Annotated in this window: 57 protein-coding genes and 2 tRNA genes (1 of these 59 only partly in view); 38 read left to right on the top strand and 21 right to left on the bottom strand. The window is 62.0% G+C overall.

From position 1 onward, the window contains the following. Positions 1-1,243, bottom strand: the 5' portion of a protein-coding gene (gene typA / locus Q0478_RS12540; RefSeq protein WP_298679785.1) for a translational GTPase TypA. It extends 575 nt beyond the left edge of the window; 1,243 of the gene's 1,818 nt are visible here — the first part of the coding sequence; it begins with the start codon at positions 1,241-1,243; its stop codon lies off the left edge, out of view. Positions 1,244-1,326: 83 nt separating this feature from the next. On the opposite strand from typA, the gene Q0478_RS12535 reads away from it, so the two are divergent. The 6 genes from Q0478_RS12535 to Q0478_RS12510 all read left to right on the top strand — a co-directional run bounded on the left by Q0478_RS12535 (position 1,327) and on the right by Q0478_RS12510 (position 6,251). Beyond that, entirely contained in the window at positions 1,327-2,502 is a 1,176-nt protein-coding gene (locus Q0478_RS12535; RefSeq protein ID WP_298679784.1) for an arginine--tRNA ligase, read from the top strand. 70 nt (positions 2,503-2,572) lie between these two features. Next, positions 2,573-3,580 (top strand): SPOR domain-containing protein, encoded by a 1,008-nt coding sequence (locus Q0478_RS12530; protein ID WP_298679782.1) that lies wholly within the window; start codon positions 2,573-2,575, stop codon positions 3,578-3,580. After that, entirely contained in the window at positions 3,577-4,587 is a 1,011-nt protein-coding gene (nagZ, locus tag Q0478_RS12525) for a beta-N-acetylhexosaminidase (RefSeq protein ID WP_298679780.1), read from the top strand. Before Q0478_RS12530 ends, nagZ begins: the two co-directional genes overlap by 4 nt. Further along, positions 4,577-5,377, top strand: a complete 801-nt coding sequence (locus Q0478_RS12520) for a ScpA family protein (protein ID WP_298679778.1) — start codon at positions 4,577-4,579, stop codon at positions 5,375-5,377. The genes nagZ and Q0478_RS12520 overlap by 11 nt, the downstream gene beginning before the upstream one ends. Position 5,378: 1 nt before the next feature. Next, positions 5,379-6,050, top strand: coding sequence for an SMC-Scp complex subunit ScpB (gene scpB / locus Q0478_RS12515; RefSeq protein ID WP_298679776.1), 672 nt, complete (start codon positions 5,379-5,381; stop codon positions 6,048-6,050). Between the two features lie 57 nt (positions 6,051-6,107). Continuing rightward, positions 6,108-6,251 (top strand): hypothetical protein, encoded by a 144-nt coding sequence (locus tag Q0478_RS12510; RefSeq protein WP_298679774.1) that lies wholly within the window; start codon positions 6,108-6,110, stop codon positions 6,249-6,251. Here the strand turns inward: Q0478_RS12510 and Q0478_RS12505 are convergent. The 8 genes from Q0478_RS12505 to Q0478_RS12470 form a co-directional block, all read right to left on the bottom strand. Then, the gene (locus Q0478_RS12505; protein ID WP_298679772.1) at positions 6,248-7,324 is read right to left on the bottom strand and encodes a 2'-deoxycytidine 5'-triphosphate deaminase; all 1,077 of its coding nucleotides are present in this window, start codon (positions 7,322-7,324) and stop codon (positions 6,248-6,250) included. The genes Q0478_RS12510 and Q0478_RS12505 overlap by 4 nt on opposite strands. A gap of 230 nt (positions 7,325-7,554) precedes the next feature. Beyond that, positions 7,555-7,631 (bottom strand) — tRNA-Pro (locus Q0478_RS12500). Between the two features lie 128 nt (positions 7,632-7,759). Next, the gene (locus Q0478_RS12495; protein WP_298679770.1) at positions 7,760-8,449 is read right to left on the bottom strand and encodes a MerR family transcriptional regulator; all 690 of its coding nucleotides are present in this window, start codon (positions 8,447-8,449) and stop codon (positions 7,760-7,762) included. A gap of 13 nt (positions 8,450-8,462) precedes the next feature. Beyond that, complete coding sequence (gene ihfA / locus Q0478_RS12490) at positions 8,463-8,765, bottom strand: integration host factor subunit alpha (RefSeq protein ID WP_298679768.1); 303 nt, start codon at positions 8,763-8,765, stop codon at positions 8,463-8,465. Between the two features lie 184 nt (positions 8,766-8,949). After that, positions 8,950-9,924, bottom strand: coding sequence for a beta-ketoacyl-ACP synthase III (locus Q0478_RS12485; protein WP_298679766.1), 975 nt, complete (start codon positions 9,922-9,924; stop codon positions 8,950-8,952). Then, positions 9,921-11,057: a phosphate acyltransferase PlsX gene (gene plsX, locus Q0478_RS12480; protein WP_298679764.1), complete on the bottom strand. Its 1,137-nt coding sequence runs from the start codon at positions 11,055-11,057 to the stop codon at positions 9,921-9,923. The genes Q0478_RS12485 and plsX overlap by 4 nt, the downstream gene beginning before the upstream one ends. A 14-nt stretch (positions 11,058-11,071) precedes the next feature. Continuing rightward, entirely contained in the window at positions 11,072-11,278 is a 207-nt protein-coding gene (gene rpmF / locus Q0478_RS12475) for a 50S ribosomal protein L32 (RefSeq protein WP_089888470.1), read from the bottom strand. A gap of 184 nt (positions 11,279-11,462) precedes the next feature. Continuing rightward, a complete protein-coding gene (locus Q0478_RS12470) occupies positions 11,463-12,026 on the bottom strand; it encodes a DUF177 domain-containing protein (protein WP_298679759.1) in 564 nt (187 codons plus the stop codon). Between the two features lie 77 nt (positions 12,027-12,103). Between Q0478_RS12470 and bamE the strand changes: the two genes are divergently transcribed. The 3 genes from bamE to Q0478_RS12455 all read left to right on the top strand — a co-directional run bounded on the left by bamE (position 12,104) and on the right by Q0478_RS12455 (position 15,246). Beyond that, the gene (gene bamE / locus Q0478_RS12465; RefSeq protein ID WP_298679757.1) at positions 12,104-12,565 is read left to right on the top strand and encodes an outer membrane protein assembly factor BamE; all 462 of its coding nucleotides are present in this window, start codon (positions 12,104-12,106) and stop codon (positions 12,563-12,565) included. Positions 12,566-12,648: 83 nt separating this feature from the next. Further along, positions 12,649-13,377, top strand: coding sequence for a GNAT family N-acyltransferase (locus Q0478_RS12460; protein WP_298679755.1), 729 nt, complete (start codon positions 12,649-12,651; stop codon positions 13,375-13,377). Positions 13,378-13,419: 42 nt separating this feature from the next. Next, positions 13,420-15,246 carry an ABC-F family ATP-binding cassette domain-containing protein gene (locus Q0478_RS12455; RefSeq protein ID WP_298679753.1) on the top strand — a complete coding sequence of 609 codons (1,827 nt, stop codon included), beginning with the start codon at positions 13,420-13,422 and terminating at the stop codon, positions 15,244-15,246. Positions 15,247-15,459: 213 nt separating this feature from the next. On the opposite strand, the gene Q0478_RS12450 is transcribed toward Q0478_RS12455, so the two are convergent. Both Q0478_RS12450 and Q0478_RS12445 read right to left on the bottom strand, forming a co-directional pair. Next, complete coding sequence (locus tag Q0478_RS12450) at positions 15,460-16,215, bottom strand: SDR family NAD(P)-dependent oxidoreductase (protein ID WP_298679751.1); 756 nt, start codon at positions 16,213-16,215, stop codon at positions 15,460-15,462. Between the two features lie 69 nt (positions 16,216-16,284). Continuing rightward, complete coding sequence (locus Q0478_RS12445; RefSeq protein WP_298679749.1) at positions 16,285-17,370, bottom strand: AbrB family transcriptional regulator; 1,086 nt, start codon at positions 17,368-17,370, stop codon at positions 16,285-16,287. Positions 17,371-17,503: 133 nt separating this feature from the next. Here Q0478_RS12445 and Q0478_RS12440 point away from each other — a divergent pair, with 133 nt between their 5' ends. The 8 genes from Q0478_RS12440 to Q0478_RS12405 all read left to right on the top strand — a co-directional run bounded on the left by Q0478_RS12440 (position 17,504) and on the right by Q0478_RS12405 (position 24,201). Beyond that, the gene (locus Q0478_RS12440) at positions 17,504-18,352 is read left to right on the top strand and encodes a DUF2059 domain-containing protein (RefSeq protein WP_298679747.1); all 849 of its coding nucleotides are present in this window, start codon (positions 17,504-17,506) and stop codon (positions 18,350-18,352) included. 235 nt (positions 18,353-18,587) lie between these two features. Then, on the top strand, positions 18,588-19,196 hold the full coding sequence (locus tag Q0478_RS12435) for a 50S ribosomal protein L21 (RefSeq protein WP_298679745.1): 609 nt from the start codon (positions 18,588-18,590) through the stop codon (positions 19,194-19,196). Between the two features lie 21 nt (positions 19,197-19,217). Then, on the top strand, positions 19,218-19,487 hold the full coding sequence (rpmA, locus tag Q0478_RS12430) for a 50S ribosomal protein L27 (RefSeq protein WP_263761113.1): 270 nt from the start codon (positions 19,218-19,220) through the stop codon (positions 19,485-19,487). Positions 19,488-19,563: 76 nt separating this feature from the next. Continuing rightward, a complete protein-coding gene (locus Q0478_RS12425; RefSeq protein ID WP_298679740.1) occupies positions 19,564-20,154 on the top strand; it encodes a LysE family translocator in 591 nt (196 codons plus the stop codon). A gap of 11 nt (positions 20,155-20,165) precedes the next feature. Continuing rightward, positions 20,166-20,705, top strand: coding sequence for a GNAT family N-acetyltransferase (locus tag Q0478_RS12420; protein WP_298679738.1), 540 nt, complete (start codon positions 20,166-20,168; stop codon positions 20,703-20,705). Between the two features lie 28 nt (positions 20,706-20,733). Then, complete coding sequence (obgE, locus tag Q0478_RS12415) at positions 20,734-21,771, top strand: GTPase ObgE (protein ID WP_298679736.1); 1,038 nt, start codon at positions 20,734-20,736, stop codon at positions 21,769-21,771. After that, on the top strand, positions 21,759-22,871 hold the full coding sequence (gene proB / locus Q0478_RS12410) for a glutamate 5-kinase (RefSeq protein ID WP_298679734.1): 1,113 nt from the start codon (positions 21,759-21,761) through the stop codon (positions 22,869-22,871). Before obgE ends, proB begins: the two co-directional genes overlap by 13 nt. 73 nt (positions 22,872-22,944) lie before the next feature. Further along, the gene (locus tag Q0478_RS12405; RefSeq protein WP_298679732.1) at positions 22,945-24,201 is read left to right on the top strand and encodes a glutamate-5-semialdehyde dehydrogenase; all 1,257 of its coding nucleotides are present in this window, start codon (positions 22,945-22,947) and stop codon (positions 24,199-24,201) included. Positions 24,202-24,204: 3 nt separating this feature from the next. On the opposite strand, the gene Q0478_RS12400 is transcribed toward Q0478_RS12405, so the two are convergent. Continuing rightward, positions 24,205-24,804, bottom strand: coding sequence for a histidine phosphotransferase family protein (locus Q0478_RS12400; protein ID WP_298679731.1), 600 nt, complete (start codon positions 24,802-24,804; stop codon positions 24,205-24,207). A gap of 27 nt (positions 24,805-24,831) precedes the next feature. Here Q0478_RS12400 and Q0478_RS12395 point away from each other — a divergent pair, with 27 nt between their 5' ends. The 3 genes from Q0478_RS12395 to Q0478_RS12385 all read left to right on the top strand — a co-directional run bounded on the left by Q0478_RS12395 (position 24,832) and on the right by Q0478_RS12385 (position 26,787). Next, on the top strand, positions 24,832-25,017 hold the full coding sequence (locus tag Q0478_RS12395) for a DUF3553 domain-containing protein (protein WP_298679729.1): 186 nt from the start codon (positions 24,832-24,834) through the stop codon (positions 25,015-25,017). 166 nt (positions 25,018-25,183) lie between these two features. Beyond that, on the top strand, positions 25,184-25,951 hold the full coding sequence (locus tag Q0478_RS12390; RefSeq protein ID WP_298679727.1) for a GNAT family N-acyltransferase: 768 nt from the start codon (positions 25,184-25,186) through the stop codon (positions 25,949-25,951). Next, positions 25,948-26,787 (top strand): 1-acyl-sn-glycerol-3-phosphate acyltransferase, encoded by an 840-nt coding sequence (locus tag Q0478_RS12385; RefSeq protein ID WP_298679725.1) that lies wholly within the window; start codon positions 25,948-25,950, stop codon positions 26,785-26,787. The genes Q0478_RS12390 and Q0478_RS12385 overlap by 4 nt, the downstream gene beginning before the upstream one ends. A 58-nt stretch (positions 26,788-26,845) precedes the next feature. Here the strand turns inward: Q0478_RS12385 and Q0478_RS12380 are convergent, their stop codons facing one another. Further along, positions 26,846-27,466, bottom strand: a complete 621-nt coding sequence (locus Q0478_RS12380) for a thiamine phosphate synthase (RefSeq protein WP_298679723.1) — start codon at positions 27,464-27,466, stop codon at positions 26,846-26,848. A gap of 140 nt (positions 27,467-27,606) precedes the next feature. On the opposite strand from Q0478_RS12380, the gene Q0478_RS12375 reads away from it, so the two are divergent. The 3 genes from Q0478_RS12375 to Q0478_RS12365 all read left to right on the top strand — a co-directional run bounded on the left by Q0478_RS12375 (position 27,607) and on the right by Q0478_RS12365 (position 31,020). After that, a complete protein-coding gene (locus Q0478_RS12375) occupies positions 27,607-28,350 on the top strand; it encodes an RNA methyltransferase (protein ID WP_298679721.1) in 744 nt (247 codons plus the stop codon). A gap of 63 nt (positions 28,351-28,413) precedes the next feature. Continuing rightward, positions 28,414-29,556, top strand: coding sequence for a heme A synthase (gene ctaA / locus Q0478_RS12370; protein ID WP_298679719.1), 1,143 nt, complete (start codon positions 28,414-28,416; stop codon positions 29,554-29,556). 3 nt (positions 29,557-29,559) lie between these two features. Beyond that, positions 29,560-31,020 (top strand): carboxypeptidase M32, encoded by a 1,461-nt coding sequence (locus Q0478_RS12365; RefSeq protein WP_298679717.1) that lies wholly within the window; start codon positions 29,560-29,562, stop codon positions 31,018-31,020. Between the two features lie 123 nt (positions 31,021-31,143). On the opposite strand, the gene Q0478_RS12360 is transcribed toward Q0478_RS12365, so the two are convergent. The 4 genes from Q0478_RS12360 to hemB all read right to left on the bottom strand — a co-directional run bounded on the left by Q0478_RS12360 (position 31,144) and on the right by hemB (position 36,881). Further along, entirely contained in the window at positions 31,144-31,527 is a 384-nt protein-coding gene (locus Q0478_RS12360; protein ID WP_298679715.1) for a DoxX family protein, read from the bottom strand. Between the two features lie 159 nt (positions 31,528-31,686). Then, entirely contained in the window at positions 31,687-34,437 is a 2,751-nt protein-coding gene (gyrA, locus tag Q0478_RS12355) for a DNA gyrase subunit A (protein WP_298679713.1), read from the bottom strand. Positions 34,438-35,117: 680 nt separating this feature from the next. Further along, positions 35,118-35,678, bottom strand: a complete 561-nt coding sequence (locus tag Q0478_RS12350; RefSeq protein ID WP_298679711.1) for a YSC84-related protein — start codon at positions 35,676-35,678, stop codon at positions 35,118-35,120. 207 nt (positions 35,679-35,885) lie between these two features. Then, the gene (gene hemB, locus Q0478_RS12345) at positions 35,886-36,881 is read right to left on the bottom strand and encodes a porphobilinogen synthase (protein ID WP_298679709.1); all 996 of its coding nucleotides are present in this window, start codon (positions 36,879-36,881) and stop codon (positions 35,886-35,888) included. Positions 36,882-36,997: 116 nt separating this feature from the next. Between hemB and Q0478_RS12340 the strand changes: the two genes are divergently transcribed. From Q0478_RS12340 to Q0478_RS12330, 3 genes are read left to right on the top strand one after another with little or no spacing between them, the layout of a single operon-like run. Further along, positions 36,998-37,519: a component of SufBCD complex gene (locus Q0478_RS12340; protein ID WP_298679707.1), complete on the top strand. Its 522-nt coding sequence runs from the start codon at positions 36,998-37,000 to the stop codon at positions 37,517-37,519. A gap of 16 nt (positions 37,520-37,535) precedes the next feature. Next, on the top strand, positions 37,536-40,988 hold the full coding sequence (gene mfd, locus Q0478_RS12335; RefSeq protein ID WP_298679705.1) for a transcription-repair coupling factor: 3,453 nt from the start codon (positions 37,536-37,538) through the stop codon (positions 40,986-40,988). After that, a complete protein-coding gene (locus Q0478_RS12330; protein ID WP_298679703.1) occupies positions 40,981-41,568 on the top strand; it encodes a GNAT family N-acetyltransferase in 588 nt (195 codons plus the stop codon). The genes mfd and Q0478_RS12330 overlap by 8 nt, the downstream gene beginning before the upstream one ends. Before the next feature lie 144 nt (positions 41,569-41,712). Here Q0478_RS12330 and Q0478_RS12325 read toward each other — a convergent pair whose 3' ends face one another. The 3 genes from Q0478_RS12325 to Q0478_RS12315 are packed head-to-tail and all read right to left on the bottom strand — an operon-like array spanning position 41,713 to position 43,186. Next, positions 41,713-42,300 (bottom strand): HD family hydrolase, encoded by a 588-nt coding sequence (locus Q0478_RS12325; RefSeq protein ID WP_298679701.1) that lies wholly within the window; start codon positions 42,298-42,300, stop codon positions 41,713-41,715. Beyond that, complete coding sequence (locus tag Q0478_RS12320) at positions 42,297-42,533, bottom strand: hypothetical protein (protein WP_298679699.1); 237 nt, start codon at positions 42,531-42,533, stop codon at positions 42,297-42,299. The genes Q0478_RS12325 and Q0478_RS12320 overlap by 4 nt, the downstream gene beginning before the upstream one ends. Then, entirely contained in the window at positions 42,533-43,186 is a 654-nt protein-coding gene (locus tag Q0478_RS12315; RefSeq protein WP_298679697.1) for an alpha/beta hydrolase, read from the bottom strand. The genes Q0478_RS12320 and Q0478_RS12315 overlap by 1 nt, the downstream gene beginning before the upstream one ends. A 171-nt stretch (positions 43,187-43,357) precedes the next feature. On the opposite strand from Q0478_RS12315, the gene Q0478_RS12310 reads away from it, so the two are divergent. The 11 genes from Q0478_RS12310 to Q0478_RS12260 all read left to right on the top strand — a co-directional run bounded on the left by Q0478_RS12310 (position 43,358) and on the right by Q0478_RS12260 (position 52,870). After that, positions 43,358-43,819 (top strand): Rrf2 family transcriptional regulator, encoded by a 462-nt coding sequence (locus Q0478_RS12310; RefSeq protein WP_298679695.1) that lies wholly within the window; start codon positions 43,358-43,360, stop codon positions 43,817-43,819. A 208-nt stretch (positions 43,820-44,027) separates the two neighbouring features. Then, positions 44,028-45,071 (top strand): aminotransferase class V-fold PLP-dependent enzyme, encoded by a 1,044-nt coding sequence (locus tag Q0478_RS12305; RefSeq protein WP_298679693.1) that lies wholly within the window; start codon positions 44,028-44,030, stop codon positions 45,069-45,071. Between the two features lie 38 nt (positions 45,072-45,109). After that, positions 45,110-46,624, top strand: a complete 1,515-nt coding sequence (gene sufB, locus Q0478_RS12300) for a Fe-S cluster assembly protein SufB (protein ID WP_298679691.1) — start codon at positions 45,110-45,112, stop codon at positions 46,622-46,624. A gap of 129 nt (positions 46,625-46,753) precedes the next feature. Further along, positions 46,754-47,347: a hypothetical protein gene (locus Q0478_RS12295; protein WP_298679689.1), complete on the top strand. Its 594-nt coding sequence runs from the start codon at positions 46,754-46,756 to the stop codon at positions 47,345-47,347. A gap of 127 nt (positions 47,348-47,474) precedes the next feature. Beyond that, positions 47,475-47,693, top strand: a complete 219-nt coding sequence (locus tag Q0478_RS12290) for a hypothetical protein (protein ID WP_298679686.1) — start codon at positions 47,475-47,477, stop codon at positions 47,691-47,693. A gap of 2 nt (positions 47,694-47,695) precedes the next feature. Then, the gene (locus tag Q0478_RS12285; RefSeq protein ID WP_298679684.1) at positions 47,696-48,493 is read left to right on the top strand and encodes a polysaccharide pyruvyl transferase family protein; all 798 of its coding nucleotides are present in this window, start codon (positions 47,696-47,698) and stop codon (positions 48,491-48,493) included. Between the two features lie 14 nt (positions 48,494-48,507). Further along, positions 48,508-49,263, top strand: coding sequence for a Fe-S cluster assembly ATPase SufC (sufC, locus tag Q0478_RS12280; protein ID WP_298679682.1), 756 nt, complete (start codon positions 48,508-48,510; stop codon positions 49,261-49,263). Continuing rightward, the gene (locus Q0478_RS12275; protein WP_298679680.1) at positions 49,263-50,546 is read left to right on the top strand and encodes a SufD family Fe-S cluster assembly protein; all 1,284 of its coding nucleotides are present in this window, start codon (positions 49,263-49,265) and stop codon (positions 50,544-50,546) included. Before sufC ends, Q0478_RS12275 begins: the two co-directional genes overlap by 1 nt. 3 nt (positions 50,547-50,549) lie before the next feature. Next, positions 50,550-51,047, top strand: a complete 498-nt coding sequence (locus Q0478_RS12270) for a YIP1 family protein (RefSeq protein WP_298679678.1) — start codon at positions 50,550-50,552, stop codon at positions 51,045-51,047. Further along, positions 51,037-51,657, top strand: a complete 621-nt coding sequence (locus Q0478_RS12265) for a YIP1 family protein (protein ID WP_298679676.1) — start codon at positions 51,037-51,039, stop codon at positions 51,655-51,657. Before Q0478_RS12270 ends, Q0478_RS12265 begins: the two co-directional genes overlap by 11 nt. Beyond that, on the top strand, positions 51,650-52,870 hold the full coding sequence (locus Q0478_RS12260) for a cysteine desulfurase (RefSeq protein ID WP_298679674.1): 1,221 nt from the start codon (positions 51,650-51,652) through the stop codon (positions 52,868-52,870). Before Q0478_RS12265 ends, Q0478_RS12260 begins: the two co-directional genes overlap by 8 nt. Positions 52,871-52,902: 32 nt before the next feature. Here the strand turns inward: Q0478_RS12260 and Q0478_RS12255 are convergent, their stop codons facing one another. After that, on the bottom strand, positions 52,903-54,399 hold the full coding sequence (locus Q0478_RS12255; RefSeq protein WP_298679672.1) for a fused MFS/spermidine synthase: 1,497 nt from the start codon (positions 54,397-54,399) through the stop codon (positions 52,903-52,905). 85 nt (positions 54,400-54,484) lie between these two features. Here Q0478_RS12255 and Q0478_RS12250 point away from each other — a divergent pair. Then, positions 54,485-54,561 (top strand) — tRNA-Arg (locus Q0478_RS12250).

The following is a 54,561-nucleotide window of genomic DNA, read 5'->3' as shown; positions in this document are numbered from 1 at the left end:
CGCCAGAGTATTCATCATCCACGTCAATGGTGGCTTCCTCGATTGGCTCCAATGTTTGGCCATTTTCCTCGCGTAGGAGCACTTTGGGGCGGGAGATGCCCAGCTCAAAGCCTTCGCGGCGCATGTTTTCGATCAGAACGCCCATTTGAAGCTCGCCCCGGCCCGCCACCTCGAAAGCCTCGCCACCGGGGGTGTCGGTGACTTTGATGGCAACGTTGCTCTCGGCCTCTTTCATCAGGCGGTCACGAATAACACGGCTCTGGACCTTTTTGCCTTCGCGCCCTGCAAGCGGGCTGTCGTTGATGCCGAAGGTCACAGTGATGGTGGGCGGATCAATCGGCTGTGCGGGCAGCGCTGTGTCAACCGCGAGAGCGCAGATGGTGTCGGCCACGGTGGCCTTGGACATGCCGGCGATGGAGACGATGTCACCCGCTTGGGCCTCTTCGATGTCTTGCTGGGCGAGGCCACGGAAGGCCTGAATTTTGGTGACCCGGAATTGCTCGATCTTTTGGCCGATGCGGCTGAGCGCCTGCACGGTTGCGCCCACCTTGAGCGTGCCGCTTTCCACGCGACCTGTCAGAACGCGGCCCACAAAGGCATCGGCGCCCAAAGTGGTGGCCAACATGCTGAAGTCTTCGCCCTGGCGCGCCACCTGCTTGGGGGCGGGAACGTGATTGACGATGAGATCAAACAGGGCCGTGAGGTCTTTTCGTGGGCCGTCCAGCTCGTGATCGGCCCAGCCGGAGCGGCCGGAGGCATACATATGCGGGAAATCAAGCTGGTCGTCATCCGCATCCAGAGAGGCGAAGAGATCAAAGCATTCATCCAGCGCGCGGTCGGGCTCGGCATCGGTTTTGTCGACCTTGTTGAGCACAACGATGGGGCGCAGACCCAGCGCCAGTGCTTTTGAGGTCACGAATTTGGTTTGGGGCATGGGGCCTTCTGCGGCATCCACCAGCAGGACGACACCATCCACCATGCTCAGGATACGCTCGACTTCACCGCCGAAATCGGCGTGGCCGGGGGTGTCCACGATGTTGATGCGCTTGCCTTTCCATTCCACAGAGGTGGGTTTGGCAAAAATGGTGATGCCGCGCTCGCGCTCGATGTCGTTGCTGTCCATCGCGCGCTCGGCCACGTCCTGATTGGCGCGGAAGGCACCGGACTGTTTCAGAAGCTCGTCCACGAGCGTTGTTTTGCCGTGGTCAACGTGGGCGATGATGGCGATATTGCGCAGGTCCATGATATGTCCTTGGGTTGTTCGTTGAGGGCCGATATACCGCGCGCATACGAAATACCAGTCAGAATAAGGGGCAGGGTGCATTTATGTCGCGCTTGGGGCTATATGAGCAGATTGACGCCGCCGTTTGTGCGGCTTTGGGCGATATTGCGGGGCAGCACGCGGCTGGCCTTGATGTCAGCGCGGCGGTGCCGGCCAAAGATGCGCTGCACGGAGATGTTTGCGTGACGGCGGCGCTGCGGGCGGCCCGTGAGCTGGGCCTGCCCCCCCGCGCGCTGGCAGAGCACTTGGCGCAAGCCTTGCTTTCGTGCGAGATGGTAGAGGGCGCGCAGGTGGCGGGGAGCGGGTTTGTCAACCTCACCCTCAGCCAAACGGCTCTGCACGCAGGGCTGCGGCCCGACGCGCTTGCCCCGCATAAGCCAAAAGCCGCGCGGCCCTTATTGTGCCTCTGTCAAAACCCGCAGGAAAACCGCCAGCTCTGGAGTGCGCAAGCGGTTGCGCGCTTGGCTGCGCAAAGCGGTGCAACAGCGCAGTTTGTGGCGCAGCCGGCGGATGTGGCGCCAGAGGCCATGGAAGCGCCTTTGGCCCGGCTTGTGGGCCCAGGCAAGGCCTTTGGGGCGGCCAGCCCGGCGGAGTGGGCGCAACTTTGCCAAGATGGCGCGCGCCTTCAAGCCGCGCTCGGCGGGGCGCAAGAGGTGATCTTTTTTGCCAGCCGGGGGGCCAAGTTTCGGCCGGGGCTGTTTGAGGCCCTATTGGGGCAAGATGCGCCTGACTTGCGTTGCAAGGCGCTCGGCGCGATGGCCATGGGGCCGCCGCTCTTGCCGCCGCAAGAGCAGCTTGCGCGCCTGTATGTTCTGGCTCACCGCCCAGAGGCTGCACTGGATGTGACCCAGAAACCTTATTTGCGCCCCGATCAGGGCAACCCGGCTTTTGTGATGCAATATGCGGCGTCAAAACTGGCGGGGCTGGCAGCTGCATCGCAGCACGCCGGGGCAGAGGGGCCGTGGCCCTCTGAGCAACGCAGGCTGGCCTTGCATCTGGCGTATTTTCCACAGGTGCTGGACTTGGCGAACAGGCGCGCGGAGCCCCACCGGCTTGGACAATTTCTGGCCCAAGTGGCGCAGATGCTTCTGGCCGCGCGGCAGGCGGCTCAAAAGCGTGGCGAAAAAGCCATTTGCCCTGCGGTTATTGGTGCTTGTGAAGTTGTGTTCTCGCGTGGTTTTGCTATTCTTGGGGCAACGCCGCTGGATGAAATCACCTGAAAAATGTGACAAGCGGTTTGAGCAGGCAACAGCGACGCTTTGTGCGACGCTTAGGAAGACGAGGCACTGTATGGCACAAACTCCACCTGGTGGCACAGGCGCGCACACGCGGTCCCTGTCAAGTTTGACCCATTACGCCGGTGCGGCTGTGTCTTTTGGGCTGGTCGTGGGGATCGGCATCTGGGGCTATGGTGTGCTCTCGCGCGATGCGGGGGGCGTGCCGGTTGTTTCTGCTGCCGCGGACGGGCCCATGCGGGTGGCTCCGAAAACGCCGGGGGGGGTGACGGCGGCGCACCAGGGGTTGTCAGTCAATGAGGTGATGGCGCAGGGCGGTGCCGAGAAGCCCGCCGACCGTCTGGTATTGGCACCTGCGCCGGTGAGCCTTTTGGAGGAAGACCAGCCATTGGCGGGCGCGCTTGCGCCGTCTGTGGTGGTGGCTGCGCCTTCGGTGGCGCTCCTGCCCGAGGAGGGCAGCATAGAGGAGGAGCCGGTGAGTGCGCAGATCAGCTCGGTGCGCGCGCTGGTGGAAAAACTCGCCGAAGGCGAGGCACCTCTGCTCATGCCTGACGCCACGGAAGCGGCGGTTAGCCCCGTGGTTCCGAGCGAGGAGGCAGCCCCCCAAGAGGATGTGACGGAGCAGGATTTAGAGCTTGCTGCGCTGACAACGCCCGCAACCGAAGCTGCGGCACAGGCACAACCGGTTGTCATTCGCTCGTTGCGCCCGCAATTGCGGCCCAAACGCGCGAACGCAAGCCGCGCGCGCGCCCCTGTGGTGGCTGCGGCCATTGAAGCTGCTTTGGTGGATGTCGCCTCTGAGCGCCTGCCTGTGGGCACGCGGCTTGTGCAGCTGGGGGCCTATGACAGCGCCGAAGTGGCCCAGCGGGAGTGGACACGGCTGAGCAAGCGGTTTGAAGCCTACTTTGAAGGCAAATCGCCTGTGGTGCAGCGCGCAGAGAGCGGCGGGCGGGTCTTTTTTAGGCTGCGCGCCCAGGGCTTTGCAGATCTTGCAGATTCGCGCCGCTTTTGTGCCGCTCTCCTGGCCGAGCGGGCCGATTGCATTTCGGTGGCCAGCAAGTGAGGCGCTACGGGGCCACCATCTTGGATGCTGAGGGGCTTGTGCTGAGCGCGAATGAGCGGGCGTTTTTTCGGGATGTGAACCCCTTTGGGTTTATCTTGTTTGCGCGCAATATTGAGAGCGCGGCGCAAATAAACCGGCTTTGCGACCAGATGCGCGACGCTGTGGGGCGCGAAGCCCCGATCACCATTGATCAGGAGGGCGGGCGCGTGCAGCGATTGTCTGCGCCAGAGTGGCGCGCTTGGCTGCCGCCGCTTGAGCAAGCGCAGCGCGCCGGGACAGAGGCCGCGCGCAGCTTTTATCTGCGCTTTCGGCTGATTGCCCATGAGCTGCGCCAGTGTGGGATCGACAGCAATTGTGCGCCGATGCTCGATATCGCCTTTCCGGAGACCCATGACTTTCTGAAGAACCGCTGTTATGGGGCTGATATTGAAAGCATTTCGGCACTTGGCCGTGCGGCGGCGGAAGCGATGCTGGACGGCGGTGTGCTGCCTGTGGCCAAGCATATCCCCGGCCATGGGCGGGCGGTGGCGGACAGCCATTTCGAGCTGCCCAGTGTTGATGTCAGCCGCGAAGAGCTGATTGCCAGCGATGGCGCGCCTTTTTTGGCGCTGAATGACATGCCAATGGGGATGACCGCGCACATCCGCTATCCGCAGATTGACGAGGCCCCCGCGACGCTGAGCAAGACGGTGATGGAATTGATCCGCGATGAGCTTGGCTTTGACGGGCTGATCATGACCGATGACATCTCGATGAAGGCGCTTCAGGGCGATTTGGGGGATCTGAGCCGCGCCGCACTGGCAGCGGGCTGTGATGTGATCCTGCATTGCAACGGCACGCTGGCCGAGCGCAGGGCTGTGGCCGAAGCGGCGGGCGAGATGAGCGAAACGGCGCAGGCGCGGGCTGAAAAGGCCCTGAGCCAGCGGATCACGCCCTCGGATGTTGACATTTCGGCGCTGGAAGCCGAGCTTGAGGCGCTTTTGAATGGGCGCGTCTATGCCAGCTGATGACTTTGAAGAAGACCAAAAACCCCTGAGTGTTGCCGAGCGGCTCGACGCCGAGGCGCTGATTATTGATGTTGACGGCTTTGAGGGGCCGCTTGATGTTCTGCTGACGCTGGGGCGCACGCAGAAGGTGGATCTCACCAAGATCAGCATTTTGCAACTGGCGCGGCAGTATCTGGCCTTTGTGGAGCGCGCCAAGAGCCTGCGGATCGAGTTGGCGGCGGATTACCTTGTGATGGCGGCATGGCTGGCTTTTCTCAAATCGCGGTTGCTCTTGCCGCCGGACCCGAGCGAGGAGGGGCCAAGCGGCGAGGAGCTTGCGGCGCATCTGGCGTTTCAGCTTGAGCGCTTGCAGGCCATGCGCGATGTGGCGGCGCGGCTCATGGCGCGTGACCGGCTGGGGCGCGACTTTTTTGCGCGCGGGCTGCCAGAGGATGTGACCCGGATCAAGCGCGTCCGCTATACGGCCACGCTGCTGGACCTCATGCAGGGGTATTCGCGGCTCAGAACGCGCGACGAGTTTCGCCCGTTTGTGATGGACCGTGACGCTGTTTACACGCTGGAAAACGCGCTGGAGCGGATGCGCGGCCTCATCGGCTTTGCTGGCGATTGGACGGTGATTTCAAGCTATATTCCCGAGGGCTGGGACAAGGACGCGGCGCGCATGCGCAGCGCCACGGCCTCGACATTTGCCGCCTCGCTGGAGCTGGCCAAGGAAGGGCGCGTGGAGTTGCGCCAGTCAGAAACATTTGCGCCCATCGAGTTGCGCCGCAGAGCTGAGAGCCGTGAATAACATGAATGACGACGCAGAAAGCATTGATCAGACAGAGGAAAGTCTCTTTGAGGCTCCGCCGATTGCCGAGCAAGAACGCATGGTGGAGGCGATCCTCTTTGCCAGCGCCGAGCCGGTGACTGTGGCGGAGCTGAATGCGCGGATGCCCCACGGGAGTGACGCCGCAGAGGCGCTTGTTTACTTGCGCAAGCGTTATGAGGGGCGCGGTGTGCGGGTGGTCAAAGTGGGCGACGCCTGGGCGCTGCGCACCGCACCGGACCTGTCGTTTTTGATGCAAAAAGAAACCGTGGAGGTGCGCAAGCTCAGCCGGGCCGCCATCGAAACCCTGGCGATCATCGCGTATCACCAGCCCGTCACGCGGGCGGAGATCGAGGAGATCCGCGGTGTGAGCGTGAGCCGCGGCACGATTGACCAGCTTCTGGAGATGGAGTGGATCCGCTTTGGGCGGCGCAAGATGACGCCGGGGCGGCCTGTGACTTTTGTTGTGACAGCCGATTTTCTGGATCATTTCGGGTTGGAATCGGCCCGCGACTTGCCGGGGCTCAAAGAGCTGCGTGCCTCGGGGCTTCTGGAAAGCCGCCTGCCGCCAAATATGATGCCCACGCCAGGCGCGGGCGATGAGGATCTGGCGGAGGAAGCGCAGGAAGGTCAAAGCGAGCTGTTTGAGGATTAACGCCTTATTTTCTGCACAATGTGCGGTTAACCTCTCCGCAGCCAGAGGAGACTGACCATGAACGCCAACAGGCTGATCAACATGCTGTTGCGGCTCGTGATGCGCAAGGCCATGCAGCGCGCCAACAAAAAGGGCAGCGCAAGCGCCACCAAGGGCCTGACCAAGGCTGCGCGCATGGCGCGGCGCGGTGCGCGTTTTTAACTTTTGAAGTGTTTTGAGAGCTTGAGGCCCTGGCCTTGATAGTTTGAAGCGATCCGCGCACCATAGAGCTCGGCGGGAGTCTGCGCCATTTTTTCATAGACAAGCCGCCCCACGATCTGGCCATGTTCCAGAACAAAGGGGCTTTCATGGCAGCGCACTTCCAGCACCCCGCGCGAGCCGGCCCCACCTGCGGGAGCATAGCCAAAGCCCGGATCAAAGAAGCCCGCATAATGCACCCGGAACTCGCCGACCATGGCCAGATAGGGGGCCATTTCGGCGGCATAATCCGGCGGGATGCAGACGGCTTCATTGCTCACGAGGATATAGAATGCGCCCGGATCGAGGATAATTTGCCCATTTTTGCTGCGCACTTCTTCCCAGAAATCTTCGGGCGCGTAGTGGTTCAGCTTGTCCAGGTCAATCACGCCGGTGTGTGGTTTGGCGCGATAGCCCACAAGGGTGCTGCCGGCCGGGCGTAGATCGACCGAGAAGCCGAGGCCCTCGTCGATCAGCGGCGTGGCGCCATCGACCAGCGGGATTTCGGCGTGCAGCGCGCGCAGGGCGTCATCAGAGAGCACGGCCTGACCATCGCGAAAGCGGATCTGGTTGAGGCGCATCCCGGGGCGCACGAGCACCGAGAAGGAGCGCGGGCAGATCTCGGCGTAAAGCGGGCCGTTGTAGCCGGCTGGCACGCGGTCAAACTCCTCGCCCCCGTCGGTGATGGTGCGGGTGAGCAGATCAAGGCGGCCGGTGGAGCTTTTGGCATTGGCCACGGCCTGGATGGTTTGGGGCAGCGCAAGGCGCTCTTGCAGCTCGACCACATAGACGCAGCCCTTTTCCAGAACGGCGCCTTGGGTGAGGTCTATCTGGTGCATTTCAAATTCTGAAAGCCGCTCGGCCACTGTGCGGCCCGCACCAGCGAGAAAGGACGCACGCACCCGCCAGGCCCGCGCGCCCAGGCGCAGATCAAGGCTGGCGGGCTGGACCTGCCCCTCCACATAGGGCTGCGCAGCATGGATCATCCCCGCTTGGGTCATCTCAAGTAGCTGTTGGCTGGCCAGAACGCCTGTCATCTCTCTGTCCTTTCACGGGCAATTTGGGCTGTTGTAACAAGTTTCGTGCCCGGGGGCAGGCAAAAAACGCCCAATCTGCGCGCAGCATTGCTTTTCACAAATGCCAATCTCGGCCTTCACTTTTGACATTTCTCCGGGGGGCTGGTGCCGCGATGCGCCGAGCACCGTCCGTTTCAAAAACGTCTGCTGCAGGGTGTGGTAGGCTCAATGGGGCTGGGGAAGGGTGGTAATGGTCGGGCTAGCAGGACTCGAACCTGCGACCTTCCGTCCCCCAGACGGACGCGCTACCAGGCTGCGCTATAGCCCGACTTAGGCAGCTTCATAGCGTATTTGCACAGGAGGGCAAGGGCAAATCGGGCCGGTTTTTCAAGGAACCGTCACGCGGTGTCAGGGCAGGCTATGGCCGCAAGCAGGCAGGCGCCTCAAAGGTGGGCCTTAGCCGCCTCGCGCCCTCAGCTCGGTGCGGATTTCTTCAAGCCGGCTGCGCATCTGCGCGCTCATGGGCGCACGGAAGGCGGCGAGGCGGCTGAGCACGCCGGCATCCACGTCGGGGTCTTGATCGCCGGGGTCTTTTGGCAAATCCGGTGAGGGGAGTGCGCTGTTTTCTGCGCCGGCTGAGGGTATGTGCGCTTGTTCGGCCGTCGGCGCGGATAAGGGGAGCTCGCTTTGCGGGTCGGCAGGGTCTGTCGCGGCCGCTTGTGGGGTGAAGGCAATCACCTCCGAAGCTTTGGGGGCTTCTGCGGGCGCCTCCACATAAGGAGCCTCTGGCGCCGCATCCGCCTCGGACGAAAGTTGGGTGGGCTCGGCGGAGGTCTCAAGCTCTTCGCTCAACTCGGCATCGAGCTCGGCATCCAGCGGTTGGGAAAGGTCGGCCACGGCTTTGACACCGCTTTCGCGCAGCATTTTTTGTGCGCCTTTGATGGTCATGCCATCTTCGTGCAGAAGTTTCTTGATTCCCCCCAGCAGAAGCATGTCATTGGGGCGATAGTAGCGCCGCCCACCGGCGCGTTTGACGGGTTTGACCTGACTGAACTTGCTTTCCCAAAAGCGCAGAACATGGCTGGGCAGGCCAAGCCAGTCAGCCACTTCGCTGATGGTTCGAAAGGCGTCGGCAGATTTGGCCATATCCCTGTCGCTCCTAGCCTTTGTTGCCTGCGGCGACTCTGTCTTTCATCAGATGCGACGGGCGGAAAGTGAGCACGCGGCGCGGGTTGATGGGCACTTCTTCGCCTGTTTTTGGGTTGCGCCCCACACGCGCCGTCTTTTGGCGCACCGAGAAGGTGCCAAAGGACGAGATCTTGACCTGCTCGCCGTTCACGAGCGCGTCAGAAACTTCCTGGAGCACGCTTTCCACCAATTCGGCGCTGTCATTGCGCGACAGGCCAACCTCGCGAAAAACGGCTTCGCTCAGATCCATGCGTGTAAGTGTTTTTTCAGTCATAAAGTCCCCCTATGAGGGAATTTCGTCATCCCTCTTTCGTGCCAGAATAGGCTTGAGTGAGAGAGCGCGTCAATATCAATGACTTGCACTGTTGCTTTCCGGCGGCATTCCTGTGTCTTTGTGGGCGTATTTTTGGGCAGATCCGCCGCTGGCGGGCCCTGGGGCCGGGCCAACCGGCCTTTTCTTACCAGCGCAGCGCCACAGCGCCCCAGGCAAGGCCGCCACCAATCGCTTCGGTCAGCACCAGATCGCCCGGTTTGATCCGCCCCGAGCTTGCACCAACAGACAGCGCGAGCGGAATCGACGCCGCCGAGGTGTTGCCATGGTCTTGCACGGTCAGCACAACCCGCTCCATGGGCACATTCAGTTTTTTGGCAGTCCCCTGAATGATGCGGATATTGGCTTGATGCGGCACGATCCAATCGACATCGGCATGGCCCAGACCGGCCTTCTCAAGGGCGGCCTCGGCGGTGGCGGCCAGTTTTTCAACCGCCTGGCGGAACAGCGCATTGCCTTGCATCCGCAATTTGCCCGACGTTCCGGTGCTGGAGACGCCGCCATCGACATAGAGCATGTCTTTGTAACGCCCGTCTGAATTGAGATCACAGGCCAGGATGCCCCGATCATCTGTGGTGCCACTGCCTGTTTGGGCCTCAAGGATCAGCGCACCGGCCCCATCGCCAAACAGAACCGAGGTGCTGCGGTCGCTCCAGTCCATGATGCGGCTGAAGGTTTCTGCCCCGATGACCAGCACACGCCGGGCCTGACCGGAGAGGATAAGCCCGTTGGCGGTGGAAAGTGCAAAAACGAATCCCGCGCAGACGGCTTGAACATCAAAGCCAAAGCCCCGCTCCATGCCGATTTTCTGCTGCACCATGGTGGCGACCGAGGGGAAGGTGAGATCGGGTGTGGAGGTGGCAACGATGATGGCGTCCAGATCGTTGGCGCTAAGTCCTGCATTGGCGAGCGCGGCTGTGGCCGCCTCGGCCGCCAGATCGGAGGTATGTTGCCCTTTGGCGGCAAAATGGCGCCGCTCAATGCCCGATCGGGTGCGAATCCATTCATCGCTGGTGTCGATTGTCTTTTCAAAGGCGGCGTTTTCCACAATCTGCTCGGGCAGATAATGGCCATAGCCGATCACCACGCTGCGACTTGTCATGCGCCTGCCTCCTGTGCGGCGCTGTCGCCTTGCTCGGTTTCGGTCTCGCCCGTGTCGGACGCCAGCATGGTTGCGGCCGAAATGCGCGCGGCGAGCTTCTGGTTGAAGCCGCTCTGGGCAAGCTGAACCGCCAGCTTGATGGCAGCACTGACGCCGGTGGCATCAGCGGAGCCATGAGATTTGACCACGGTTCCGTTGAGACCCAGAAAGACCCCGCCATTGACACGCCGCGGATCAATCCGCGCGCTCAGGCGTTTGAGAGAGGTATAGGCCAGCAGCGCCGCGAGACGCGACAGAGGTGTGTAATTGAACGCTTCGCGCAAGAAATCGCGGATCAGGCTGGCGGTGCCTTCGCCTGTCTTGAGGGCGATATTGCCGGTAAAGCCATCGGTGACGATCACATCACAGCGTTTGCCCGGAAGATCGCTGCCTTCCACAAAGCCCACATAGTCAAACCGCGCTGTCGCGGCATTCTCGGCGATCAGGTCGTTGGCGGCCTGGATCTCGGCGCGGCCCTTGAACTCTTCGGTGCCCACATTGAGCAGACCCACGCGGGGGCGGGCAATATCAAGCCCGTTGCGGGCATAGGAGGCGCCCATCAGCGCATATTGCAACAGGTCGCGCTCATCGGCGCGAATATCTGCGCCCGCATCAAGCATGACATTGAAGCCCTGCGGGTTGCGCGAGGGCCAGAGCACCGCAATGGCCGGGCGGTAGACCCCGGGAATTTTGCGCAGCCGGATCACCGAAAGCGCCATCAACGCGCCGGTGTTTCCACAAGAGACACAGACGGTCGCTTCGCCCTTGCGCACGCTTTCCAGAGCAGACCACATCGAGGTTTGTTTGCCCGTGCGCATGACTTGTGCAGGCTTGTCTTCCATCGAGACAACCCCGGGGGCATCAATGATCTGGCAACGGCCTTGCAAGTGTTTCTTGGCTGCCACGAGCGTTTCCAGCGCGCGCTGCTGGCCGTGGAGCAAAAAGAAGATGCTCGCATCGGCCTTGGCCGCACGCGAACAGCCAGCGACGATTGCCGCTGGCCCTTTGTCACTTCCCATGGCATCAACCGAAATCACAACACGCTGTGCCTGCGGCGTCTCTGAAGCAGGCGTGGGCGTTTGTGTCGGGCTCATGCGTAAGTCCCGGCTTAGGCCGCGTCTTCGTCGATCTCGACTTCATCCGCGACAGCAATCACTTCGCGGTCTGCGTAGTGGCCGCAATCAGGGCACACATGGTGTGGGCGCTTGAGCTCACCGCAGTTTGGGCATTCGTTGGGGTTTGCAGCCGTGAGGCTATCATGGGCGCGACGGTTGTTGCGACGCGATTTGGAGACTTTGTTCTGTTGGACAGCCATGTCACAACCTCAATTATCTAGGGGCAAAAAAGCCCAGTTTCAGAAGGGCGAAGCCCTGCGTGTTCGGGTTCTGTCTGCTCATATGCAAAAGCCATGAGCCTGTCCAACCCTAAATTCGTAAGAGCGCGCGAAAATAGCCGGAATCAATCAAGTTGCAAGAGCGAATTTTGCCCGCAAACGGCTTTTACTCCTCCGGCGTTTGCAGCTTGGCCTTGAGCGCGGCCAACCCCGCAAAGGGCTTGCTATCTTCATCGGTGAGCGCGGTTTTGCCGGCCTCCGTGAAGACAGCCCCCTGAAGGGCCACCCCCTCTGCGCGCGGATAAGACGGGATGGCCAGCGCCAGCGCTTCGCGAAACACATCCACAAGGTTGATGTGGCTGCCCAGCGGCTCGGCGCGCTCATCTTCGGGCATTTCTATTTCGGCATCGTCTTCCAGATCGCAGAATTCGGGCATCTCGCGCAGGAACAGGCGTTCAACAGGTTCTTCCACTCTGGCGCCCACCGGCTCAAGGCTGATCACACAGGGCTGCTGAACACTGGCCCCGAGCGCTGCGCGCAGCAGCCAGTCATCGGCGCCATGTGGCGCAATGGTGCCAACGAGGCGGGCTTTCTTGAGGCTGATCAGCCCGAGATCGGCGGCGATCTCTGCGCGCAGCGCGGCATCCGGGCGCAGCTGAAAGCTGTAGCTCTGGTTTGCGCTCAGCCGCGAAACGGCGATCATCGCGACATCTTGAAAGTCTTCGGCCACTGCTTGGCTCCTTGAATCAGAGGCATATCCTTAGTAATCGGGATAAGAGGCCAGGTCAGCCGACACAAGGGGCAGAGATGAAACCGAGTCACGCAGTTTTTCGACAGAGCCAGCTTTATGCGCTGATGGCGGTTGTTTTCATGGGGCTGAGCGGCTGTGCGGCCAGCCACCGCGACTTTGGCTATATCCCCAGTGACAGCGCGCTGGCGGAGATTGTTGTGGGCGTTGATTCCCGCGAGAGCCTGTCTGAAAGCCTTGGCGCGCCGTCGGTTTCGGGGGTGTTGGATGACAACAGTTATTACTATGTCAAAAGCAAGATGCGCTATTTCGGGGCGTTGCGGCCCAAGGAAATAGAGCGCGAGGTGCTGGCCATCAGCTTTACAGATGCGGGGCTTGTGCAGAATGTCGAGCGCTTCTCGCTTCAGGATGGCCAGATTGTCACCCTGTCGCGGCGTGTGACCGAATCAAGCGTGACAAACAACACCTTCTTGCGCCAGCTGCTGGGCAATATTGGCCGCTTCTCGCCCGAGGGCTTCTGAGGCAAATACCCCCTCGCGCCGCTGAGGAACTGTGCTAGGCTTGCCCGGCGCGTGGTGTGTTTGAGGCGGCGAGGGGTGTTGGGATGCAGACCTTTGAAAAAGGGGGGTATCGCGTCAGAGTGGCGGTGGATGCGGCTGATGTGCGGGCCGCCCGCGGCCTGCGCCACAAAGCTTTTTTTGGCACCGAAGGGCAAGACAGCGACCCCTTTGACGCCCAGTGCAGCCAGATTTTACTCGAAGATTTCGGCGGCCGGCTTCTGGGCTGTTTTCGGTTGCAGCTGCTGGCCCAAAGCGCCGACATCACAAAGAGCTATGCGGCGCAGTTTTATGCGCTGGAGGCGCTGGCGGGGTTTGACGGCCCGCTGCTGGAGCTGGGCCGCTTCTGTGTGGACCCGGCGCTGCGGGACCCGGATGTGCTGCGCATCGCTTGGGCGGCCTTGACCCGTTATGTTGATGAAAACGCAGTTAAAATGCTCTTTGGGTGCGTCTCTTTTGCCGGGGTAACACCTGAGCCTTATCAGGACAGTTTTGCACTGCTGCGCGCACGTCACCTTGCGCCGCCGCCCTGGCAGCCGGGTGTGAAGGCCCGCCGGGTTGTGCGCTTTGCGGCGCGCGCGCCGGTGCGGCCTGATTTGAAACGCGCGCTGGCGCAGATGCCGCCCTTGCTGCGCAGCTATCTGGCCATGGGCGGCTGGGTGAGTGACCATGCGGTGGTGGATGCGCATCTGGGCACGCTGCATGTGTTCACGGGGCTTGAGGTTGGGGCGATTCCGCCGGCGCGCCAGCGGCTGTTGCGCAGCCTTGCGGCCTAACAGTGCTTGACGCCAGAGGGCTCTGCGGATAGCGCTCTGCCCATGGCACGCGCACCCCTCTTACAGCTCAATGATGTCGCTCTGACATTTGGTGGAAACCCCGTTTTCGAGGGCCTTTCGGCCACAGTGCAACCCGGAGACAGGGTGGCGCTTGTGGGGCGCAATGGCTCGGGGAAATCCACCTTGATGAAGGTCATGGCCGGGCTGGTGGAGCCGGACCGTGGCGAGGTGGTTTCCGGGCCGGGAGTGCGCGTAGGGTATATGGAGCAAGACCCTGATATGTCGGGGTTTTCAACGCTTGGAGACTATGCCTCAAGCGGGCTTGAGCCGGGCGAGCTTTACCGTGTGGAGCGGGCTGGGGAGGGGCTGAAATTTGACCCTGAGCGCCCTGTGGAAACCGCCAGTGGCGGGGAAAGGCGGCGCGCGGCTTTGGCCAAGCTCATGGCCGAGGCCCCCGAGCTGATGTTGTTGGACGAGCCCACAAACCACCTTGATATCGAAGCGATCCGCTGGCTGGAAAGCGAGCTGAAATCCACGCGCACGGGCTTTGTTCTGATCAGCCACGACCGCGCATTTTTGCGTGAGCTCACCCGCGCAACCCTCTGGATTGACAGGGGGAAATGCCGCCGTAATGAGCAGGGTTTCGAGCATTTTGAAGCCTGGCGCGACAAGCTTTGGGACGAAGAGGACCAAGCGCGCCACAAACTGGACCGCAAGATCAAATCCGAGGCCCGTTGGGCTGTGGAAGGGATCAGTGCGCGGCGCAAGCGCAATCAGGGCCGTGTACGCGCCCTTGCCGAGCTGCGCGCCGAACGCGCAGGCCAGATCAGGCGCCAAGGAACAGCAAGCATGGCGCTGGCGAGTGGGGTGGCGTCGGGGAAAAAGGTGATCGAGGCCACGGGGCTGTCCAAAGCCTATGATGGCAAGCAGATCTTAACAGAGTTTGACCTCACCGTGCAGCGTGGCGACCGGATTGCTTTTGTCGGGCCGAACGGTGTGGGCAAGACAACGGCCATCAAGCTGCTGATGAAGCAGGAAAAACCTGATTCGGGGACGGTAAAACTCGGGACCAATCTGGCTCCGGCGATCTTTGATCAGGCGCGCGCGCAGCTCGACCCTGAAATGAGCCTCTGGGACAGCCTCACGGGCGACCCTGACATGCGGGTTTCGGGCAAGGCCGACCAGATCATGGTGCGCGGAATGCCGCGCCATGTTGTTGGATACCTTAAAGAATTTCTGTTTGACGAGGGGCAGGCGCGAGGGCCTGTGAAGGCGCTTTCGGGCGGCGAGAAGGCGCGGCTCTTGCTGGCCAAGCTGATGGCACGCGAGAGCAATCTGCTTGTGCTGGACGAACCGACCAACGATTTGGACGTGGAATCGCTTGATTTGCTGCAAGAGCTTCTGGACGATTACGACGGCACCGTGCTGCTGGTCAGCCACGACCGCGACTTTCTGGACAGGGTGGCCAACCTTACCGTGGCGATGGAAGGCGACGGTAAGGCGACGGTCTATGCTGGCGGCTGGAGCGACTATCAGGCACAGCGCCCTGAGAGTGACGACTGGGATAAGCAAGATATTTCAAAGACTTCCAAGGCAAAGCCCAAGAAAGCCAAGCCCAAGCCCAGCCCCAAAATGAGTTTTACGCAAATCCACAGGCTGAAGGAATTGCCCGGCGTAATTGCCCGGCTTGAGGCCGAGATTGGCAAGCTGGAAACGCTTCTTGCGCAGCCTGACCTTTTCACCAAAGAGCCGGTCAAATTCAAGAAAGCCACCGAGGCCTTGGTGCAGCGCCAAGACGCCTTGGCCGCCGCCGAAGAGGAATGGTTAACGCTTGAAGACAAGGCCGAACGCGCCGGTGAGACTTTGTGACACCCGCCAAAACAGGGGGGTGAAAAGCGTGCACACCGCGTGCACCCTGCGTGCACCGGCAAAACCGCCCCGGGGGGCGGTGGATTTGTTAAGGTTTCAGGACACCGTTCAGATTTCTGACAAAAAAGTGATCCGGTCGGCGCGTCGCCGGACAGGCGGGGCACTGTGCGGCCGGATCGGCAGGTGCGCAGAGATTGCGCACCCTACGGCGGTTCACTGCATCCGCAAGGCGCCGTCGATGCGGATCGAGGTGCCGTTGAGATAGTCTGATTGCACGATGAAACCCGCAAGTTTGGCGTATTCCGCAGGGTCTCCCAGCCGTTGCGGGCAGGTGACGTCTTTGGCCAGCGCATCTTGCACCTCTTGTGGCAGGCCTTTGAGCATGGGGGTTGCGAAGATCCCCGGCGCGATGGCCATGACGCGGATGTTGTCGCGCGACAGATCGCGGGCCATGGGCAGGGTCATGCCCAAAATCCCCCCTTTGGAGGAGGCATAGGCAACCTGGCCCTTCTGGCCTTCAAAGCCGGCAATGGAGGCTGTGTTGATGATCACGCCGCGCATTCCGTTCTCATCGGGCTGGGCTTTGGCCATGGCCGCTGCGGCGAGGCGCGCGACATTGAACGAGCCCACAAGGTTGATGTCGATCACGCTTTGATAGAGCGAAAGCGGATGCGGCCCTTCGCGGCCCAGTGTTTTGGCCGGTGGGGCAATGCCGGCGCAGTTGACGGCGCAGGTGAGCCCGTTCATGGCGGCCACGGCGCTGTCGATGGCCGCGGCAACGCTGGCCTCATCTGTCACATCGGTTTCGCAGAAATGCGCGCCGATCTCATCTGCCAGGGCCGCGCCCCGGCTGGCGTCGCGGTCCAGCAAGGTGACCGAGGCTCCCTCGGCGCGAAAATGGCGCGCTGTGGCTTCGCCGAGGCCGGAGGCACCGCCTGTGATGATGGCTTTGGTGGCTGTGAGTTGCATGGTGTCTCTCCCTGCGAGTGTAAATGAACAATTGTTCAATAACTTGTCTCAAGGGCCTTGGTCAACGCCTCACTGCGGTGGCGGCGCTTTGAAGAGCCGTTTGGACAGCGCCCCCAGAAGCAGCACCGTGAACAGGATGCGCAAGATGTGGTGGAGCGTGACGAAGGCGGGGTTGGCGTTGAGGCTGAGCGCCACAAGGGCCATTTCATTGACCCCGCCGGGCGCGAAGGTGATGAAAAGCGTTTCAAAGGTTTCGCCGGTGGCGGGCAGCAGCAGCGCAGCCAGCCCCGCCCCAAGGGCAAACATGAATCCCAGCGACACAAGAGAAAGCCAGAGGCAGCGGCGCAGGCTGCGCAGGGTCAGGCCGGCAAACCGCATCCCCAAAGCGCAGCCCACCACCAGCTGCGCCAGCAACATGAGCGCGTTGGGCAGGGCCAGCGGCGCGCCCAGAAGCGCAAACCCTGCCGACACCAGCAGCGCGCCGGTGAGCTGCCAGGCGGGCAGCTTCAGGGCCCGCCCCGCAAAGAGGCCAAGCCCCAGTATCACAGCGGCGAGCGGATACATCCTTACACTGGGGGCATGGGGAGACAGGATCATGCCATCGGCGCTGCCCAGCGGTGCGCCCAGCCAGAGCGACAGCCCCAGGGGCACCAGGGTGATCACCAGGATAATGCGCAGGAATTGCTGGGCAATGAGGGTGGGTTGCGTGGCTCCGGCGGCCTGGCCGAGGGCGATGGATTCAATCAGCCCGCCGGGCGCGCCGGCAAAGAAGGCCGTGGCCGCATCATAGCCGCCCAAGCGGCGAAAGATCAGATAATTGCCGCCCTGCGCCAGGAGCACGAAGACAAGGATTGCCAAAAGCGAGGGCAGCAGATCGGGCAGCCCGCCGAGCAGCTCGGGGGTGACCTGAGCGCCGATCAGCGCCCCGATGAGCGCAATGAAAGGCAGGCGCAGGCTTTCGGGAAAGCGATAGCCGCTGGGCAGGCGCGCTTGGGCGCAGATGGCCATTGGGGCCGTGGCAAGCAGCGCGCCGAGCAGAAAAGGCAGGGGCAGGCCGAGCCACTGCGCGGTAAGCGCGCCCAAGAGGCCCAGCCCCAGCAGGGCAGTTGTGACGGCAAGGGAGAGGCGCAGGCCCATGGGCGGCTTTCGTATCATGCAAGTGGCCAGAGCCTAGCGCATCCGGCCGCCGTGGCAAACCACCGGTTTGTGGCGGGCTTTGTGGCTGATTTTGATTGAACCTCTGCGGCGATGGCTTAGGCTGCGCGCAGAGGGTGCGAAAGGACAGACCATGTTGAGACTCATGCTGAGAGGGAGTGTTTTGGGGCGTGTTGGCCTGCTGTGTGCGGCCTTGCTCGCTGCTGGCAGCGCGCTCGCGGCCCCTGTGAGTGATGCACGGCTGGAGGCTTTCTTACGGGTGACGGGGTTTGATGTGGCGCTGGAGAGTATGCGCCTTGGGGCCACGGATGCGCCGCAGATGCTGGGGCTTGAGGCCAGTGATTTTGGCCTGCGCTGGACCCAGATTGCGGATGAGGTCTTTGCGCCCGAGGCGATCCGGGCGGAGGCAAAGGCGCTGTTGGGGGCGGCGCTTTCCCCCCAGATGCTGGAACATGCGGCGGAGTTTTATGCCAGCGCGCTCGGATTGCGCCTGGTTGCGGTGGAAAACGCGGCCCATGCTGTTGCGGACACGCCGCAGGATGTGGCGCGGGGAGAGGCCTTGCTGGCAGAGATGCGCGCGACAGGGGCAGCGCGGCTTCAGATTTTGCAGCGTATGAACCATGCGATCGACCCCCAAAACATTGGCGTGGAAGCGATGCAGGAGGTGCAGATCCGGTTTTTGCTGGCGGCGTCGGATGCGGGGGTGATCGCGCGGATTGACGAGGCTGCGCTGCGCAGTCTGATGCAGGAGCAGGCAAGCGCGCTGGCTGAGGAGATCGAGCAGCTCTCGCTGGCGGCGGCGGCGCGGATTTATGAGCCCTTTTCAGATGCGGAGCTTTTGCGCTACGCGCAGGCTTTGGAGCACCCGACAATGCAGCAGGTTTACGAGCTGATGAATGGTGTGCAAAACCTGTTGACCGGCACGCGCTATGAGCAGCTGGCGCTGCGCCTGGCCGAGCTGGGCCCTGCCCAGGAGCTTTGAGGGCGGGGCAGGCGGGGTTTGCGGCCAAAAAGGCGTAAAAATCGCGCGCTTGGTGCTTGACTTGCGCGGGTCTATTCACGATAAGCGCGCGACCGGAGGGGAAACCCTGGCCGGTTTGTTTTTAATGACGTCTCCCAGAGAGGCGCGCTGTTTGAAGGCGGAGACAGGCAATAGCCCGCTCCACAACACCGCAAAAGCGGGGCCGTAAGACGCGGAAGAAGAGAAGGAAAGACCCATGTTCGCGGTCCTCAAGACGGGCGGCAAGCAATATAAAGTTCAATCGGGCGATGTGCTCCGCGTTGAAAAGCTTGCGGCCGAAGCTGGCGAAACAATCCAGTTCAACGAAATTCTCATGCTCGGTGGCGACACACCTGTTGTGGGCGCCCCTATGGTTGACGGCGCGGCCGTTCAGGCCGAAGTGATCGACCAGATCAAGGGCAAGAAAGTGATCAACTTTGTGAAGCGCCGCCGGAAGCACTCTTCCAAGCGCACCGTTGGTCATCGCCAGAAGCTCACGCTTCTGCGCATCACCGAGATCCTTGCTAAGGGTGGTGACACGACCGGCGTAAAAGCCGCGATCGGATCTGGGTCTGTGTCTGGGTCTGTCTCCGGGGGCGCTCCGGCAGCCAAGCCTGCGGCCAAGAAAGCCGCTCCAAAAGCTGCGCCAGCCGCAGCGGGCGACGATCTGACAGCCATCACAGGTGTCGGCCCGGCCGCCGCCAAGAAGCTGGTCGCAGCGGGCATCACAACTTTTGCAGACCTCGCGAAAGTAGACGTAGACAGCTTTGACGCCGTAAAAGTGAAACCCGAGTGGGTGGCACAAGCGGCCGAGCTGGCGAAATAAGTCGGATAAGGAGAACACGATATGGCACATAAAAAAGCTGGCGGTTCATCCCGTAACGGTCGCGACTCAGCGGGTCGCCGCCTTGGCGTTAAGAAATACGGTGGCGAAGTGGTCATCGGTGGCAACATCATCGTGCGTCAGCGCGGCACAAAGTTTTGGCCGGGCGCAGGCGTGGGCATGGGCAAGGATCACACGATCTTCGCCACAGCCAACGGCAACGTGAAGTTCCACAAGGGCCTCAAGGGCCGCACCTTTATTTCGGTCCTGCCGGCGGCGGAGGCCGCGGAGTAACCGAACCTTTAGGTTTTAAGACAAAACAAGGGATCGGTGCAGAACCGGTCCCTTTTTCTTTTTCTGGAGCTCAAGAATGGGCGTTTCCGTGGCAGCATTTCTCGTCTTTGGCGCGTCTCAGGTGGGCACACCCGGGCCGGCCAATATGGCGTTGATGGCGACGGGTGCGCGCTTTGGCTTTCGCGCAGCACTGCCGTTTGTGGCGGGAGTGGCGCTTGGCAAGCAACTGGTGATCTGGCCCGTGGGCTTTGGGCTCATGGAGCTGGCGGCGCGTGCGCCTTGGGTGTTTGAAGCGCTCAAATGGGCCAGCGTGGCCTATATCTGTTGGCTGGCGTGGAAGGTGGCCAATATGCGCCTGGCGACAGACGCAGGTGGCGCATCCGCGCCGGGCTTTCTGGCGGGGCTATGGGTGCATCCTTTGAACCCCAAGGCTTGGGCCATGATCACGGCGGGCTTCACGAGCTTTACCGCGGCGGGCACACCGCCTCTGGAAGCCACGGCCACGATCGCGGCCTGCCTTTTGGGCTTGCAGCTTGTTTTGCATCCGATCTGGACCTTTGCGGGCGATAGGATTGCCGCCTTGGTTGCAGGGCGGGCGCAGGAAAAATATCTGATGTGGAGCCTTGCCGCGTTGACGGTGGCTTCTGTTTTACTTGTATTATTTTGAGAGAGACCAAGATGACGGACACGACCCTTTTGGAGCAGCCAACCCTTGTGAGCGCGTCGTTTGAGCTGCGCCCTCTCACACCTGCGGATGCGGGGCTGATTGCGCTTTATGCGGGCGATCTGCGTGTGGCCAGCCGCACCAGCCGGATTGCCCATCCTTTGCCGCCCGGGGAGCCGGAGGCGTTTATTCAGCGTGCGCTGGCCAGCGGGCGCAATGAGGATGTCTGGGCGATTGACGCCAGCAAGGACCGCGGGCCGAGCCTCACCGGGATCATCTCTCTCAAGAAGATGGACCGCAACCAGAGCGAGATCGGCTATTGGGTGGCGCCGGCGTTTTGGAACACCGGCGTGGCCTCGGGGGCGGTGCAGTGTTTGCTTGCGGCCAATCCGCAGGGCTGCGAAACCATCTTTGCCAGCGTCTTTCAGGACAACCCGGCTTCGGCGCGTGTGCTGACGAATCAGGGGTTTGAGTATATCGGAGACGCCGAGACCTTTTCTGTGGCGCGCAACACGACGGTGCCCACATGGACCTATATTTACAAGCTCACATGAGCGCGCCCTGCGGGGCTGAGGAGACGACATGAAATTTCTTGATCTCGCAAAGGTCTATATCCGGTCTGGCTCGGGGGGCGGGGGCTGTATCAGCTTTCGGCGCGAGAAATTTATCGAATACGGTGGTCCGGATGGCGGCGATGGCGGGCGTGGGGGCGATGTCTGGGTTGAGGTTGTGGACGGGCTCAACACGCTGATTGATTTTCGCTATCAGCAGCATTTCTTTGCCAACAACGGCCAGGCCGGCATGGGCAGCCAGCGCACCGGCAAGGACGGCGATGATATTGTCTTGCGTGTGCCTGTGGGCACCGAAATTCTGGAGGAAGACGGCGAGACGGTGATTGCCGATCTCACCGAGCTGGGCCAGCGGCTGCGCATTGCCAAGGGGGGCAATGGCGGCTTTGGCAACCTGCATTTCAAATCTTCCACCAACCAGGCGCCGCGCCGCGCCAACCCCGGCCAGGAGGGGGTTGAGCGCACGATCTGGCTGCGGCTCAAGCTGATTGCCGATGCGGGGCTGTTGGGCCTGCCCAACGCGGGCAAGAGCACCTTTTTGGCGGCGACGTCCAATGCGCGCCCCAAGATTGCCGATTACCCGTTTACCACACTGCACCCCAACCTCGGGGTTGTGGGGGTTGATGGGGCGGAATTTGTCATTGCCGATATACCGGGGCTGATCGAGGGCGCGCATGAGGGGGTGGGCCTTGGGGTGCGCTTCCTCGGGCATGTGGAACGCTGCGCCTGTCTTTTGCACCTTGTGGATGGCACTTCGGGCGACCCTGTGGGCGATTACACCACCATCATCAGCGAGCTGGAAGCCTATGGCGGCGCGCTGGCCGACAAGCCGCGTGTGACCGTGCTCAACAAGATTGACGCGCTGGACCCGGAAGAGCGGGCGTTCCTCAAGGAGGAAGTGGAAGCGGCAACAGGGGTGAAGCTGTTGCTGATGTCAGGCGTGACCGGTGAGGGCGTGACCGATGTGTTGCGCGCGCTGCGCAGCGAGATCCAGGATATGCGCGCGGCGGAGGCTGCCGAGGGGATGGAGGCTGCGCCATGGCAACCCTGAGCCGGGCACGGCGTGTTGTTGTCAAGATCGGCTCTGCCTTGCTGGTTGATCCGGCTGAAGGCGGGCTGAAGGCAGGCTGGCTCACGGGGTTGGCGGCCGATGTGGCGCGCATGAAGGCGCGGGGGCAGGATGTGGTTCTGGTCTCCTCCGGCTCGATTGCGCTCGGGCGCGGGGTGCTGGGCTTGCCCATGGCCGAGCTGGCGCTGGAGCAGAGCCAGGCGGCGGCAGCTGTTGGACAGATCCGGCTGGCGCGGGCCTATGAGGAGGTTTTGGCCCCGCATGGGATCACCACGGGGCAGGTGCTTGTCACGCTGGAGGACAGTGCCGACCGGCGGCGCTATCTCAACAGCCGTGCCACGCTGGAGCAGCTCTTGAGCCTCGGGGTGGTGCCGATTGTGAACGAGAACGACACAGTGGCCACCGACGAGATCCGCTATGGCGACAACGACCGGCTGGCCGCGCAGGTGGCGGTGACTGTGGGTGCGGATCTTCTGGTGCTGCTGAGCGATATTGACGGGCTTTACACGGCCAGCCCCGCGCAAGACCCGCGCGCCACGCGCTTTGAGCGTGTGGAAAAGATCACCCCCGAAATCGAGGCGATGGCCGGGGATGCGGGCACGGGCCTGTCCAAAGGCGGGATGAAGACCAAACTCCTGGCCGCCAAGACCGCGACAGGCGCGGGCTGTGCCATGATCATCGCTTTAGGATCGCGCGATAACCCCTTGTTAACAGTTGAGGAGGGCGCGCCGCATACGCTTTTTGTGGCCGAGGGCGACCCGCAGGCGGCGCGCAAGCGCTGGATTGCCTCGATGAAACCGCAGGGGCGGGTTGTTCTGGACGCGGGGGCTGCGCGGGCATTGGCGGCAGGCAAGAGCCTGTTGCCGGCGGGTGTCACGGCGGTCAGCGGCGGCTTTGGACGCGGCGAGCCGGTTGAGATTTGCGATGCAAACGGGCATGTGCTTGGTCATGGGCTGGCGCGCTACACAAAGCAGGAAGCCGAGGCCATCATGGGCCACAAGAGCGAAGAGATCGAGGCGATCTTGGGGTATATCGGGCGCGCGGCGCTCATTCACCGCGACGACATGGCGCTTCTTGGCTGAGCTACCAAGGCAACAGGGCAAGAGGGCCACAGGGTAATTGGGCAACTGGGCCACAACGAAAAAGGGCAAGGCGATGACAGATATTGGCGAGATGATGCAAACCCTTGGACGCGCGGCCAAGGCCGCGGCAGAGGAGCTGGCGTTTGCCAGCGCTGAGCAGAAACGTCAGGCGCTGCTGGCGGCGGCAGATGCGGTTTGGGAGCGGCGCGCGGCCATCATGGCGGCCAATGCCAAGGACATGGAATTTGGCGCGGACAAAGGGTTGAGCAGCGCCATGCTGGACCGGCTCTTGCTGGATGAGCCGCGCCTTGAGAGCATTGTGGCCGGGCTGCGCGCTGTGGCCGATCAGGCCGACCCTGTGGGCGAGGTTCTGGAAGATTGGGATCGCCCCAACGGGCTGCACATCCGCCGCGTGCGCACGCCCTTGGGCGTGATCGGGGTGATCTATGAGAGCCGCCCCAATGTGACGGCGGATGCCGGTGCGCTCTGCCTAATGGCTGGCAACGCGGTGATCCTGCGGGGCGGTTCTGAGAGCTTCCATTCGTCTGCGGCTTTGCACGGCTGTCTTGTCCAAGGGCTGCGCGCCGCCGGCTTGCCGGAGGCCAGCATCCAGCTTGTGCCCACAAGAGACAGGGCCGCAGTGCGCGAAATGCTCACCATGGTGGAGCACATCGACGTGATCGTGCCGCGCGGGGGCAAGGGGCTGGTGGGCCTTGTGCAACGCGAGGCGCGGGTGCCGGTTTTTGCCCATCTGGAGGGGATCGTGCATATTTACATCGACGCAGCCGCCGACCCTGAGAAAGCCCGCGCCGTTATTCTGAACGCCAAGACGCGGCGCACCGGCATTTGCGGCGCTGCGGAATGTGTGCTCATCCATCAGGATGTGATGGAAACGATTGGCCGGGAGGTTGTCACGGCGCTGCTTGCGTCCGGGGTCGAGGTGCGCGGTGATGCGGCTGTGGCCACCCTAGAGGGCGTGCGCCCGGCCACGCAGGCCGATTGGGGCTGCGAGTATCTGGATATGATCATCGCCGCCAAAGTGGTTGCGGATGCAGATGCGGCCATCGCGCACATCCGCCGTTATGGCTCGGGCCATACCGATTGCATTCTGACCGAGGATGACGCCACGGCCGAGCGCTTCTTTGAGCGGCTGGACAGCGCGATTTTGATGCGCAATGCCTCGACACAATTTGCCGATGGCGGCGAATTTGGCATGGGGGCCGAGATCGGCATTGCCACGGGCAAGCTTCATGCGCGCGGCCCGGTGGGGGCGGCCCAGCTGACCAGTTTTAAATATCTGGTGGTGGGAGACGGCACCCTGCGCGCCTAGGGCTCAAAAGCTAATGGTGAGCTGATCTTCAGATTTGTGATGGTGCAATTGCCGGTGCAGGGCGCTGGTGCATTCGGGCAGCATGGCAAATTGCACCTGTGCTGGTTCAAGGTCTTCGGGGGGTTTGGCCCCGTTCAGCATCTCCCAGAGCGCAGGCTCCAGGCGCAGCTGGCCGCTTGCCTGCACCGTCCAGCCTGCTTGCGCGCTGTGCTGAACCTGCATGGTGCCGCCCAGCGGCAGCGCTGTGCCCAGACATAGGAGTGCTAGAAATGCGGCCTGCACCTCGTTGCGTGGTGCATCTTCGATGAGCTCCCAGGTGCAGCGGAGGCGGGTGTCGCGGTAATAATCGTCAAGGATGCGGCGCAGCTCGCTTGCGCCGAGCCGCTGCTCGCCTGACGACATGCCCAGGGCGATCCGATAAAACCGGATCCGCGCCGTGGCACCGGCCACGGAGGCATTGATCAGCTCAAGCTCCGGGGATTGGGGCGCGCCGGAGAGCGCGACAAGCTCCATGCCGTTGGCAATGGCCCCGATGGGGCTGATCAGATCGTGGCAGAGGCGCGAGCCAATGAGCCGCGCGAGTGTCAGTCTGTCTTGTGCCATGGGGCGTCCTTCCTGTAGGGTCGTGTTATGTCGGACCTGAACGCCATCCTGACACCCGGTATGCGGGTCTGTCACCCGGAAATGCCCGATTGGGGCATTGGCCAGGTGCAGTCCAACAGCGGCGGGAAGATCACGGTGACCTTTCCCGACGCGGGCAAGGTTGTGATCGAGGGCGCACGGGTTGCGCTTGTGCCTGTCTTTGATGGCGAATGAAGGTTACCGAAAGGTTAACGGCTGGGATAATTCAGCAATTTGTCCTGTGGTGCTGTCGCGCTCTGGCGTCTGTTGCCCGCTGTGGCGGGGCTCTGCGCTTGCATGGTGCGGTGCTGCGCCCTAGAAGGGCGGCAGGGCCAGCAGGCCAGCGGAACAAAGAGAGACGATGAGCACGCCTGAGTTTTCTGTCAGACTGGCCCGCAGCGAGGCCGATCTGCTGGCTGCGCAGCGCCTGCGCTATGAGGTGTTTGTGCGCGAGCTGGGCAGTGACGGGCCGCTTGTGGACCACCAGGGGCGCTTTGAGCGTGACCGCTTTGACCCTGTCAGCGAGCATCTTGTTTTGGTGGATGCGCGCCGCTCTGAGCGGGCGCTGGAGCATGTTGTGGGGGTTTATCGCCTGCTGGACGCCGCCGGCGCGGCGCGGATCGGCCAGTATTACTCGGAGAGCGAATATGATCTGGACAAGCTCAAGGCCTCTGGGCGGCGTCTGCTGGAACTGGGGCGCTCCTGTCTGCATGGGCAGTATCGCGGCGGTGCGGCGATGTTTCATCTTTGGGCTGCATTGGCCGAGGTGATTGCACAGCGGCAGGTGGAACTTCTATTCGGGGTGGCGAGCTTTCATGGCACGGCCACCGCTCAGTTGGCGCAACCCTTGTCGCTCTTGCATCACCGTCATCTTGCGCCAGAGGCGCTGCGGGTGCGCGCGCGTGCGCCTGGCGCACAGAGGATGGATCTGGTGTCGGCGCAAGCGCTGGACCGGCGCGCGGCCATGATGCAGGTGCCCGCGCTCATCAAAGCCTATTTGCGCCTTGGCGGGGTTGTGGGCGAGGGCGCCTTTGTGGACCATGCTTTCAACACGACGGATGTTTGCCTTATGTTGGATGTCAGCGCCATGTCCCCGCGCAGCCGCGCGATTTATGAGGGGCGCGGATGACCTGGGATGCGCAGTATTCTCCTGAGGCAGAGCCCATTTCCCCGACCGGATGGCTGCGGGTGGCTCTGCGGGCCACGCTGTTGGGGGGGCTTGTCTTTGGGGGGCTGCTTGTCTTGCTGCTTGTGCGCCTGATTGAGCGGCCGCTGTTTGGGCTGCACCGCCCCTGGACGCCCTTTATCACCCAGGCCGTCTGTCGTGGGGCCTTTGTGCTTTTGCAAGTTGGCTTTCACACCGAGGGCCAGCAGATGCGCCACCCCGGGGCAGTTGTGGCCAACCATGCCTCATGGCTGGATATTTTCGCGCTCAACGCCAAGAAGCGGGTGTATTTCGTGTCCAAATCCGAGGTGGCGGATTGGCCGGGGATTGGCTGGTTGGCGCGGGCCACGGGGACTGTCTTTATCCGGCGGGAGGCGCGCGAGGCCCGCCAGCAACAGGCGCTGTTTGAAGCGCGGCTGCTGGCCGGGCACAAGCTGTTGTTTTTTCCGGAGGGCACCTCCACGGATGGCTTGCGGGTGTTGGATTTCAAACCGACCTTGTTTCAGGCCTTTTTTGCGCCCGAGTTGCGCGACCGGCTTTGGGTGCAGCCCGTGAGCCTTGTCTACCACGCCCCCGAGGGGGAGAGTGCGCGGTTTTATGGGTGGTGGGGGGATATGGCGTTTGGGCCGCATTTGCTCAAGACGCTGGCAGCCCGGCGCCAAGGCCAAGTGCGGGTGATCTATCACCCGCCGCTTAGGGTGGCGCAGTTTGAGGACCGCAAGGCGCTGGCCAAAGCCTGCGAGGCTGCGGTGCGCACCGGTGTGCAAGCTGGTCTGGCGCGCAGCCTGCTTAACGACTAAGCCGCGCGGCTGCGACGCACCACAGGCGCGGATCTCAGGCGCGGATCAAAAGCGCGGATCAGCCCATTGCGCCGATAAAGCCCGTGAGCGCTATTGCCGGGTCGTCTTGCGACCAGATTTCGCTGCCAAGGCCGAAAAAGTCGGTGACAGGGGCAAATTTGGCAATCAGCGCCATATCGAGCGCGCCCTCCGCCACCACCGGCACCTCGATGACCTGTGACCACCACTCCAGCAGCTCGAACTCTGCCTGCGTGCCATCGCCCAGAGCCGTTGCGCCAATGGGGCCGAAGCTCACATAATCTGCGCTGGCCTCGCCGGCGGCCATACCATCATGGCGCGACTGGCCGCAAAAGCTGCCCACGATGGCATCCTGACCGAGGGCCTTGCGGGCCTTGGCGACAGAGCGGGGCCCGTCGGTGAGGTGCACGCCATCCAAGCCGAGGCGCTCGACCAGCAGGATATGGCGCTCAATGACCAGCGCCACATCGCGCGCCATGGTCACATCGCGCAGCGCATCGGCGGCGCGGCTGAGGCTGTCTTCGTCTTGCGTGGCCAAGGAAAGGCGCACACAGGCCACCGCATGGGTATCAAGCACGCGCGCGAGCGTGTCTGGAAAGCTGTCCAGCGCGATCTCGGGCGGTGTGATCAGATAGATTTGGGGCTGTTCGTCTTGTGCCATGCCGGCCTCCCACGCTGCGTTTGCGCTCTTCTAGCCCCAAATGCGCGCGCGTGAAAGGGGGGATGCATGTGCTTGGGAAGGGGCTTTCGGCAGGGCCGGCTTTGCCCTAGAAGGACGCATGAGCCGCGAGGAGAGCCCCTATGCCCAGTGAAGGCAAACAACCCGTCTTTGTATTGGTGCGCCCGCAAATGGGCGAAAACATCGGCGCGGCAGCGCGCGCCATGTGGAATTTCGGCTTGGACCGGATGCGCGTGGTGGCCCCGCGCGACGGCTGGCCGAGCGAGAAGGCTGTGGCCATGGCCTCGGGTGCGGGGCGCTTGCTCGATGAGGCGCAGGTGAGCGACACGCTGCCGGAGGCGCTGGCAGATGCGACCTATGTTTTTGCCACCACGGCGCGCATTCGCGGGCTTACCAAGCCAGTGGTCAGCCCCGAGCGGGCCATGCAGATCACCGCCGAAAAGCTCGCAGCGGGCGAGAAGGTGGCGGTCTTGTTTGGTCCGGAGCGTGCAGGGCTTGAAAACGAGGATGTTGCCAAGGCCAATGCGCTCATCACCGTGCCGGTGAACCCCGAGTTTCCCTCGCTCAATCTTGCGCAATGTGTGTTGCTCACCGCCTATGAGTGGCGGCGCGCGCAGGGCGAGATCGACCACGAGCGCATGGAGATAGCGCGCGGGGGAGACCCGGCCACGGCGGGGGATGTCGAGGCCTGGGCGGGCCACATTGAGGAGCGGCTTGAAGAGCGCGGGTTTTTCTTTCCGCCCGAGAAGGCGGCCGGCATGAAGATCAATCTGCGCAACCTCTGGAGCCGGATGCCGCTGACGCGGGCCGACGTGCAGATGTTGCACGGCGCCCTGCGGCAACTTATCAGGGGCAAAGACGCCTGAGGGCGCTTGCAGCCCCGAGGGGGGCACCCTAGGTTGAGCCCAGCGACAGGAATGAGGTGAGCCATGGCCGAAAAACGTGCGATATTTGAAGACGTGTCAGAGGCGGGTGCAAAGCCCCCTGCGCCCAAGGGCGGTATGATTGACCGGGGCCAGGGCGGGGCACGCCTTGCCATTCGCGCGTGGATGATTGTGCTGGGTGTGCTCGTCTTTGCGATGATCGTTGTGGGCGGGCTCACACGGCTGACCGATTCTGGCCTCTCTATCACCGAGTGGCGGCCGCTGACGGGGGCGATCCCGCCGCTGAGTGATGCGGACTGGGCCTCGGAATTTGACAAATATAAGCAAATCCCCGAATTCCAGCTGCAAAACCAGTGGATGGATCTCTATGACTTCAAGGTGATCTACTGGTGGGAGTGGGGCCATCGCCAGCTGGGCCGTGTTGTCGGGCTGGTCTGGGCCCTTGGCTTTCTGTGGTTTGCGCTGCGCCGCCAGATTCCGGCGGGCTGGACACCGCGCCTCTTGCTGCTTGGCGGCCTTGGCGGTTTGCAGGGCTTTATCGGCTGGTGGATGGTCTCCTCTGGCCTTTCCGGCTCGATGACCGATGTGGCGAGCTACCGTCTGGCGACCCATCTGGGGCTGGCCTTTGTGATCATTGGCTTTATCACCTGGTATGCGCTGCAACTCTCGCGCCCTGAGCGCGACCTCATGCAGGCGCGGCGGATGCGCGAGGGCAAGCTCTTCTCGCTCGGCACAGGCTGGATGCATTTTGCCTTTCTGCAAATCCTGCTGGGCGCGCTTGTCGCCGGGATTGATGCGGGGCGCTCTTACACCGACTGGCCCTTGATGGGCGGGCAGATCATTCCGCCCAACCCCTTGATGATTGAGCCTGTGTGGCGGAACTTCTTTGAAAACCCCGGGCTTGTGCAGTTTATTCACCGCGTGGCAGGCTACCTTTTGCTCGCGTTCACGATCATGATCTTCTTTAAGGCACGCAAGTCGGCCAACCGCACGACAAAACAGGCGTTCACAGCTGCGGCCTATGTGCTGTTCTTCCAGATTGTTCTGGGGATTTACACGGTTGTCACGGCGGCGCCCTGGCACATTGCGATCACCCATCAGGCCACGGCGGCGCTTCTTTGGGTCTTGATCATTCGCGCGCGCTTTTTTGCGCAGTATCCGCGCGCATCCTCAATCCGCGAAGGGTAATCCATGTCTGCATATGACGCGTTGATGGCGTTTCAGCGCCAGACAGAGGCCTTGGGGCAGGTTGCAGGGCGGCTTGGCTGGGATCAGGAAACCATGATGCCCGAAGGCGCGGCCGCGCAGCGCGCCGAGGAGTTTGCGGCGGTGGAAAGCGTGCTCCATGCGCGGCGCACCGATGCGCGGATTGGCGACTGGCTGGGAAAGATTGACGCCAGCCAGCTTGACGCGGTTGGGGCGGCCAACATCCGCCATATTGCGCGCTCTTATGAGCGCAGCCAGCGCGTGCCTGCCAAGCTCGCTGAAGCGCTGGCAAAACTCAGCTCGCAAGCGCAGAGGATCTGGAGCGAGGCACGCGCGAACGAAGATGTGGCGGCGTTTCTGCCCGCCTTGAGCGAGATGATTGCACTCAAGCGCGAGGAGGCGGCGGCGCTCGCGGATGGTGGCAACGCCTATGACGCGCTGCTGGATGACTATGAGCCCGACACCAGCGGCGATGATGTGGCCGCAACTTTTGCGGCGATGCGCCCAAGGCTCGTGGCACTGCGCGACAAGGTGATGGGCGCGGAGCAACCCGCGCCGCTCAGCCACGATTTTGACGAGCAAAAACAGATGCGTCTGGCGCGGATGCTGGCCAAGACATTTGGCTATGACATGAGCCGCGGGCGGCTGGATAAGGCGGTGCATCCGTTCTCCTCGGGCTCGGGGCAGGATGTGCGCATCACCACACGCACGGCGCTGAACGATCCGTTCAACTGTATTTATTCAACCATCCACGAAACCGGCCATGCGGCCTATGAGCAGAACATTGCGGCTCAACATCTGCTCACGCCGCTGGGCGAGGGTGTTTCGCTTGGCGTGCATGAAAGCCAGAGCCGGATTTACGAGAACCAACTCGGTCGCTCGCGCGCTTTCACCGGCTGGCTTTTTGGCCAGATGAAAGACGCCTTTGGCGATTTTGGCGTGGCTGATGAGGCGCAGTTTTTCCGCACGGTGAACCGGCTTAACAAAGGCTATATCCGCACCGAGGCGGATGAGGTGCAGTATAACCTGCACATCATGCTGCGCTTTGATCTGGAGCGCGATGTGATGCTGGGCAAGCTTGAGGCGCGCGACCTTGAGGAAGCCTGGAACGCGCGCTTTGCGGCGGATTTTGGCTACAAGGTGGACAAGCCCTCGAACGGGATTTTGCAGGATGTGCATTGGTCTTGCGGGCTGTGGGGCTATTTCCCGACCTATGCTTTGGGCAATGTTTATGCGGGTTGCCTTTATGAGGCGCTGCGCGTGGCGCGGCCCAATCTGGACAGCGAGCTCGCGGCGGGCGAGCTGACAGGCGCGACCGGCTGGCTCAAGGAGGCGGTGCAGGTGCATGGCGGGCTCTACAAGCCGCGCGACTTGATCGAAAGAGCCTCGGGGCAAGTGCCAAGTGAGGGGCCGCTTCTGAGCTATCTGGAAGGCAAGTTCGGCTGAGAGGGATTTCGGCTGACGCCGATCCGCTGGGGCGCTGCCCCAGACCCCGGGATATTTTTAGCAATAAAAAAGGGTTAGGGGGAGGTTGCCTTGCCGGAGGGTTTGCGGCAAGGCGCTTTGGATTTAGGCTTTGCGCGCGTCAAGCGAGAATTTGCCAGCACCTGCGATGGCGAGGGCGATGAAGCCGCCCGCGAGCGCGATGTTTTTGAGCAGGTTTGTCATCTGGTTCTGATCGCTTGGATCAAAGTGATAGAGCAGGCCAGAGGCGAGGCAGAAGGCAGCCAGCGCGAGCGCTGTGTAGCGGGTGAAAAAGCCTGCCACGAGCAGGAGGCCCGCAACGATTTCAAACAGGATGGCAGGCCATGTAAGGAACGCCGGCAGGCCGCCAGAAGCCAAGTAGCCTGCGAAGCCTTCGACGTTGCCGAGCTTGCCAAGCCCCGCCATGAGGAAAAGAAGGCCCATGAAGATACGGGCGATGAGAAGGGCTGTGTTGCTGTGTTGGGTCATTGTGTCTCTCGTGTTTTGATGATGGCGCAGGGCTAGTTTATTTGGCCGCGCCACGATACGGGCAGGGTGATCAGGCGTCTGTGCGTTTTTGCACAGTTGGCATCACACATAAAAAAGGCGCTCAGAGGGGAGCGCCTTTTTGTGTTATTGAGCAGAAGGTTAGCTCTCGGATGCGGGGTCATCCGGGCTGTCTTCTTCGCTCTGATCGGCGATCCAGGCGACGGAGACGACCTCTTCGCCCTTGCCGGTGTTGAAGACCTTAACGCCACCAGCACTGCGCGAGCGGAAGGAAATCCCCTCAACCGGGACGCGGATTGACTGGCCTTTTGAGGTGGCGAGCATGATCTGGTCTTCCATCTCGACGGGGAAGCAGGCCACGATCTCGCCGCCGCGCATGGCCTTGTCCATGGCGGTGACGCCCATGCCGCCACGGCCGCGCACGGGGTAGTCATGGCTGGAGGAGAGCTTGCCTGCGCCGCCTGCTGTGAGCGTGAGAAGCAGGTTCTCGGCGGCGGACATTTCGGCGTAGCGCTCCTGACTGATGGCGAAATTGGCGTCGCCTTCCTCTTCAATGCCCTCGGCATCATCGGCGAGGCCGGCCATGGCGCGGCGCATTTTGAGATAGGCGGCGCGCTCGTCGGAGCTGGCGTCAAAATGGCGGATGATCGACATGGAAACAACGCGTTGGCCCGGCTTCAGGCGCACGCCGCGCACACCAGTTGACGCGCGCGAATTGAAGACGCGCACATCGGTGGTGGAGAAGCGGATGGCGCGGCCGCCGTTGGTGACCAGCATGACATCGTCCTGATCAGAGCAGATGCGCGCGTTAACCAATTGCACGGAGCCATCTTCGGGCAGTTTCATGGCGATTTTGCCGTTGCGCATGACATTGGTGAAGTCGCTGAGGCGGTTCTGGCGCACATCACCTGCGGAGGTGGCGAACATGATTTGCAGATCGTCCCAGTCTTTTTCGTCGCGATCAATCGGTAGGATCGCGGCGACGGAGACGCCTGTGGGTATGGGCAGGATGTTGACGATTGCCTTGCCCTTGGAGGTGCGCGAGCCTTGCGGCAGGCGCCATGTCTTGAGCTTGTAGACCATGCCCTCGGTGGTGAAGAACAGCAGCTGCGTGTGGGTGTTGGCCACGAAGAGTGTGGTGACCACGTCCTCTTCCTTGGTTTGCATTCCCGACAGGCCCTTGCCGCCGCGCTTTTGGGCGCGGAAATCGGCCAGCGGGGTGCGCTTGATGTAGCCGGCGGAGGTGACCGTCACCACCATGTCTTCGCGTTCGATCAGGTCTTCGTCGTCCATATCCCCGGACCAGTCGACGATCTCGGTGCGACGGGGCACGGCGAAGAGCGCGCGCACCTCCGAAAGCTCGCTGGAAATGATCCCCATGATGCGCTCGCGCGAGCTGAGAATTTCGAGGTATTCCTTGATCTTACCAGCCAGCTCTTCAAGTTCGTCGGTGACTTCCTTGACGCCGATCTGGGTGAGCCGTTGCAGGCGCAGATCGAGGATGGCGCGGGCCTGGATCTCACTGAGATTATAGGTGCCGTCGTCATTGACCGGATGCAGCGGATCGTCGATCAGCTTGAGGTAATCCACGATTTCGCCAGCGGGCCAGCGGCGCTCCATGAGTTTCTGGCGGGCTTCGGCGGCATCGCGCGAGGCGCGAATCGTGGCGACCACCTCATCGACGTTGGACACGGCCACGGCCAGACCACAGAGAATATGGCTTCGCTCGCGCGCCTTGCGCAGCTCAAACGCGGTGCGGCGGGCCACAACATCTTCGCGGAACTCTATGAAATATTTCAAGAAATTCCGAAGCGTAAGCTGCTCTGGGCGGCCACCGTTGAGCGCAAGCATGTTGCAGCCGAAGTAGGTTTGCATCGGTGTGAAGCGGAAGAGCTGGTTGAGCACCACTTCTGCTGTGGCATCTCTTTTCAATTCGATAACGACGCGCACGCCGTTGCGGTCACTTTCGTCTTGGACGTGGCTGATGCCTTCGATTTTCTTGTCGCGCGCGGCTTCGGCGATGCGCTCGATCATCGTGGCTTTGTTAACCTGATAGGGGATCTCGTCGATGATGATCGCAAAGCGGTCTTTTCGGATTTCCTCGACCCGCGTTTTGGCGCGGATGACGACGCTGCCGCGGCCCTCCAGATAGGCTTTGCGCGCGCCGGAGCGGCCCAGCATGATGCCGCCTGTGGGGAAATCCGGACCCGGAATATAGTCGATCAGCTGCTCTGAGGTGAGATCGGGGTTGTCGATCATCGCAAGGCAGGCATCGACGACTTCGCCGAGATTGTGGGGCGGAATATTTGTCGCCATGCCGACGGCGATCCCGCCTGCGCCATTGACCAGCATATTGGGGAAGCGCGAGGGCAGAACCGTGGGTTCGCGGTCTTTGCCGTCATAATTGTCTTGAAAATCAACGGTGTCTTTGTCGATGTCGGCCAGCGCGAAGGCGGCGGGCTTGTCCATGCGCACTTCGGTGTAGCGCATGGCGGCGGCGTTGTCGCCATCCATGGAGCCGAAGTTGCCCTGACCATCCAGAAGCGGCAGCGACATGGAGAAATCCTGCGCCATGCGCACGAGCGCATCATAGATCGCAGAGTCGCCATGGGGGTGGTATTTGCCCATGACATCGCCGACGGCGCGGGCCGATTTGCGGTAGGGTTTTTCGTGGGTGTTGCCGGCCTCATACATTGCATAGAGGATGCGGCGGTGCACCGGTTTGAGCCCATCGCGCAGATCGGGAATCGCCCGGCTCACGATCACGCTCATGGCGTAATCGAGATAGGAGGTTTTCATCTCGTCGATGATCGAGATCTGGGGGCCATCATAGACGTAGCGTGCGGGCACGTTTTCGTTATTGGTTTCAGGGGTTTCGGGCGTGTCGCTCACGTGATTATCTCGCCTGTCCTGTGGATCTATATCTTGTTCCTGACCTTATATCAGAGCCATGATATAGGGTGCAATGGGGGCAGGGTTGCTCATTTGGCCCTTGCGGGCGAGCAGGGGGTATCTTGTTGGTATATATAGGTTTTTAATTGCGTTTTGAGCGCCTTGCACGGGTTTGCAGCCCCCCGGGAGGAGCGGCACAATGTGTTAAGGCTGCGCAGGGGGCTGTTAACGACTTTTTTGCGGCCAAAAACCGGGGGGTGATATGCGTGCACAGGGCGTGCACACAGCGTGCACCGGCTCAGAGGCGCAAGTGTTAACGCGCATTCACTTAAGCCAGCGCGCGCAGGTCTTGCGCTTTGGCTGCGCCAAATCGCTCCGCGGGCGTGACAGCCCGCTGAAGCGGCCTGCCACGCCCCTGTGGAGGCAGCCCTGACCGGAGGCGTTTGGGGCATGTCTGGGATTTGGATATTTGCGGCCCTAAGACAGGCGCCCAGGCCAGCGTGCCGCGCGGGCGGCGGGATATGGATATTTAGAGCAATAAGAAAGGGCAGGAATGTCTTTTGACGGCTGGAGCTGCCCGGGGGGTGGTATGGCGGCTGTAAAAAACCCTCCCCGATGATGTGGGGAGGGAGTCTTCAGGGCGCTTGCGGGTGGGAGAAGATCCCGCGGCCCGGTCTGTGTTAGGGGATGATGCGCGAGTATTTCACGCCCTCGAGCGTGGCGCCCACATGCAGGCCCGCCTGGCCAAAGACGACAGCCAGCACGGGGGCGGTTGCGGTTGTGGTTTCGGCGCGGATGTTTTCGCCGCGGTCTTTGAAGACATATTCCACATCGGCGCCGGCGGCCCAGCCGCGCGAGCGGCGGAAGTTCATCAGCGAGTCTTCGGTCATGAAAAACAGAACATGGGCGTATTGCTGGGCGCCGATCTGCAAGCCAAAGCTGCCTTTGGCGGCGGAATAATAATCGACGGTTGCGTCATTGACGCGCAGCGCGCCGCGCCCGTAGCCGCCGCCCACGCCAAAGCCTGCTTCGGTGATCAGCGGCATGATCAGCATACCGACCGATTTTTGGGCCAGGCTGCGCGTGGAGGGGTATTCGGAATAGAGAAAATCGAGGGTCTGATCGACCCGCGCATCAATGGCTGAGCCGCCGTTGGAGCCGATGCCGTTGCCGCAGCCGGCCAAAAGGCTTGCGCCTGCGAGGGCGCCAAATGCGAAAGATCTGCGTGAAAGTGGGGTCATGATGTCACTGCCGTATTGCCTGAGGGGTGCTGGTTTGGCCCAGCTTGGCTCTAGTATACCGCGTTTTGGGTTGGGTGTCACGCGAAACTGGCCGTGCAGGCGGGCAAGGCGGCGCACATAAGCTCGGCAGATGCGCTGGCGGGTGTGGGCCGATGTTGGCCCCGTATGCGCCCGGTTTTGTGCCGGTTTTGCGTTGGCGGGGGCGCGTTAGCCCAGCGCGCGGGCCGCTTGCGGGGCGAAATAGGTGAGAATACCGTCACAGCCCGCGCGCTTGAAGCACATGAGGCTTTCGAGCATGGCCTTGTCGCCGTCGATCCAGCCGTTCTGGGCGGCGGCCATGATCATCGCGTATTCGCCGGAGACCTGATAGGCGTAGGTGGGCGCGCCGTAGGCGTCTTTGACGCGGCGGCAGATGTCGAGATAGGGCATTCCGGGCTTGACCATGACCATGTCGGCCCCTTCGGCCAGATCGCGCGCCACGGTGCGCAGGGCCTCGTCGGAATTGGCGGGATCCATCTGGTAGGTTTTCTTGTCGCCCTTCAGGGCATCGGCTGCGCCGACCGCATCGCGGAAGGGGCCGTAGAAGGCGGAGGCGTATTTGGCGGCGTAAGACAGCAGCAGCACATCCTTGTGGCCCGCAGTTTCAAGCGCGGCTCTGAGCGCGGCGATGCGCCCATCCATCATGTCGCTTGGGCCGATGATATCAACGCCCGCTTCGGCCTGGCTGAGGGCCTGTTTGACGAGGGCCTCCACTGTTTCGTCATTGACGATCTTGCCATCAACCACGAAGCCGTCGTGGCCGGTGTCGGAGTAGGGGTCAAGCGCCACATCTGTCATGATGGCGATGTCTGGCACGGCTTCCTTGATGGCGCGGGTGGCGCGGTTGGAGAGGTTGTCGGGGTTCCAGGCCTCGGCGCAATCGGCGGTGCGGTTGGCGGCGGAAGTATAGGGAAAGAGGCAGATCGCGGGGATGCCGAGGGCATGGGCCTCGCGGGCGGCCTGAACCACCTTGTCCACCGAGCGGCGCACAACACCGGGCATGGAGGGCACGGGCTCTTCCACGCCCTCGCCCTCGCGCACGAAGAGCGGCCAGATCAGATCCTCTGGGGTGAGGGTGTTTTCGGCCACAAGCGCGCGGATACCTGCGCTTTGACGGGTGCGGCGCAGCCGTGTTGCGGGGAAGGAAGCCTGTATCGCGCGCATGGGAAACTCCGAAATTTGTGCTCTATGAAACTGTCACGGAAATTGCGCCACCTCAAGGGTAGGAATTGCCTGCGCTGCGCGCTATGAGAGGCCAAACAATGTGAGGGGCGCGGGCCTTGGACTGGTATTCGACCGTATTTGAGCTGATTGATATGCGCTCGTTTTCAAACCTGTGGTTCTGGATTGCGCTGGCTGTGATGTGGTCGACCGCGTCGCATTGGGTTTTGGGCGTGCCGTGGGATATGGTGCTCAGGGCGCAGCGCAGCCAGGACCAATATGACACCGACCTGCATGACATTGTGCGCATCAACACCAACCGGTTGTTGCATATTGCGCGGGTTTCGGGCCTTTGGCTGGCGGGCTTTGCCTGTTTTTTCCTCACCATGCTGGTGTTGCTGGGCTTTGTGTATGCCTATGAATTTGCGCAGGCGGTGTTTTTGCTGGCCTGCCCCATGTGCTTTGTGGGGGTCAGCTCGCTTTGGGTGGCGCGCACGATTGCAGATCAACAGGCCCAGGGGGCGCGGCTTTATAAGCTCCTTGGGCGGCAGCGGATGATCACCCAGATGATCGGGATGCTGTCGATTTTTGTGACAGCGCTTTGGGGCATGTACCAGAACCTGACCTATAGTGCGCTTTAGAGATGGGGCATCCGGGATGACACAAATCACCGTGAGCGGTGCGCCGGAGGGCTTTGACGCCAAGCTGCTGGCCGCAGAGGCCGAAAAAAGCGGGGCGCTGTTGCACATTGCGCGCGATGACAAGCGCATGGCGGCGATGCAGGCGGCGCTCGGCTTTTTTGCGCCTGCGCTGCCTGTCTTTGCCTTTCCCGCGTGGGACTGTTTGCCGTTTGACCGTGTCTCGCCCAACCCCGATATTTCCGCCAGCCGCATGGCCACGCTGGCGGGGCTGGTGCACAGCCGGCCCAAGCCTTTTGTGCTGCTCACCACGCTGAGTGCGGCGATGCAGTATCTGCCCGCACGCGAGGTGCTGCGCGAGGCGGCGTTCAAGGCGCGGGTGGGCGAGCGGGTGAATGAGGAGGCGTTGCGCAACTTTCTGGTGCGCATGGGCTTTTCGCAAAGCCCGACGGTAACGGAGCCGGGCGATTATGCCATTCGCGGCGGGATCATCGACATTTTTCCGCCCGGGGATGGCGGGCCTGTCAGGCTTGATTTCTTTGGTGATGTGCTGGACGGGGTGCGCCGCTTTGACCCTGTGAGCCAGCGCACCACGGAGACGATGACCGCGGTGGAGCTGGCGCCTGTTTCGGAGGTTTTGCTCGATGAGGCGGCGATTTTGCGCTTCCGGCAGAACTACCGGCTGGAATTTGGCGCCGCCGGAACGGATGATCCGCTCTATGAGGCTGTTTCTGCCGGGCGCAAGCACGCCGGTATGGAGCATTGGCTGCCGTTCTTTCACGCGCGGCTTGAGACGATTTTTGACTACATGCCCGAGGCGTCGCTGAGCCTTGATGAGGGGCTGGAGACCAAGCGTGCGGCGCGGTGGGACAGTATTGTGGACCAATACGAGACCCGCAAGCTGGCGCAGGGCGCGCGCTCCAAGATGGACACGGTCTATAAGCCCGTGCCGGCCGAACAGCTTTACCTAAACGAGGCGGCCTGGAGCGCGGCCATCGCCCCGTTTCGCGCGCTTCGCTTGGTGACGCTGCCCCAGCCCACGGGCGCGGGGGTGATTGACGCGGGCGGGCGGATCGGGCGCAATTTTGCGCCAGAGCGCCAGGCGGAAAGCGCCAATCTTTTCAGTGTTTTGAAAGACCATATTCAAGCGAAGATGGCTGAAAAGCCGGTGCTTCTGGCAAGCTATTCGGAGGGCGCGCGCGAGCGCATCGAAGGCTTGCTGGAAGATGAAGGCCTCAGCGGCGCTGTCACGGTGCGCGACGCCACGCGCATCGGCAAGCGGGGGCTGCATCTGGCGGTCTGGCCGCTGGAGCACGGCTTTGATGCGCCCGATCTCACGGTGATTGCCGAGCAGGATGTGCTGGGCGACAGGCTCATCCGCGCGCCGCGCCGCAAACGGCGCGCCGACAACTTCCTGACCGAGGCGCAGAGCCTTTCGGCGGGAGATTTGATTGTCCACGTCGATCACGGTGTGGGGCGCTATCACGGGCTTGAGGTGGTGACAGCGCTTGGCGCGGCGCATGAGTGTCTCAAGCTGGAATATGCCGAAAAGACAACGCTTTACCTGCCGGTTGAAAACATCGAACTGCTCAGCCGTTATGGCCATGAAGAGGGCCTCTTGGACCGTTTGGGTGGCGGCGCGTGGCAGGCCAAGAAGGCCAAGCTCAAGGCGCGCATTCGCGAGATGGCCGACAAGCTCATCCGCGTGGCCGCCGAGCGCGCGCTGCGCCGTGCGCCCGTGATGGAGCCGATGGCCCACGCCTGGGAGGAGTTTGCCACGCGCTTTCCTTTTCAGGAAACCGACGATCAGCTCGTCGCGATTGAGGACGTGCTCACTGACCTTGGCTCTGGCCAGCCGATGGACCGGCTGATCTGTGGGGATGTGGGCTTTGGCAAAACCGAAGTGGCCATGCGCGCGGCCTTTGTGGCGGCGATGCAGGGGGCGCAGGTGGCCGTGATTGCGCCGACAACGCTGCTCGCGCGTCAGCACTACAAGAGCTTTGCGGAGCGTTTCCGCGGCTTCCCGCTACAGGTGCGCCCGCTGAGCCGCTTTGTCAGCACGAAGGACGCCAAGCTGACCCGCGAAGGGATCAAGGATGGCACGGTGGATATTGTCATCGGCACCCATGCGCTTTTGGCAAAAGACATTCGGTTCAAGGACTTGGGGCTCTTGATCATTGATGAGGAGCAGCATTTTGGCGTGGGGCACAAGGAACGGCTCAAACAGCTGCGCTCGGATGTGCATGTGCTCACGCTCACCGCGACGCCGATCCCTCGAACCTTGCAGCTGAGCCTGTCAGGGGTGCGCGACCTGAGCATCATCGGCACCCCGCCGGTTGATCGGCTCGCCATTCGCACCTATGTGAGCGAGTTTGACGGGGTGACGATCCGCGAGGCCTTGCTACGCGAGCATTATCGCGGCGGGCAGAGCTTTTATGTGGTTCCGCGCGTGTCGGATTTGGCGGAGATCGAGGATTTCCTCAAGACCCATGTGCCGGAGGTGTCTTATGGGATTGCCCATGGGCAGATGGCGGCGGGCGAGCTGGATGACCGTATGAACGCCTTTTATGACGGCAAATATGATGTGCTCTTGGCCACAACGATTGTGGAGAGCGGGCTGGATATTCCGACAGCGAACACGATGGTCATTCACCGCGCCGATATGTTTGGCCTCGCACAGCTCTACCAGATACGCGGTCGCGTGGGCCGCTCCAAGACGCGGGCCTATGCCTACCTCACCACCAAGCCGCGCAAGCCTCTGACCGCAACAGCCGAGAAGCGGCTGCGCGTGTTGGGCAGCCTGGATACTTTGGGTGCAGGCTTCACTTTGGCCAGTCAGGATCTGGACATTCGCGGCGCGGGGAATTTGCTGGGCGAGGAGCAGTCCGGCCAGATGCGCGATGTGGGCTATGAGCTGTATCAGCAGATGCTGGAGGAGGCGATTGCCAAAATCCGGGCGGGCGAGGCCGAGGGGATTGTGGAAGATGGCGAGTGGTCTCCGCAGATTAACCTTGGGGTGCCGGTTCTGATCCCGGAGGCCTATGTGCCGGATCTGGATGTGCGGCTTGGGCTCTATCGCCGCCTGAGCAGCCTGCAGGGCAAGGTGGAGCTGGAGGGTTTTGCCGCCGAGCTGATTGACCGCTTCGGGACATTGCCGCGCGAGGTGAACACGCTTTTGCTGGTCGTGCGGATCAAGGCGATGTGCAAAAAGGCCGGGATTGCCAAGCTCGATGGCGGACCCAAGGGCGCAACGGTGCAATTTTACAATGACAAATTCGCCTCGCCTGCGGGGCTCGTGGAGTTCATCCGCGACCAGAAAGGGCTGGCAAAGGTGCGCGACAACAAGATCGTGGTGCGCCGTGACTGGAAGAGCGACGGCGACAAGATCAAGGGCGCCTTCGCGATTGCGCGGGATCTGGCGCAGAAAGTGGCCGATGAAAAGAAGGCCAGAAAGGCAAAGGCGCATGCTTGAGAGCGGTTATCACGATGTGCCTGAGGGGCATACGGCCTCGGTTGTGACCTATCTTGAGATGCATGGCTTGCCTGCGCTGCGCGCTGTGCCGGAGGTTGAGCTCACGCTGGAGCGTGTCACAGCGCCTGATCTCGCCCGCTACCGCGCGCTGTTTCGCGCTGTGGGGGGCGATTATCTCTGGGATGCGCGGCTGCAACTGGACGACGCTGCGCTTAAAGCGATCCTGACAGATGCGCAGGTGCATCTGTACATTGCACGCAAAGGCGCGGCCGATGCGGGGCTGTTGGAGCTTGATTTTCGCGCAGCGGGGCAGTGCGAGCTGGCCTATTTCGGCCTTGCGCCGGACTATGTCGGCGGCGGTGCGGGGCGCTGGCTGATGACCCATGCGCTCACAAAGGCCTGGGCGCAAAACATTACGCGCCTGTTTGTGCACACCTGCACGCTTGATCACCCGAATGCGCTGGCCTTTTACATCCGCTCAGGCTTCAGGCCTTACAAGCGTTGCGTTGAAATCTCTCCCGATCCGCGCCCCACAGGCCGCTTGCCCGAAAGCGCCGCGCCCCAAATCCCGCGCCTATAGCCCTTTCTTATTGCCACAAATATCCCAGGGCCTGACTCCACGCAGCAAGTGCCCTCTGTCAGGTTCGCGTTCGCGTTGCGAACTGCTTAGGTCTGGGGGACAGCGTCCCCCAGCGGGTCGGATTTGCGTAGCAAATTCGAACGATCAGAGCTTCCCCCGCGCCTCAAACCATGCGGCGGCTTTGGGCTTCAGCCAGTCCCAGAGCCAGGGTGCGCCGCGTTTGATCTGGGTGCCGACGCGCGCCTCAAACTGGTCATAGCGCGTGCCATAATCGGCCCAGGAGCCGCCATCGGCGGCGAGGTTCTGGTTGGGGGGCTGGAAGCGGTCAAGCGATTTGGCAAAGCGCGCGTCGGGCGTTTCTGCGGCTTCGAATTCTTCCCAGAGCGCGCGGAATTCTGCGCCCTGATCCGGCGGCAGAAGGCCGAAGAGGCGCTCGGCCGCGGCCTGTTCGGCGGCGGCCATGTCGGCGGGGTCGTGATCGCCAAAGATCGGCGCGTCCCCTGCGTCGATCTCGACAATATCATGCAGAAGCAGCATACGGATCACACGGTCCACGCGCACGCCAGACGGGGCATCGGCGCCCAGAACCAGCGCAAAGAGCGCAATGTGCCAGGAGTGCTCGCCGGAATTCTCGTAGCGGCTGCCATCGGCGAGTTTGGTGGCGCGGGTAATTTGCTTGAGCTTGTCGGCCTCCATCAGGAAGGCCATCTGGGCAGTCAGGCGCGCGCTCATTCCTGCGGCTTCTGGGCGTCCAGCAGCGCCTGCGCTTTTTTGTGCAAAAACGCCCGCGCGGCCTTGCCTGCCATGCGCACGCGCACCTCTGTCAGGTAGGCTTCTTCGAGGGTTTGCGAGGATTTCCCCAAGAGGTCGGCCACTTCAAAGTGCAAGCGATCGTCGCCTGATTTTTCCATGATCTTGAGGGTGTCATCCGCCAGTCTTGAGGCGGTTTCCTGCATCGTGGACATCAGCGAGAGTTCTCCGTGAGCCGGCGTTTGACGTAGCCTTGCACGCTGTCCACCATCGTGTCCATGTGGTCTTTTTCAAAGAAATGGCCGGCGCCGTCGACCTCTTCATGGGTGACAGTGATGCCTTTTTGTTCATGCAGCTTGCTCACCAGCGTGCGCGTGTCCGCAGGCGGCGCGACACGGTCTGAGGTGCCGTTGATCACGAGACCCGAGGAGGGGCAGGGCGCAAGGAAGGAGAAGTCATACATATTCGCGGGCGGGCTGACCGAGATGAAGCCGGTGATCTCAGGGCGGCGCATGAGCAGCTGCATCCCGATCCAGGCGCCAAAAGAGAAGCCCGCGACCCAGCAGTGCTTGGAATTGTTGTTCATGGATTGCAGATAATCCAGTGCCGAGGCCGCATCAGAGAGCTCGCCCACGCCCTGATCATATTCACCTTGAGATCGGCCCACGCCGCGAAAGTTAAACCGCAAGACGGTGAAGCCCATGTTGTAAAAGGCATAATGCAGGTTGTAGACCACCTTGTTGTTCATCGTCCCGCCGAATTGCGGATGCGGATGCAGCACGATGGCGATGGGCGCGTCACGCTCTGGCTGGGGGTGGTAGCGGCCTTCAAGACGGCCTTCTGGACCAGGAAAGATTACCTCGGGCATGTCGTGTCTTCTCTTCCTTGAAAATGCGCGCGGCTAATCTTGACGAAATCCGTCGAGCATATTAGAACTATTCTAAATCTAGACGGGATGCCTAGTGTTGATAGCGAGATAGTCTGTGATGCAGGCGAGGTCAACAAGCGGCTTTAAGGCAAAGGCGAAAGAGGGGATAAAGTGAAGCTCAGCACCAAGGGCAGATATGCGATGGTCGCGCTGGCGGATATTGCGCTTCAGGGCGAGGGTGCTTTGGTGACGCTTGGAGATATTTCCAAGCGCCAGGACATCTCTTTGCCTTATCTGGAGCAGCTCTTTGTGAAACTGCGCCGTGCACAGCTTGTGGCATCGGTGCGCGGGCCGGGGGGCGGCTACAAGCTGGCGCGCAGCCCTGGCGACATTCGGGTTGTGGATGTGCTGGCGGCGGTGGACGAGACGGTGGACGCGCTGCAAAAGGGCGCGGGCGCAAGCGGTGCGGCGTCTGGCAGCCGGGCGCAATCGATGACCAACCGGCTCTGGGAGGGTTTGAGCGCGCATGTTTATGTCTATCTGCACGCCGCGCGGCTCTCGGATGTGATCAAGAACGAGCTCGCACCTTGCCCGGCTGTGCCGTCACTTTTTGCCGTGGTGGATGAGGCATGAGCTTTTCTGAGCATATGGCCTCGCCTGCGGCGAGACAGGTTTTGCGCCGCGCTGCGCGCGTCGCGGTGCTGGGGGCCAGCCCCCAGACACGGGGCAAACTGGGGGCCAGCCCCCAGACGCAGGGGAAACTGGGGGCCAGCCCCCAGACCCCCGGGATATTTGTGGCAATAAAAAAGGGCTTGGGGTTTGTGACTGCGGGGCAGGGTCTGTGAGCCGGGTTTATCTCGATCATAATGCGACCACGCCTTTGCGGGCTGAGGCGCGCGCGGCGATGGCTGAGGCCGAGGATATGGTTGGCAACCCCTCGTCTGTTCATGCCGAGGGGCGGCGGGCGAAGGCGTTTCTGGAGGGCTGTCGCGCGCGGCTTGCCGAAGCTTTGGGCGCGTCTGGCGCGGAGATTGTCTTTACCGGCTCGGCCACCGAGGCGGCGGCGATGGCCTTGGCGGGGCGCGGGGTGGTTTGCAGCGGTGTTGAGCATGACGCGGTGGCGAGCTGGTGTGATGTGGCGCTCACGGCAAACGCCGGGGGGCAGGTTTTTGTGCCCGAGCCGGGCTTTGCCACATTGCAGCTGGCCAATTCGGAGACCGGTGTGATGCAGGATGTGCCCGAGGGGCTTTGGATGAGTGATTTCACCCAGGGCTTTGGTAAGGTGGCGGTGGATTTTCTGCGCTCCGGGCCGCTGATGGCGATTGTTTCGGCGCATAAGCTGGGCGGGCCGAAGGGTGTGGGCGCGCTTGTGATGCGGCGCGGGATTGATCTGGATCCGGTGCTCAAGGGCGGCGGGCAGGAGATGGGCCGCCGCGCGGGCACGGAGAACCTGATTGGCATAGCCGGATTTGCGGCGGCGGCCGAGGCGGCGGCGCAGGATGTGATCCGGGGCCGGTGGGACGCAGTAGAAGAGACACGGGATTTGTTGGAGGCGGCCCTTGTGGCTGGGCCTAAACCACCTATTTTGGTCGGGAAAGGGGGGCGGCGCTTGCCCAACACCTCCTGTTTTGTCAGCCCCGGCTGGAAGGGGGAGACCCAGGTTATGCAGATGGACCTGGCAGGATTTGCGATTTCGGCGGGCTCGGCTTGCTCGAGCGGCAAGGTGAAGGTGAGCCCTGTGCTGAGGGCGATGGGCTTTGAGGAGGCTGAGGCGGGCTGCGGTGTGCGCGTGAGCCTCGGGCTTGAGACGACAGCGGAAGATGTGCTGCGCTTTGCCGAAGTCTGGACGGCGCGGGCCAAGAAGAGACAGGACAAGGCCGCCTGAGGGCGGTGTGAGCGAACAGGATGAAAAAGGAATTTGCCATGAGTGACGTGATTGTCAAAGACGGTGTCGAGGAAGAAACAGTTGAGGCTGTGCGCTCGCTTGGCGAAAAGTATAAATACGGTTGGGAAACCGAGATCGAGATGGACTATGCGCCGCTCGGACTTGACGAGGATATCGTGCGGCTGATTTCGGCCAAGAACGAGGAGCCCCAGTGGATGACCGACTGGCGGCTGGATGCTTATGCTCGCTGGAAAGAGCAGAAAGAGCCAGACTGGGCGATGGTGGATTACCCCGAGATCGACTTTCAGGACCAGTATTATTACGCGCGCCCCAAGAGTATGGAAGTGAAGCCAAAATCTCTGGACGAGGTCGACCCGAAGCTTCTGGCGACCTATGCCAAGCTTGGGATCCCGCTTAAGGAGCAGATGCTTCTGGCCGGTGTGGAGGGCGCGGAAGAGCTCACCGATGCGCCCCGCAAGGTTGCGGTGGACGCGGTGTTTGATTCTGTTTCGGTTGGCACGACCTTTCAAAAGGAGCTCAAAGAGGCGGGTGTGATTTTTTGCTCGATTTCTGAAGCCATCCGCGAGCATCCGGAGCTTGTGAAGAAATATCTCGGCTCGGTTGTGCCGGTGACGGACAATTATTATGCGACGCTCAATTCGGCGGTCTTCTCGGACGGTTCGTTTGTTTATGTGCCCCCCGGCGTGCGCTGCCCGATGGAGCTATCGACCTATTTCCGCATCAATGCGGAGAACACCGGGCAGTTTGAGCGCACGCTCATTATTGCCGATAAGGGCAGCTATGTGAGCTATCTTGAGGGCTGCACCGCGCCGCAGCGTGACACGAGCCAGCTTCATGCGGCTGTTGTCGAGATTATCATCGAGGAAGATGCCGAGGTGAAGTATTCGACGGTGCAGAACTGGTATCCGGGCGACGAGACCGGCAAGGGCGGGATTTACAACTTTGTGACCAAGCGCGCCGATTGCCGGGGCGACCGGGCCAAGGTGATGTGGACCCAAGTGGAGACCGGCTCGGCGGTGACGTGGAAATATCCGAGCTGCATTTTGCGCGGCGATGACAGCCAGGGCGAATTTTACTCGATTGCCATCACCAACAACCACCAGCAGGCCGACACCGGCACCAAGATGATCCACCTTGGCAAAAACACCAAGAGCCGGATCGTCTCAAAGGGGATCAGCGCGGGGGTGGCGCAGAACACTTATCGTGGGCTGGTGTCCATGCACCCCAAGGCGAAGAACTCGCGCAACTACACCCAATGCGACAGCCTGCTGATCGGCGACAAATGTGGTGCCCATACGGTGCCGTATATTGAAGTGAAGAACAATTCGAGCCGGGTGGAGCATGAGGCGACGACCTCCAAGGTGGATGACGAGCAGATGTTTTACTGCCGCCAGCGCGGCATTGGCGAGGAAGAGGCCGTGGCGCTGATCGTCAATGGTTTTGCCAAGGAAGTGCTGCAAGCCTTGCCGATGGAGTTTGCCATGGAAGCCCAGCAGCTCGTGGCAATCAGCCTGGAAGGCTCGGTTGGCTGATGCGCCTGCGCGCCCCCACATATGGCCCAGATGCGCCAGAAGCCCTGCGCAAAAACGCGCGGCTTTTGCCGTATTTATGCCCGACTGGCCCGTTAACCTTTATGGCAGGTCATGAAGTGAGGGGCGCCAATGCTCAACAGGAATCTGGATGCGTTTCAGGCGCGGATCGGGCGGATCGCCCGCGAAGAGGGGGCCGCACGCCAGCTGATTGCGGGCGAGGGCGCGGTCAACGAAACACGGATCAGCGCCGCCCAGATCAAGCGCGCCCGCGCCGCTCAAAGCGCGGTCCAGTCTGGCAGACAGGCCGGGCTGGCCGGATGGTGTGTGCATTTTGTGCTGCGCCCAGCCGCGGGCTTGGCTCTGGGCGGTTTGGCGCTTCTGTTAGGGCGGCTGGCCAGCCATCATCTTGTGGCGCCTTATTTTGCGGCGCTGTCCAGCCTGTCGGGCTGGGATGGGGCGTTTTTGCGCCATGGGGCCGATCTGGTGTTGGGGGCAGGCTTTGCGCTGTGCCTTCTGCTACTGGTGCGCCGAAAGCTGCGGCTGGTCTGGCTGGCGGCGGGCTTTGCGCTGATGTTTGTGGGCGAGGCCAGAGTGGCTCAACAGGTGCCCGCGCTGTGGCAGCAGATGTTTTCGCCCGCCTATCTGGTGCAAAAACAGAGCGAAGAGGCCGCTCTTCACAGCCGCTTGCGCGGGTTGCGCAGCCTGATGCAAAGCCGCCTCTGACCCGAACGGCAACACCTTTACCCGGTTTGAACCTGCACGGCTGGTCTGTGCGGGGCTCCTTTGATATGTGCCACGCAGCCCTTGGCAGGGCGCGTGCCGATGACCTTTTTGCGAGAGAGTGCGCCCCATGAAAGAGACCATTTCAAGCTTTATCGAAACCAACAAAGCCCTTGTGGTGCCGGTTGTGGCGGGGGCTGCTCTTGGGCTTGTGCTCAACTGGCTTGATGTGCCTGCCTGGATTGTGGGAGCTGTGGTGGCGGCAGTTGTGGCGCGTGGCTCTGACAAGTTGATGGCGCTTTATGAGAGCCATGTTGCGCCGCGCTTGGGCCGGAACGGGGGCCACTGACGATGGCAGCTGCGCCACTCAAGCTTTATTGGTGGGATGCCAAACCCAATTTTGGCGATGTGCTGAGCCGGATTGTGACGGGCTATGCCAGCGGGCGCGCTGTTGTCCATGCGCAGCCGCGCGACGCCGAGCTGTTTGCGGTTGGCTCCATTTTGCAATTTGCCAAGCGGGTTTGGGGCAAGGACACGCGCCCGGCGCATCGGCCTGTTATTTGGGGCACGGGCATGATGGGTGCTTTGCGCAATGATTTTGTTGCACATGTGGACATTGCCATGTTGCGCGGGCCGATCAGCGCCGCCTTGCTGGGGGTGAAGACCGAGAGCTTTGCAGACCCGGGAGTGTTGACGGCAGAGGCGCTTGGAGAGCGCCCTGTGCGCGAGGACAAGGTCGGGTTGGTTTTGCACCATGCCCAGTTGGGGGATCCGCGGGTGACGGCGCTGTTACAGGCGCAGCCGGCGCTGCATTATATTGATGTGCAGCAAAGCCCTGAGCAGGTGTGCCGCGAGATCGGGCGCTGTGCGCATGTGATCTCTTCAAGTTTGCACGGGCTGATTGTGGCAGACAGCTACGGGGTTCCCAACACATGGCTCGACCCGATGCAGCACGGGCGGCTTAAGTATTACGACTATGCCGCAGGGGTTGGGCGGGTGATGCCACTGCCCCTGCGCCATGAGGACATCGCTGCGGCATTGCCCGGGCTGGCGACGGGTGATCTGCCCTATGCCAGCGCGGTTGCCGAGGCAAAAGAGAGACTGATCAGAGATTTTCCAGCCCATTTGAAGGCTGGGGCGACACATTAAGGAAAGGCGCGACTATGTTGGAAATCAGAGACCTGCGGGTGAAACTGGAAGAAGAAGACAAGCAAATCCTCAAGGGGGTGAACCTGACGGTGGAAGCCGGGAAGGTGCATGCGATCATGGGGCCGAACGGCTCTGGCAAATCGACGCTGTCTTATGTGCTTTCGGGCAAAGAGGGCTATGAAGTGACTGGCGGCAGTGCCACACTGGACGGGGATGACCTGTTGGAGCTGGAACCAGAGGAGCGCGCGGCGCTCGGGCTGTTTCTGGCGTTTCAATACCCTGTGGAAATTCCCGGGGTGGGCAACATGACCTTCCTGCGCACCGCTGTGAACGCGCAGCGCAAGGCGCGTGGTGAGGAGGAAATGTCCTCGACCGAGTTTCTGAAAGTGATCCGCGCCAAGGCCAAGGAGCTCAAGATTGATGCTGAGATGCTCAAGCGCCCGGTGAATGTGGGCTTCTCCGGCGGCGAGAAGAAGCGCAACGAGATTTTGCAGATGGCCATGCTGGAGCCGCGCATGTGTGTGCTCGACGAGACTGACTCGGGCCTTGATGTGGACGCGATGAAGCTTGTGGCCGATGGCGTGAACGCGCTGCGCAACGAGGGCCGCGGCTTTCTTGTGATCACCCATTATCAGCGTCTGCTCGACCATATCAAACCCGATGTGGTGCATATCATGGCGGATGGCCGGATTGTGAAATCAGGCGGCCCCGAGCTGGCGCTTGAGGTGGAAAACAACGGCTATGCAGATATTCTGGCCGAGGTGGCATGATGACGGCAATTCTGAAATCCAAGCAGGCGGCGGCGGCCACGCGGCTGGACGCCATGAGCGCGCCTAAGAGTGCCAATTGGGCCACGCCCGCCCGTGCGGCGGCTTTGGCGCGGGTCGAGCGGATGGGTCTGCCGTCGCGGCGCGATGAATATTGGAAATTCACCCGCCCCGACACGCTCACGCAGGCAGACGCGCCGCACGCGGCGGTGTTTGTGCATGATGAGGCGCCGGTGTTTGACAGCTTTGATCGGCTCAAGATTGTCTTTGTGGACGGTGTCTTTGATGCTGCCGCCTCTGACGATCTGGCGCTGGAGAGTGTGGAAATTTCGCGCCTTGCGGATGCGGCGGATATTTCCTGGGCTGGAGACATTTACGGCAAGCTCGAAGAGCGCGGGCAAGACCCTGTGGAACGGCCTTTGGCGGCGCTCAACACGGCTTTTGCAAGCGATGGTGTGCTGATCCGTGTGACAAAAACGCCGAGCAAGCCGGTGAGCCTGATCTATCGCCACGAGAGTGACAGCTCGGATGCCACCTTGCATCATGTGGTGAAAGTGGAGGCGGGGGCCTCGCTCACGCTTTTGGAAAACGGGCCGGCGGCGGCGCGGTTTAACAAATGCCTTGAGGCGCGTGTGGCCGATGGCGCGGAGCTGCATCATGTGCGTGCGCAGGGCCGCGACCACGAGCGCCGCGCGGTGACGCATATGTTTGTTGAGCTGGGGCGCGAAAGCGTGTTCAAGAGCTTCACGCTTACAGTCAATGGCCGTCTGACGCGCAATGAGTGCATCATCGAGTTCACCGGCGACAATGCCACGGCCCATGTGGCCGGAGCGGCGCTTGGCGATGGCGATTTTGTGCATGATGACACGGTGTTCATCACCCATGACGCAGTGAATTGCGAGAGCCGTCAGGTCTTCAAGAAGGTGCTGCGCAACGGGGCGACGGGCGTTTTTCAGGGCAAGATCCTTGTGAAGCCTGACGCACAAAAGACCGACGGCTACCAAAAGTCACAGTCTCTTTTGCTGGATGGCGACAGCCAGTTTCTGGCCAAGCCCGAGCTTGAGATTTACGCCGATGATGTGGCTTGTTCGCATGGCTCCACCACCGGGGCGATTGACGAAGATGCGCTCTTTTATCTGCGGGCGCGCGGCGTTCCGCAGGATGTGGCGACCGACCTTATGACGCTGGCGTTTTTGGCGGAAGCCGTTGAAGAGGTGGAAGACGCAGCATTGGCTGACGAGATCACGGGGCGGCTTGAGGGCTGGCTTGTGCGGCACCGTGACTGATCCATGTCGGTTGTGATGGACATTGTGGCGACCTATCGCGGCCCGGCGCGGGTGTTGCGCCGGTTTGCCGCGGCGGGCCAGCGCGAGGATCGTGCGGTGGCCATTCTCATGGCGGGCTGTGCGGTGGTTTTTGTCAGCACATGGCCCGCGCTTTCGCGGCAGGCGCATTTGTCGGGGCAAGATGTGAGCATGTTGCTTGGCGGCGCGCTGTTTTCATGGCTCTTCATCATGCCGCTTGTCCTTTATGTGCTGGCCAGTCTGGCCTTTGGGCTGGGGCGGGCACTTGGCTTAAAGGGCAAGGCCTGGGCCTTTCGCATCGCGCTTTTCTGGGCGCTTTTGGCGGCCTCGCCCTTGATGCTCTTGCATGGGCTGGTCACCGGATTTCTGGGCGATGGGCCACCGCGAATGATCGTTGGGGCGCTTTGGCTCGTAGTCTTTTTATGGTTTTGGCTGAGTGGCAGCCGCGCGGCGGCAAAGGAAAGTGCAACGCATGGACATTAGAGAGCTTGTGAAAGCCACGCTCCTACAGCCGGTTGCGGCGGCGCAAACGGTGATGGCGCTTAACCTTTCGCGCGATGTGCTTTGGTTGGCGTTGTTGCTGGCGGCGGTGCTCAATGCGCTCTTGTTTTCGCTGGGGTTTCAAGCGCAACCACCGCAAGGGTTTGAGGGGTTGAGCGCTGAAGAGACGGCGCAAATCACCTTCATGATCAGCTATTTCAGCAGCCCTCTGCGGGTGGCTGTGACGGTGGCCTTGGCTTTGGTGATGTCAGTTTTTGCCTTTCTTGCCGGCGGGCGGATGCTTGGCGGGCAGGGCCGTCTTGAGGGGGTTCTGGCTGTGCTGACCTGGTGGCAGTTTGTCGGGCTGGCGATGAGCCTGGCCATTTTGGGGCTGGGCTTTGTCTCGTTGGCCTTGGCGCAGCTGCTCTCGTTTTTGGGCAACATCTGGCTACTGTATGCGCTCATCGGGTTGCTGAGCGGCGCGCATCACTTTGAGAGCCTGATCAAGGGCATTGGCACGGTGGCGTTGTCGCTGTTGCTGATGGCTGTGGGGCTTTTGTTTCTTCTCACCCTTATCGGGCTGATCATGCCCTCGGGAGTCGCTCATGTATGATGTTTCCAAGATCCGTGCCGATTTTCCCATTTTGAGCCGCCAGATCAACGGCAAACCGCTTGTCTATCTGGACAATGGCGCCTCGGCGCAGAAACCTCAGGCGGTGATTGATGCGGTGCACCGCGGCTATGCGCAGGAATATGCCAATGTGCACCGCGGCTTGCACACGCTGAGCAATATTTCGACCGAGCGCTACGAAGCTGTGCGTGCGATTGTGGCGCGCTTTCTGGGCGCGGGCTCAGAGGAGGAGATTATCCTCAATTCGGGCACAACCGAGGGGATAAACATGGTCTCTTATGCCTGGGCCGCGCCACGGCTTGAGGCGGGTGATGAGATTGTTCTGTCGCTGATGGAGCATCATGCCAATATCGTCCCCTGGCATTTCCTGCGCGAGCGGCAGGGGGTTCAGCTCAAGTGGGTTGATGTGGAGCCCACCGGCGCGCTGGATGCCGAGAAGGTTATCGCGGCCATTGGCCCCAAGACCAAGCTTGTGGCCATCACCCAGCTCTCCAATGTGCTGGGCACCCATGTGGATGTGACACGTATTTGCGCGGCGGCGCGCGAGAAGGGTGTCGCTGTGCTGGTGGATGGCTCGCAAGGGGCTGTGCATGCGCCGGTGAATGTGGCCGAGATGGGCTGTGATTTTTACGCCATCACGGGGCATAAGCTTTATGGCCCTTCCGGCTCTGGCGCGATTTATGTCAAGCGCGAGCGGATGGAAGAGATGCGCCCCTTTATGGGCGGGGGCGATATGATCCGCGATGTGACCAAGGAAGCTGTCTCCTATACCAGCGGCCCGATGCGCTTTGAAGCGGGCACGCCCGGGATTGTGCAGACCATTGGGCTGGGTGTGGCGTTGGAGTATCTTATGGAGCTGGGCATGGAGAATGTGGCCGCCCATGAGGCCGGTTTGGCCGCCTATGCGCGCACGCGGCTTGGTGGGTTGAACTGGCTGGAGCTGCAAGGCACAACGCCTGACAAGGCCGCGATCTTTAGTTTTACCATGCAAGGCGCGGCCCATGCGCATGATATTTCGACCATTCTGGACAAGAAGGGCGTTGCCGTGCGGGCTGGCCAGCATTGTGCGCAACCTTTGATGGAGCATCTGGGCCTGAGCGCCACCTGCCGCGCGAGCTTTGGGCTTTATAACACGCGCGAGGAAGTGGATGTGCTGGTCGAGGCTTTGGAGCTGGCGCATAATTTGCTGGGGTGATCGGGCGCTGTCACCGCGCCGTGCGGCGCTTGTTATTGGGCGCGCAGGCCCATGAGGCGGTCGATCGGTGCAAAATCATCTGTCAGGATCAGGCTGTCGGCGCGCATGATCTGCGCAACCATCCTGTCTGAGAGGGCGGCAAAGCGCGTTGGGTCAGGGGTGCCTGTGGTGAAGCTGTCAGAGCGGGTGCGGCTTTGACCGGCAGCGATAACAAACACCATCCGCGCGCCCGCGTCTGGCTGGCGCGCCTCTGTCCAGACTTCCAGCTCCTCAAAGACCGTCGCCAATGTGCGCAGCACCGCGCCGAGCGTTTGCAGGCGGTCTTCATGGTCGATGACATTCATCAGAAAGCTGCCCTGGGGGGTTAGGCGGCTGCGCACGAGCTGGAAAAACTCCTGTGTGATCAGGTGTTGGGGCACGGCGATATCCGCGAAAGCGTCTCCGATGATCATATCATAGCGCGCCGCACGGCGGGCGAGGGCGCTGCGGGCGTCTTCGTGCAGCACCGTGGCGCTGGTGGGATCAAACCAGAACCGTTGCACCGCAAGCTCGGTGACTGCCGGGTCTATCTCGGCCACGGTGATCGGGCCTGTGCCGCGTGTGGCCATGGCGCGAGGCAGTGAGTAGCTGCCGCCGCCGATGAAGAAGCTGCTGAAATCAGGGCGGGGCGCACGCAGCCGAGCGAGGCTGTCCAGCATGGCGGCATGATCGGTGAACATCAAAAGCGGGCTGGCCCGGGCGCTGGTGCCATGCACGAGGTGGTCGAGAACCATCATATGCACCGGGGCCTCAGGATCGTCTGAAAGCACGATGGTGCGGATGCAGAAGTGGTCTGATTCCCGATCGCAGGGGCTGGGCGCGGCCAGCGCATAGCCCGCAAGCACCAGCGACAGCAGGCTGGCCGCAAGCGCCGTGCGCGGCAGCCGCCCCGCGAGGCTGAAACACAGCACCGCCATCGCAACGTAAACCGCCGCCACCAGCGCCAGCGTGAGCGTGGAGCCGAGATAGGAAATGAAGACAAACCCGGCCAGCAGCGTGCCCAAAATGGCCCCCAGCGCCCCGGCGGCAAAAAGCGCCCCAAGCGCGCGCCCGGACTGAACGGACGTTTGCGCCCCGATCTGTGCGAGCACCGGCGCTGGCACCCCGGCAAAGAGAGAGGGCAGAAAAAACGCCCCCGTGCAAAGCGCGACAATCGCCCAGAGCGGATGCGCGACCGCAGCAAGGAGCGGCCCCGCAATACCATGCAACACGCTGACGGCGAGCGCAGTTGTGAGGGCCGCCCCGAGCAGCACCCAACCGGTCTGGCGCAGCGCCTGCGCCTGAGGCTTGCTAGCAAGCAGCCCGCCCCACCAGTGCCCAGCAGAAAACCCCGCCAGCACGACGGCAATCACGGCCGTCCAAGTGTAAAGCGACATGCCGACATAGGGCGCAAGCATTCGCCCTGCCACGATCTCCACCACCAAAGACGCAGCCGAAACCACGGTTTGCACCAGCACGAGACTCCAAAGGGGCGGGTTAGAAACTGTCATACCCGCATTTTTGCGCGTCTGCGGGCTTTGTCCAGCGATATTCGTGATTGCGAGCCTGCGCGGGGGGGGCTATAGAACCCGCAGTGCACCCGTAGCTCAGCTGGATAGAGCGCTGCCCTCCGAAGGCAGAGGCCAGAGGTTCGAATCCTCTCGGGTGCGCCA

This window comes from uncultured Lentibacter sp., from assembly GCF_937123735.1.
In the GTDB taxonomy this organism is placed as follows: domain Bacteria; phylum Pseudomonadota; class Alphaproteobacteria; order Rhodobacterales; family Rhodobacteraceae; genus Lentibacter.
Note: the sequence above shows the minus strand (reverse complement) of the source record. Positions and strands in the feature narration are given on the sequence as shown.

Coding starts and splice junctions, on each gene's coding strand:
- Q0478_RS12535 (WP_298679784.1), top strand. CDS start 1,327: ATGTCGCGCTTGGGGCTATATGAGCAGATTGACGCCGCCGTTTGTGCG.
- Q0478_RS12530 (WP_298679782.1), top strand. CDS start 2,573: ATGGCACAAACTCCACCTGGTGGCACAGGCGCGCACACGCGGTCCCTG.
- Q0478_RS12520 (WP_298679778.1), top strand. CDS start 4,577: ATGCCAGCTGATGACTTTGAAGAAGACCAAAAACCCCTGAGTGTTGCC.
- scpB (WP_298679776.1), top strand. CDS start 5,379: ATGAATGACGACGCAGAAAGCATTGATCAGACAGAGGAAAGTCTCTTT.
- Q0478_RS12510 (WP_298679774.1), top strand. CDS start 6,108: ATGAACGCCAACAGGCTGATCAACATGCTGTTGCGGCTCGTGATGCGC.
- Q0478_RS12505 (WP_298679772.1), bottom strand. CDS start 7,324: ATGACAGGCGTTCTGGCCAGCCAACAGCTACTTGAGATGACCCAAGCG.
- Q0478_RS12495 (WP_298679770.1), bottom strand. CDS start 8,449: ATGGCCAAATCTGCCGACGCCTTTCGAACCATCAGCGAAGTGGCTGAC.
- ihfA (WP_298679768.1), bottom strand. CDS start 8,765: ATGACTGAAAAAACACTTACACGCATGGATCTGAGCGAAGCCGTTTTT.
- Q0478_RS12485 (WP_298679766.1), bottom strand. CDS start 9,924: ATGACAAGTCGCAGCGTGGTGATCGGCTATGGCCATTATCTGCCCGAG.
- plsX (WP_298679764.1), bottom strand. CDS start 11,057: ATGAGCCCGACACAAACGCCCACGCCTGCTTCAGAGACGCCGCAGGCA.
- rpmF (WP_089888470.1), bottom strand. CDS start 11,278: ATGGCTGTCCAACAGAACAAAGTCTCCAAATCGCGTCGCAACAACCGT.
- bamE (WP_298679757.1), top strand. CDS start 12,104: ATGAAACCGAGTCACGCAGTTTTTCGACAGAGCCAGCTTTATGCGCTG.
- Q0478_RS12460 (WP_298679755.1), top strand. CDS start 12,649: ATGCAGACCTTTGAAAAAGGGGGGTATCGCGTCAGAGTGGCGGTGGAT.
- Q0478_RS12455 (WP_298679753.1), top strand. CDS start 13,420: ATGGCACGCGCACCCCTCTTACAGCTCAATGATGTCGCTCTGACATTT.
- Q0478_RS12450 (WP_298679751.1), bottom strand. CDS start 16,215: ATGCAACTCACAGCCACCAAAGCCATCATCACAGGCGGTGCCTCCGGC.
- Q0478_RS12445 (WP_298679749.1), bottom strand. CDS start 17,370: ATGATACGAAAGCCGCCCATGGGCCTGCGCCTCTCCCTTGCCGTCACA.
- Q0478_RS12440 (WP_298679747.1), top strand. CDS start 17,504: ATGTTGAGACTCATGCTGAGAGGGAGTGTTTTGGGGCGTGTTGGCCTG.
- Q0478_RS12435 (WP_298679745.1), top strand. CDS start 18,588: ATGTTCGCGGTCCTCAAGACGGGCGGCAAGCAATATAAAGTTCAATCG.
- rpmA (WP_263761113.1), top strand. CDS start 19,218: ATGGCACATAAAAAAGCTGGCGGTTCATCCCGTAACGGTCGCGACTCA.
- Q0478_RS12425 (WP_298679740.1), top strand. CDS start 19,564: ATGGGCGTTTCCGTGGCAGCATTTCTCGTCTTTGGCGCGTCTCAGGTG.
- Q0478_RS12420 (WP_298679738.1), top strand. CDS start 20,166: ATGACGGACACGACCCTTTTGGAGCAGCCAACCCTTGTGAGCGCGTCG.
- obgE (WP_298679736.1), top strand. CDS start 20,734: ATGAAATTTCTTGATCTCGCAAAGGTCTATATCCGGTCTGGCTCGGGG.
- proB (WP_298679734.1), top strand. CDS start 21,759: ATGGCAACCCTGAGCCGGGCACGGCGTGTTGTTGTCAAGATCGGCTCT.
- Q0478_RS12405 (WP_298679732.1), top strand. CDS start 22,945: ATGACAGATATTGGCGAGATGATGCAAACCCTTGGACGCGCGGCCAAG.
- Q0478_RS12400 (WP_298679731.1), bottom strand. CDS start 24,804: ATGGCACAAGACAGACTGACACTCGCGCGGCTCATTGGCTCGCGCCTC.
- Q0478_RS12395 (WP_298679729.1), top strand. CDS start 24,832: ATGTCGGACCTGAACGCCATCCTGACACCCGGTATGCGGGTCTGTCAC.
- Q0478_RS12390 (WP_298679727.1), top strand. CDS start 25,184: ATGAGCACGCCTGAGTTTTCTGTCAGACTGGCCCGCAGCGAGGCCGAT.
- Q0478_RS12385 (WP_298679725.1), top strand. CDS start 25,948: ATGACCTGGGATGCGCAGTATTCTCCTGAGGCAGAGCCCATTTCCCCG.
- Q0478_RS12380 (WP_298679723.1), bottom strand. CDS start 27,466: ATGGCACAAGACGAACAGCCCCAAATCTATCTGATCACACCGCCCGAG.
- Q0478_RS12375 (WP_298679721.1), top strand. CDS start 27,607: ATGCCCAGTGAAGGCAAACAACCCGTCTTTGTATTGGTGCGCCCGCAA.
- ctaA (WP_298679719.1), top strand. CDS start 28,414: ATGGCCGAAAAACGTGCGATATTTGAAGACGTGTCAGAGGCGGGTGCA.
- Q0478_RS12365 (WP_298679717.1), top strand. CDS start 29,560: ATGTCTGCATATGACGCGTTGATGGCGTTTCAGCGCCAGACAGAGGCC.
- Q0478_RS12360 (WP_298679715.1), bottom strand. CDS start 31,527: ATGACCCAACACAGCAACACAGCCCTTCTCATCGCCCGTATCTTCATG.
- Q0478_RS12350 (WP_298679711.1), bottom strand. CDS start 35,678: ATGACCCCACTTTCACGCAGATCTTTCGCATTTGGCGCCCTCGCAGGC.
- hemB (WP_298679709.1), bottom strand. CDS start 36,881: ATGCGCGCGATACAGGCTTCCTTCCCCGCAACACGGCTGCGCCGCACC.
- mfd (WP_298679705.1), top strand. CDS start 37,536: ATGACACAAATCACCGTGAGCGGTGCGCCGGAGGGCTTTGACGCCAAG.
- Q0478_RS12330 (WP_298679703.1), top strand. CDS start 40,981: ATGCTTGAGAGCGGTTATCACGATGTGCCTGAGGGGCATACGGCCTCG.
- Q0478_RS12325 (WP_298679701.1), bottom strand. CDS start 42,300: ATGAGCGCGCGCCTGACTGCCCAGATGGCCTTCCTGATGGAGGCCGAC.
- Q0478_RS12320 (WP_298679699.1), bottom strand. CDS start 42,533: ATGTCCACGATGCAGGAAACCGCCTCAAGACTGGCGGATGACACCCTC.
- Q0478_RS12315 (WP_298679697.1), bottom strand. CDS start 43,186: ATGCCCGAGGTAATCTTTCCTGGTCCAGAAGGCCGTCTTGAAGGCCGC.
- sufB (WP_298679691.1), top strand. CDS start 45,110: ATGAGTGACGTGATTGTCAAAGACGGTGTCGAGGAAGAAACAGTTGAG.
- Q0478_RS12295 (WP_298679689.1), top strand. CDS start 46,754: ATGCTCAACAGGAATCTGGATGCGTTTCAGGCGCGGATCGGGCGGATC.
- Q0478_RS12290 (WP_298679686.1), top strand. CDS start 47,475: ATGAAAGAGACCATTTCAAGCTTTATCGAAACCAACAAAGCCCTTGTG.
- Q0478_RS12285 (WP_298679684.1), top strand. CDS start 47,696: ATGGCAGCTGCGCCACTCAAGCTTTATTGGTGGGATGCCAAACCCAAT.
- sufC (WP_298679682.1), top strand. CDS start 48,508: ATGTTGGAAATCAGAGACCTGCGGGTGAAACTGGAAGAAGAAGACAAG.
- Q0478_RS12275 (WP_298679680.1), top strand. CDS start 49,263: ATGACGGCAATTCTGAAATCCAAGCAGGCGGCGGCGGCCACGCGGCTG.
- Q0478_RS12270 (WP_298679678.1), top strand. CDS start 50,550: ATGTCGGTTGTGATGGACATTGTGGCGACCTATCGCGGCCCGGCGCGG.
- Q0478_RS12265 (WP_298679676.1), top strand. CDS start 51,037: ATGGACATTAGAGAGCTTGTGAAAGCCACGCTCCTACAGCCGGTTGCG.
- Q0478_RS12260 (WP_298679674.1), top strand. CDS start 51,650: ATGTATGATGTTTCCAAGATCCGTGCCGATTTTCCCATTTTGAGCCGC.
- Q0478_RS12255 (WP_298679672.1), bottom strand. CDS start 54,399: ATGACAGTTTCTAACCCGCCCCTTTGGAGTCTCGTGCTGGTGCAAACC.